This is a genomic window from Shewanella sp. W3-18-1, assembly GCF_000015185.1.
GTDB lineage: Bacteria > Pseudomonadota > Gammaproteobacteria > Enterobacterales > Shewanellaceae > Shewanella > Shewanella putrefaciens.
This window is the reverse complement of the sequence record NC_008750.1, coordinates 3916555-3973535: the sequence shown is the minus strand read 5'-3', so window position 1 is coordinate 3973535 and position 56981 is coordinate 3916555. Positions and strand designations below refer to the sequence as shown.

General features: G+C 44.1%; 56 protein-coding genes, 1 CRISPR repeat array and 1 riboswitch (2 of these 58 only partly in view). Of the genes, 30 read left to right on the top strand and 26 right to left on the bottom strand.

Annotated elements, in window-relative coordinates:
• Window positions 1-637 carry the 5' portion of a zinc transporter ZntB gene (locus SPUTW3181_RS18110; RefSeq protein WP_025008357.1) on the bottom strand. Its footprint begins 329 nt before the window's first position, so the window shows 637 of its 966 coding nt (coding positions 1-637); it begins with the start codon at window positions 635-637; its stop codon lies off the left edge, out of view.
• Window positions 638-828: 191 nt separating this feature from the next.
• Here SPUTW3181_RS18110 and SPUTW3181_RS18105 point away from each other — a divergent pair, with 191 nt between their 5' ends.
• Entirely contained in the window at window positions 829-1203 is a 375-nt protein-coding gene (locus SPUTW3181_RS18105; RefSeq protein WP_011918661.1) for a YacL family protein, read from the top strand.
• 88 nt (window positions 1204-1291) lie between these two features.
• On the opposite strand, the gene SPUTW3181_RS18100 is transcribed toward SPUTW3181_RS18105, so the two are convergent.
• Both SPUTW3181_RS18100 and narQ read right to left on the bottom strand, forming a co-directional pair.
• Window positions 1292-1921 carry a response regulator gene (locus SPUTW3181_RS18100; RefSeq protein ID WP_011790737.1) on the bottom strand — a complete coding sequence of 210 codons (630 nt, stop codon included), beginning with the start codon at window positions 1919-1921 and terminating at the stop codon, window positions 1292-1294.
• Complete coding sequence (narQ, locus tag SPUTW3181_RS18095) at window positions 1914-3713, bottom strand: nitrate/nitrite two-component system sensor histidine kinase NarQ (RefSeq protein WP_011790736.1); 1800 nt, start codon at window positions 3711-3713, stop codon at window positions 1914-1916. The genes SPUTW3181_RS18100 and narQ overlap by 8 nt, the downstream gene beginning before the upstream one ends.
• A 241-nt stretch (window positions 3714-3954) precedes the next feature.
• Here narQ and nrfA point away from each other — a divergent pair, with 241 nt between their 5' ends.
• The 5 genes from nrfA to SPUTW3181_RS18070 all read left to right on the top strand — a co-directional run bounded on the left by nrfA (window position 3955) and on the right by SPUTW3181_RS18070 (window position 8918).
• Window positions 3955-5358, top strand: a complete 1404-nt coding sequence (nrfA, locus tag SPUTW3181_RS18090) for an ammonia-forming nitrite reductase cytochrome c552 subunit (protein ID WP_011790735.1) — start codon at window positions 3955-3957, stop codon at window positions 5356-5358.
• Between the two features lie 185 nt (window positions 5359-5543).
• Window positions 5544-7022 (top strand): ATP-binding cassette domain-containing protein, encoded by a 1479-nt coding sequence (locus tag SPUTW3181_RS18085; RefSeq protein WP_011790734.1) that lies wholly within the window; start codon window positions 5544-5546, stop codon window positions 7020-7022.
• Window positions 7023-7202: 180 nt separating this feature from the next.
• Window positions 7203-7285: riboswitch (cyclic di-GMP riboswitch) on the top strand.
• A gap of 83 nt (window positions 7286-7368) precedes the next feature.
• Window positions 7369-7869: a hypothetical protein gene (locus SPUTW3181_RS18080; RefSeq protein ID WP_011790733.1), complete on the top strand. Its 501-nt coding sequence runs from the start codon at window positions 7369-7371 to the stop codon at window positions 7867-7869.
• A gap of 243 nt (window positions 7870-8112) precedes the next feature.
• On the top strand, window positions 8113-8409 hold the full coding sequence (locus SPUTW3181_RS18075) for a DUF134 domain-containing protein (RefSeq protein ID WP_011790732.1): 297 nt from the start codon (window positions 8113-8115) through the stop codon (window positions 8407-8409).
• Entirely contained in the window at window positions 8406-8918 is a 513-nt protein-coding gene (locus SPUTW3181_RS18070; protein WP_011790731.1) for a NifB/NifX family molybdenum-iron cluster-binding protein, read from the top strand. The genes SPUTW3181_RS18075 and SPUTW3181_RS18070 overlap by 4 nt, the downstream gene beginning before the upstream one ends.
• A gap of 18 nt (window positions 8919-8936) precedes the next feature.
• Here the strand turns inward: SPUTW3181_RS18070 and SPUTW3181_RS18065 are convergent, their stop codons facing one another.
• Window positions 8937-9302, bottom strand: a complete 366-nt coding sequence (locus tag SPUTW3181_RS18065) for a thioredoxin family protein (RefSeq protein WP_011790730.1) — start codon at window positions 9300-9302, stop codon at window positions 8937-8939.
• Between the two features lie 350 nt (window positions 9303-9652).
• Here SPUTW3181_RS18065 and SPUTW3181_RS18060 point away from each other — a divergent pair, with 350 nt between their 5' ends.
• The 6 genes from SPUTW3181_RS18060 (at window position 9653) to SPUTW3181_RS18035 (ending at window position 15960) form a co-directional block, all read left to right on the top strand.
• On the top strand, window positions 9653-10051 hold the full coding sequence (locus SPUTW3181_RS18060; protein WP_011790729.1) for a PadR family transcriptional regulator: 399 nt from the start codon (window positions 9653-9655) through the stop codon (window positions 10049-10051).
• Window position 10052: 1 nt separating this feature from the next.
• The gene (locus tag SPUTW3181_RS18055; RefSeq protein ID WP_011790728.1) at window positions 10053-10991 is read left to right on the top strand and encodes an HAAS signaling domain-containing protein; all 939 of its coding nucleotides are present in this window, start codon (window positions 10053-10055) and stop codon (window positions 10989-10991) included.
• A 223-nt stretch (window positions 10992-11214) separates the two neighbouring features.
• Window positions 11215-13251 carry a TonB-dependent receptor gene (locus tag SPUTW3181_RS18050; protein WP_011790727.1) on the top strand — a complete coding sequence of 679 codons (2037 nt, stop codon included), beginning with the start codon at window positions 11215-11217 and terminating at the stop codon, window positions 13249-13251.
• A gap of 171 nt (window positions 13252-13422) precedes the next feature.
• A complete protein-coding gene (locus tag SPUTW3181_RS18045) occupies window positions 13423-14253 on the top strand; it encodes an AraC family transcriptional regulator (RefSeq protein WP_011790726.1) in 831 nt (276 codons plus the stop codon).
• A 109-nt stretch (window positions 14254-14362) separates the two neighbouring features.
• On the top strand, window positions 14363-15046 hold the full coding sequence (locus SPUTW3181_RS18040; protein ID WP_011790725.1) for a LysE family translocator: 684 nt from the start codon (window positions 14363-14365) through the stop codon (window positions 15044-15046).
• 68 nt (window positions 15047-15114) lie between these two features.
• A complete protein-coding gene (locus tag SPUTW3181_RS18035; protein WP_011790724.1) occupies window positions 15115-15960 on the top strand; it encodes a nuclear transport factor 2 family protein in 846 nt (281 codons plus the stop codon).
• 108 nt (window positions 15961-16068) lie between these two features.
• Here the strand turns inward: SPUTW3181_RS18035 and SPUTW3181_RS18030 are convergent, their stop codons facing one another.
• Both SPUTW3181_RS18030 and SPUTW3181_RS18025 read right to left on the bottom strand, forming a co-directional pair.
• The gene (locus SPUTW3181_RS18030) at window positions 16069-19152 is read right to left on the bottom strand and encodes an efflux RND transporter permease subunit (RefSeq protein ID WP_011790723.1); all 3084 of its coding nucleotides are present in this window, start codon (window positions 19150-19152) and stop codon (window positions 16069-16071) included.
• A gap of 3 nt (window positions 19153-19155) precedes the next feature.
• On the bottom strand, window positions 19156-20235 hold the full coding sequence (locus SPUTW3181_RS18025; protein ID WP_011790722.1) for an efflux RND transporter periplasmic adaptor subunit: 1080 nt from the start codon (window positions 20233-20235) through the stop codon (window positions 19156-19158).
• A gap of 126 nt (window positions 20236-20361) precedes the next feature.
• Here SPUTW3181_RS18025 and SPUTW3181_RS18020 point away from each other — a divergent pair, with 126 nt between their 5' ends.
• Window positions 20362-21351 carry a LysR family transcriptional regulator gene (locus SPUTW3181_RS18020; protein ID WP_011790721.1) on the top strand — a complete coding sequence of 330 codons (990 nt, stop codon included), beginning with the start codon at window positions 20362-20364 and terminating at the stop codon, window positions 21349-21351.
• 2 nt (window positions 21352-21353) lie between these two features.
• Here the strand turns inward: SPUTW3181_RS18020 and SPUTW3181_RS18015 are convergent, their stop codons facing one another.
• Window positions 21354-22724, bottom strand: coding sequence for an MATE family efflux transporter (locus tag SPUTW3181_RS18015; protein ID WP_011790720.1), 1371 nt, complete (start codon window positions 22722-22724; stop codon window positions 21354-21356).
• A 225-nt stretch (window positions 22725-22949) separates the two neighbouring features.
• Between SPUTW3181_RS18015 and SPUTW3181_RS18010 the strand changes: the two genes are divergently transcribed.
• Together SPUTW3181_RS18010 and groL are read left to right on the top strand one after the other, a co-directional pair.
• Window positions 22950-23240, top strand: coding sequence for a co-chaperone GroES (locus SPUTW3181_RS18010; protein ID WP_006086113.1), 291 nt, complete (start codon window positions 22950-22952; stop codon window positions 23238-23240).
• Between the two features lie 57 nt (window positions 23241-23297).
• Window positions 23298-24935, top strand: coding sequence for a chaperonin GroEL (groL, locus tag SPUTW3181_RS18005; RefSeq protein WP_011790719.1), 1638 nt, complete (start codon window positions 23298-23300; stop codon window positions 24933-24935).
• 795 nt (window positions 24936-25730) lie between these two features.
• Window positions 25731-26778: a CRISPR direct-repeat array (repeat unit 28 nt; unit sequence TTTCTAAGCTGCCTGTGCGGCAGTGAAC).
• Window positions 26779-27011: 233 nt separating this feature from the next.
• Here groL and SPUTW3181_RS18000 read toward each other — a convergent pair.
• Window positions 27012-27560, bottom strand: a complete 549-nt coding sequence (locus SPUTW3181_RS18000; RefSeq protein ID WP_011790718.1) for a DUF2799 domain-containing protein — start codon at window positions 27558-27560, stop codon at window positions 27012-27014.
• Between the two features lie 357 nt (window positions 27561-27917).
• Here SPUTW3181_RS18000 and SPUTW3181_RS17995 point away from each other — a divergent pair, with 357 nt between their 5' ends.
• Window positions 27918-28775 carry a PA4780 family RIO1-like protein kinase gene (locus SPUTW3181_RS17995; protein ID WP_011790717.1) on the top strand — a complete coding sequence of 286 codons (858 nt, stop codon included), beginning with the start codon at window positions 27918-27920 and terminating at the stop codon, window positions 28773-28775.
• 845 nt (window positions 28776-29620) lie between these two features.
• Here the strand turns inward: SPUTW3181_RS17995 and SPUTW3181_RS17990 are convergent.
• The gene (locus SPUTW3181_RS17990; RefSeq protein ID WP_011790716.1) at window positions 29621-29854 is read right to left on the bottom strand and encodes a transposase; all 234 of its coding nucleotides are present in this window, start codon (window positions 29852-29854) and stop codon (window positions 29621-29623) included.
• A 638-nt stretch (window positions 29855-30492) separates the two neighbouring features.
• Here SPUTW3181_RS17990 and SPUTW3181_RS17985 point away from each other — a divergent pair.
• Window positions 30493-31179 carry an OmpA family protein gene (locus tag SPUTW3181_RS17985; RefSeq protein WP_011790715.1) on the top strand — a complete coding sequence of 229 codons (687 nt, stop codon included), beginning with the start codon at window positions 30493-30495 and terminating at the stop codon, window positions 31177-31179.
• 234 nt (window positions 31180-31413) lie between these two features.
• The gene (locus tag SPUTW3181_RS17980) at window positions 31414-32238 is read left to right on the top strand and encodes a molybdate ABC transporter substrate-binding protein (RefSeq protein WP_011790714.1); all 825 of its coding nucleotides are present in this window, start codon (window positions 31414-31416) and stop codon (window positions 32236-32238) included.
• Between the two features lie 112 nt (window positions 32239-32350).
• On the opposite strand, the gene mgtE is transcribed toward SPUTW3181_RS17980, so the two are convergent.
• The 11 genes from mgtE to SPUTW3181_RS17925 form a co-directional block, all read right to left on the bottom strand.
• On the bottom strand, window positions 32351-33715 hold the full coding sequence (gene mgtE, locus SPUTW3181_RS17975; protein WP_011790713.1) for a magnesium transporter: 1365 nt from the start codon (window positions 33713-33715) through the stop codon (window positions 32351-32353).
• A 212-nt stretch (window positions 33716-33927) separates the two neighbouring features.
• Window positions 33928-34203 carry an HPr family phosphocarrier protein gene (locus SPUTW3181_RS17970; protein ID WP_006083073.1) on the bottom strand — a complete coding sequence of 92 codons (276 nt, stop codon included), beginning with the start codon at window positions 34201-34203 and terminating at the stop codon, window positions 33928-33930.
• Complete coding sequence (gene rapZ / locus SPUTW3181_RS17965; protein ID WP_011790712.1) at window positions 34190-35044, bottom strand: RNase adapter RapZ; 855 nt, start codon at window positions 35042-35044, stop codon at window positions 34190-34192. The genes SPUTW3181_RS17970 and rapZ overlap by 14 nt, the downstream gene beginning before the upstream one ends.
• Window positions 35041-35484 (bottom strand): PTS IIA-like nitrogen regulatory protein PtsN, encoded by a 444-nt coding sequence (gene ptsN / locus SPUTW3181_RS17960; protein ID WP_011790711.1) that lies wholly within the window; start codon window positions 35482-35484, stop codon window positions 35041-35043. The genes rapZ and ptsN overlap by 4 nt, the downstream gene beginning before the upstream one ends.
• 2 nt (window positions 35485-35486) lie before the next feature.
• Window positions 35487-35774: a ribosome hibernation promoting factor gene (hpf, locus tag SPUTW3181_RS17955; RefSeq protein WP_011790710.1), complete on the bottom strand. Its 288-nt coding sequence runs from the start codon at window positions 35772-35774 to the stop codon at window positions 35487-35489.
• Window positions 35775-35802: 28 nt separating this feature from the next.
• Window positions 35803-37278, bottom strand: a complete 1476-nt coding sequence (locus SPUTW3181_RS17950) for an RNA polymerase factor sigma-54 (protein ID WP_011790709.1) — start codon at window positions 37276-37278, stop codon at window positions 35803-35805.
• Between the two features lie 103 nt (window positions 37279-37381).
• On the bottom strand, window positions 37382-38113 hold the full coding sequence (gene lptB / locus SPUTW3181_RS17945; protein WP_011790708.1) for an LPS export ABC transporter ATP-binding protein: 732 nt from the start codon (window positions 38111-38113) through the stop codon (window positions 37382-37384).
• The gene (gene lptA, locus SPUTW3181_RS17940) at window positions 38110-38664 is read right to left on the bottom strand and encodes a lipopolysaccharide transport periplasmic protein LptA (protein ID WP_011790707.1); all 555 of its coding nucleotides are present in this window, start codon (window positions 38662-38664) and stop codon (window positions 38110-38112) included. Before lptA ends, lptB begins: the two co-directional genes overlap by 4 nt.
• Entirely contained in the window at window positions 38651-39211 is a 561-nt protein-coding gene (lptC, locus tag SPUTW3181_RS17935) for an LPS export ABC transporter periplasmic protein LptC (RefSeq protein WP_011790706.1), read from the bottom strand. The genes lptA and lptC overlap by 14 nt, the downstream gene beginning before the upstream one ends.
• Window positions 39208-39759 carry a 3-deoxy-manno-octulosonate-8-phosphatase KdsC gene (gene kdsC / locus SPUTW3181_RS17930; RefSeq protein ID WP_011790705.1) on the bottom strand — a complete coding sequence of 184 codons (552 nt, stop codon included), beginning with the start codon at window positions 39757-39759 and terminating at the stop codon, window positions 39208-39210. Before kdsC ends, lptC begins: the two co-directional genes overlap by 4 nt.
• The gene (locus tag SPUTW3181_RS17925; protein ID WP_011790704.1) at window positions 39759-40736 is read right to left on the bottom strand and encodes a KpsF/GutQ family sugar-phosphate isomerase; all 978 of its coding nucleotides are present in this window, start codon (window positions 40734-40736) and stop codon (window positions 39759-39761) included. Before SPUTW3181_RS17925 ends, kdsC begins: the two co-directional genes overlap by 1 nt.
• Before the next feature lie 653 nt (window positions 40737-41389).
• Between SPUTW3181_RS17925 and mlaF the strand changes: the two genes are divergently transcribed.
• The 9 genes from mlaF to SPUTW3181_RS17880 all read left to right on the top strand — a co-directional run bounded on the left by mlaF (window position 41390) and on the right by SPUTW3181_RS17880 (window position 48637).
• Window positions 41390-42208, top strand: coding sequence for a phospholipid ABC transporter ATP-binding protein MlaF (gene mlaF / locus SPUTW3181_RS17920; RefSeq protein ID WP_011790703.1), 819 nt, complete (start codon window positions 41390-41392; stop codon window positions 42206-42208).
• Window positions 42205-42990: a lipid asymmetry maintenance ABC transporter permease subunit MlaE gene (gene mlaE, locus SPUTW3181_RS17915; protein ID WP_011790702.1), complete on the top strand. Its 786-nt coding sequence runs from the start codon at window positions 42205-42207 to the stop codon at window positions 42988-42990. Before mlaF ends, mlaE begins: the two co-directional genes overlap by 4 nt.
• Window positions 42991-43046: 56 nt before the next feature.
• Window positions 43047-43520, top strand: coding sequence for an outer membrane lipid asymmetry maintenance protein MlaD (gene mlaD, locus SPUTW3181_RS17910; protein WP_011790701.1), 474 nt, complete (start codon window positions 43047-43049; stop codon window positions 43518-43520).
• An 11-nt stretch (window positions 43521-43531) separates the two neighbouring features.
• Window positions 43532-44197: a phospholipid-binding protein MlaC gene (locus tag SPUTW3181_RS17905; RefSeq protein WP_011790700.1), complete on the top strand. Its 666-nt coding sequence runs from the start codon at window positions 43532-43534 to the stop codon at window positions 44195-44197.
• Window positions 44194-44478 carry a lipid asymmetry maintenance protein MlaB gene (locus SPUTW3181_RS17900; protein ID WP_011790699.1) on the top strand — a complete coding sequence of 95 codons (285 nt, stop codon included), beginning with the start codon at window positions 44194-44196 and terminating at the stop codon, window positions 44476-44478. Before SPUTW3181_RS17905 ends, SPUTW3181_RS17900 begins: the two co-directional genes overlap by 4 nt.
• 19 nt (window positions 44479-44497) lie before the next feature.
• Entirely contained in the window at window positions 44498-44755 is a 258-nt protein-coding gene (locus SPUTW3181_RS17895; RefSeq protein WP_006086065.1) for a BolA family protein, read from the top strand.
• 9 nt (window positions 44756-44764) lie between these two features.
• Window positions 44765-46024 carry a UDP-N-acetylglucosamine 1-carboxyvinyltransferase gene (gene murA, locus SPUTW3181_RS17890; RefSeq protein ID WP_011790698.1) on the top strand — a complete coding sequence of 420 codons (1260 nt, stop codon included), beginning with the start codon at window positions 44765-44767 and terminating at the stop codon, window positions 46022-46024.
• 429 nt (window positions 46025-46453) lie between these two features.
• Window positions 46454-47458 carry an isopenicillin N synthase family dioxygenase gene (locus SPUTW3181_RS17885; RefSeq protein ID WP_011790697.1) on the top strand — a complete coding sequence of 335 codons (1005 nt, stop codon included), beginning with the start codon at window positions 46454-46456 and terminating at the stop codon, window positions 47456-47458.
• A gap of 18 nt (window positions 47459-47476) precedes the next feature.
• Window positions 47477-48637, top strand: a complete 1161-nt coding sequence (locus tag SPUTW3181_RS17880; RefSeq protein ID WP_011790696.1) for a trans-sulfuration enzyme family protein — start codon at window positions 47477-47479, stop codon at window positions 48635-48637.
• A gap of 98 nt (window positions 48638-48735) precedes the next feature.
• Here SPUTW3181_RS17880 and SPUTW3181_RS17875 read toward each other — a convergent pair whose 3' ends face one another.
• From SPUTW3181_RS17875 to SPUTW3181_RS17850, 6 genes are all read right to left on the bottom strand, one after another.
• Window positions 48736-49800 (bottom strand): sulfate/molybdate ABC transporter ATP-binding protein, encoded by a 1065-nt coding sequence (locus SPUTW3181_RS17875; protein ID WP_011790695.1) that lies wholly within the window; start codon window positions 49798-49800, stop codon window positions 48736-48738.
• A 27-nt stretch (window positions 49801-49827) separates the two neighbouring features.
• The gene (gene cysW / locus SPUTW3181_RS17870; RefSeq protein WP_011790694.1) at window positions 49828-50679 is read right to left on the bottom strand and encodes a sulfate ABC transporter permease subunit CysW; all 852 of its coding nucleotides are present in this window, start codon (window positions 50677-50679) and stop codon (window positions 49828-49830) included.
• Between the two features lie 4 nt (window positions 50680-50683).
• Window positions 50684-51508, bottom strand: a complete 825-nt coding sequence (gene cysT, locus SPUTW3181_RS17865) for a sulfate ABC transporter permease subunit CysT (protein ID WP_011790693.1) — start codon at window positions 51506-51508, stop codon at window positions 50684-50686.
• Between the two features lie 68 nt (window positions 51509-51576).
• Window positions 51577-52590, bottom strand: coding sequence for a sulfate ABC transporter substrate-binding protein (locus SPUTW3181_RS17860; protein ID WP_011790692.1), 1014 nt, complete (start codon window positions 52588-52590; stop codon window positions 51577-51579).
• A gap of 88 nt (window positions 52591-52678) precedes the next feature.
• Entirely contained in the window at window positions 52679-52852 is a 174-nt protein-coding gene (locus SPUTW3181_RS17855; protein ID WP_011790691.1) for a YezD family protein, read from the bottom strand.
• Between the two features lie 69 nt (window positions 52853-52921).
• Complete coding sequence (locus SPUTW3181_RS17850; RefSeq protein ID WP_011790690.1) at window positions 52922-53572, bottom strand: alpha/beta hydrolase; 651 nt, start codon at window positions 53570-53572, stop codon at window positions 52922-52924.
• 510 nt (window positions 53573-54082) lie between these two features.
• Between SPUTW3181_RS17850 and hxsD the strand changes: the two genes are divergently transcribed.
• The 3 genes in view from hxsD to hxsC are tightly spaced (each overlapping or abutting the next) and all read left to right on the top strand, a layout consistent with a single transcriptional unit that may run on beyond the window.
• Window positions 54083-54388, top strand: a complete 306-nt coding sequence (hxsD, locus tag SPUTW3181_RS17845; protein WP_011790689.1) for a His-Xaa-Ser system protein HxsD — start codon at window positions 54083-54085, stop codon at window positions 54386-54388.
• Window positions 54388-55869: a His-Xaa-Ser system radical SAM maturase HxsB gene (gene hxsB, locus SPUTW3181_RS17840; RefSeq protein WP_011790688.1), complete on the top strand. Its 1482-nt coding sequence runs from the start codon at window positions 54388-54390 to the stop codon at window positions 55867-55869. Before hxsD ends, hxsB begins: the two co-directional genes overlap by 1 nt.
• Window positions 55862-56981, top strand: partial view of a His-Xaa-Ser system radical SAM maturase HxsC gene (hxsC, locus tag SPUTW3181_RS17835; protein WP_011790687.1) — the 5' portion only. The gene runs 83 nt beyond the window's last position; 1120 of the gene's 1203 nt are visible here — the first part of the coding sequence; its start codon is at window positions 55862-55864; its stop codon lies off the right edge, out of view. Before hxsB ends, hxsC begins: the two co-directional genes overlap by 8 nt.

Here is a 56981-nt window from a genome sequence, read left to right as displayed (position 1 = left end):
GTAGGGTAAATTGATCGGAGAGCATTTTAGTGAATGCTTCTCTTTGCGGCGCTAAATAGCGGCGAATTGCGACCGTTTGACGGCGTAACTCGGCGATATCGGTACGCAGATCCTTCACATTGCCTGAAACGACTTGTTCTTCTAATTCAGAAAGTTGTTCTTCTAATTTATCGATAAACTCGACCTTTCGATTGGTGAGTCTCTCACAGATTGCGACAATAAAATCCCCCGTAGTCGTCGGCCCTACACCTTCTTTGATAAGTTCTGCCACATCTTTTACCGATTGTAATTCACGGTCGCAGGTTGAAATAATCCTTTGCTTATCGGCGTAGATGCGTATGGCAACCATATCCTCTGGGGCTGAATTGGGGTTTAAGTTTACGCCACGCAGTGCTAACAGTACTCCCTCTCCAGCCAGTACGGCTCTTGGTCGGGTATCCTGTGCGAGTAGCGCATCGGTTTCAACTTTATTGAGGCCACTATTGATGACCCAATGACGCGCCTTCTTGTGGCGATAACGCAGATGTAGCCAGAGTAGGCCATCCTTTGGATCCCAAGCATCAAGTTGTTCAGGGCTTAAGCTTGAGCCTGCTTGGGCGCCGCTAAGCACTAAACTATAGATAAATCCATCATGCATATGTTTTCCAATTACTTTCTCAATCATTTATTCAAGCTAACTGATTTTGTTCTAAAAATGAAGTCTGTCGCTCGCAATGCTAATCAAGGGATATTTGAATAAGTTCAAGGCAGCTACGCTGTTACTCAAGCAACTTGTCCCATGTTAAGTTAAAATTAGCCTTAAGTGAGTTAGTGCAAAGAGAACCTAAAATGGAATATGAATTTCGGCGTAACAGTTTAACGGGCACTTTTTTAGCCACCTTTAGCATGGATCATGAAGTGCTTGGGCAGTGGTTTTCTGAAGAATTAGGGCCAGAGTTAGCCAAAATTCAGCAAGTGTTAGACAGCGTTACAGAGATCCTCGCGGGTAAACGCGAATCATGGCAGCTTATTGGCAGTGACTTAACCTTAGAAATAGATCGAGAGCAAGCCAGAGTGTACGCCAATGTATTGGGATTTGATGAGGAGTATGAATTAGAAGATGCGATGTCACTCTATGATGCTGAATCTGAAGCCTATTGCGGTTTAGAGGATTTTGAACAAGCACTGTTAAGCTGGCAAGAATTTGTGCAAAAGGGCATTTAAGCATCACTGATGCCATATGAATGTGTATTCTTTTGGCTAGTATAACAAAGGCAATCTGTTGATTGCCTTTGTTATTTACTCTGCTGTTTTAGTTATTTAAATACCTTACTGCCATTTCGGTTCGTGATTTGGCATTCGCTTTACGCAGTAAATTTTTAACGTGAACTTTTACTGTGCCTTCACTGATATGTAAATGTTCTGAAATCATACGATTGCTTAAGCCTTCCGCCAATTGTTGCAGGATTTGTAACTCCCTTGGTGTAAGACTTGAGATCCATTCTTGCTCATCGGCAACATTTTTAAGCTCATAGAGATATTCTTCAATTTCCTCACTGATCACCCTATGGCCGAGCATGGCATTTTTGAGTTTTTCGAGCAGTAAATCCGGTTCGGTATCCTTGAGTAAATAGCCGTCTGCACCTGCGCGAAGTAATCTAATCACATCTTGTTTTGCGTCGGAAACAGTGAGAATAACGATGCGTGAAGTAACACCTTCCTGGCGCATGGCGTTGAGTGTATCGAGTCCTGTCATGCCTTTCATATTCAAATCAAGGAGTATGATATCTGGCTCATCCGTCGCGACTGCACTTAACGCATCTAATCCGCCACCTGCTTCGCCAAAAAGACTGAAATCAGGATCTGAAGTGATCAATTGGCAGATACCTTTACGTAAAAGCGGATGGTCATCAACGACCAAGATAGAATAGGGTTTACCCATGTGTAGGCTCCAGTTGAGAAGGAAAAATAAGAGTGACTTTCGTTCCTTGGGGAATACCGAGTTCACCATCGGTCACAGTAGTAAGTGTGCCATTTTGTATTTGATTTTCGGTTGGTTCAATATGATTAGGGACAATGAGTTTATCATTGCTGCTAAACACCACCATACCCGCGAGTTTACTCGCTCGCTCGTGCATAATCCCTATACCAAAATGTTGATCTCGCTCTTTTAAATGCTCAATACCCACGCCATTATCGCAGACACTGATATTGACCATAGCGTTATCATCCTTATAGCAACGTATATGTATCAGGGTTGCCTTTGAATGTTTTATGGCATTAAGCGTTGCTTCTCGGGTGATTTGTAATATATGGATATGCTGTTTTGCCTCAAGCCATTGGGGGGAGAGTTTGTAATCTAAACTGATTTTTATATCGGTTTTAGCTCTAAGCTGATCCAGCATGGCTTCCATTGCACTTTTCAAATTAGGTTCTTTAATGGTAAGCCTGAAGGTTGATAACAATTCTCGAAGCTGCACGTAAGCCGTACTCACACCTTCGTTAATCTCGTTTAGCTGATTTTCTACCGCTGGACTACGGCAACTATAGGCAAGATTTTTACGCAACAAGCTGATTTGTATCTTCAAAAAAGATAACACTTGACCAAGGGAGTCATGTAATTCGCGCGCGATCACCCCGCGTTCTTCCATTAACGCTAACTGTTGTCTTTGCTCTGTGGCATTGTGAATCACAATTGAGCGAGTCAACATAATGGCAAAGTTGTTAAACAATGCAATATTAGGTGTTTGTGCGGAAATCAGTTCTAAATAACCTAAATCAACTTGCTCAAACTGCATCGGAAAACGAGTGCTTTCCTTTGGTTCTGTCGGCCAGCCCCCATTTGCCTCAACGATTTCCACCTCTTGATCTGGGTATTGAATTATCAGTCGTAGATAATCAAGGGATTCATAACCTTTAAGCTGATTTAGTGCTTCTCTAAGGGCTTTATAATCGAGTTTATTGGCATTTAGGGTGAGTAAATTATCATATAAAAAGGCCAGCTCATTATTTGCCCTCGTCAATGCTAAGGTTTTTTCTGCAACCTGTGACTCTAAGTTTCCATATAACGTAGCTAATTCCTTTGCTGTTTTTTGTAGCGCATTGGTCAACGCGGTGAGCTCGATATATTCGGTTTCTGGCATTTCAATTTCAAAATTACCTTTAGAAATGGTGTTGGCGGACTCCATCAATTTTTGCAATGGCACTACTACCTTACGTTTGGTGAACCGCACGGCAATAAAAGCAATAAAGAGCATCAGCCCTAGACCAAAAATTTGGCTGGCTGCCAATAACCTCAATTTAAAGGCGGCATGGTGTTCCATTTCCAGTACGAGTAAATCTATCGTATCGACAAAGTCCTTGAGTGCTGCAGCATAGTCACGGGAATTTTCCTGCTCAATGTAATATTTCATGACGAGCCACTTGTCGATCACAAGTTGGTATTGGTCTGCGATTTTTTGTGGGCTTAGCCAACCTGTCGATGGCTGTAAGGCTTCGGAATGCAAGGTATTTTCAAATTCGATAATTTTTTTCTGGGCGGCTTGGCTACCTGAATTGGCATAAAACATGAGTCGATAACTTTGCATCCGCAGGGATCCTGATGCGTTAATTGCTTTAGCATCGCCTAAACTATAGGACAGATTAATGATGGCAAAGATGGCTAAACTGCTAGAAAGCAGAATAAGGACTAACATTAATCCTAAAATCTTAGAGGTGAGACTGCCTCGTTTCATAGGTTGGCTATCCAGTTGAAGGCCACGTTTTGATGGCTCTTTAGTTGTGTTTTTACATTAGAAAATAATGTAATACCTTAACAAAAACATAAAAGTGTGAACAACAACACTATTACATTTTGATCTGGCGCAAACTTCGCCGCAGATACCTCCTAAGAGGTATATTTTTAGCGGCATTAAGCTACTAACTTTGGTAACGGAGATGTCGTGATTCACAACAATAATGTAACACGGAGATGAGATGATGAAGAAGATGACAGGTAAGTCCTTTGCACTAAGTGCACTGGTTGCCGCCAGCTTCATGGCGGCGGGCGCAATGGCGAGCGATAAAACTGAACCTCGCAATGAGGTTTATAAAGATAAATTTAAAAATCAATACAATAGCTGGCATGATACCGCTAAAAGTGAAGAGTTAGTGGATGCGCTTGAACAGGATCCTAATATGGTTATCCTGTGGGCAGGTTATCCTTTTGCAAAGGATTATAAAGCTCCGCGTGGTCATATGTATGCGGTAACCGATGTACGCAATACCTTACGTACAGGTGCGCCTAAAGACGCGGAAGACGGCCCATTGCCAATGGCATGTTGGAGTTGTAAAAGTCCAGATGTGCCTCGCCTGATTGAAGAGCAAGGCGAAGACGGTTATTTCAAAGGTAAGTGGGCTAAGGGTGGCCCAGAAGTGACTAACGCAATTGGCTGCGGTGATTGCCATGATAAAGGCTCGCCAAAGTTACGTATTTCTCGCCCTTATGTTGACCGTGCATTAGATGCAATCGGTACACCTTTTAGCAAGGCTTCTAAGCAAGATAAAGAATCAATGGTGTGTGCCCAGTGCCACGTTGAATACTATTTTGAAAAAACCGAAGACAAAAAAGGTTTTGTCAAATTCCCTTGGGATATGGGTGTGACTGTTGAGAAAATGGAAGTCTATTATGACTCAATCCAATTCTCAGATTGGACCCATGCACTGTCTAAAGCACCAATGTTAAAAGCCCAACATCCAGAGTATGAAACTTGGAAAATGGGTATTCATGGTATGAATAATGTGAGCTGTGTTGACTGCCACATGCCAAAAGTCACCAGTGCTGATGGCAAGAAGTTTACCGATCATAAAGTCGGTAATCCATTCGACCGTTTTGAAGAAACCTGTGCAACTTGCCATAGCCAAACGAAAGAGTTTTTGGTTGGCGTGACGAATGAGCGTAAAGCTAAAGTCAAAGAAATGAAGTTGAAAGCAGAAGAGCAATTAGTTAAAGCACATTTTGAAGCTGAAGCTGCTTGGAAAGCTGGTGCAACTGAAGAAGAAATGAAGCCTATCCTGACTGATATCCGTCATTCACAATGGCGTTGGGATCTAGCGATTGCTTCCCATGGTGTTGCGGCTCACGCTCCTGATGAAGCCTTGCGTATCCTAGGAACATCAGTCAATAAAGCTGCTGATGCGCGTGTTAAGTTAGCGCAGTTACTGGGTAAAAAAGGTATTACTGATCCAGTGGCCGTTCCTGATATTTCAACCAAAGCGAAAGCACAAGCCGTGTTAGGCATGGATATGAAACAACTGGTTGAAGAGAAAGAAGCCTTCAAGAAAAACATCCTGCCTAAATGGGATGAAGAAGCTAAAAAGCGCGAAGCGACATATAAGTAATACTTAGCCTGATAAAGGTTAATAAAGCCAAAGCCCTCAAATTTGAGGGCTTTTTTTTATAATGGGCTTATTGAGGTCTCTTGAGGTTTAGAGATTATTTTTCCTCAGGTGGATAAAACAAAGTGATAAAACGCTTCATTAGGTGGCATAGTGAGTTTTATTACCGCATAAAAAGAGGAAGATTGATGTCTGATGTTGTGCTGAATAAAGGTATTGTGATTGAGCAATTGCGCTATGGGCACGGTAATGATGTGCTGGTAGTTGATGCATGGCAATTAGGAACGGCTGAGCATTGGGCAATTTTTGCGACCGATAGTTATTCAGGCTCCCTCCTTGGGCGGATCTTATCGGGGGATATTACACCAGATCAGGGGATTATAACTGGTCTACCACAGCGTATTGGTTGGGTTTCCCTTGGACAGCAACAGGCATTACTGGCGCGGGAATTAGCGAAAGATGAGCTTGATTATGGATCAAGTGTCGAGTTGTTAGTGCTGGAATGTTGTCAGGGTGCTCAGCAATTAGGCCCATTATTACAACAAGTAGGGCTAGAACATTTGCGCCTACGAGGTTTTCGGCAGTTATCAACCGGTGAAACTCGGCGGGTAATGTTAGCGCGTGCCCTAGCAATGCAACCGCAATTGCTGATCCTTGATGATCCCTATGCGGGTTTAGATTGTGAGCATCAGGAGAGTTTGTCACAACTGTTGGATGAAGTTGCCAAGAACTGTCAGCTACTGCTCATTACCTCTCGCCAAGAGGAGTTACCAGAATGTATCAGCCATGTGGCATTGTTTAATACTGAAATGCTTCAATCAGGACAGAGCATACATAAGTTGAGTTTGCCTATGTCCATCAAGGAGTGGCATAGCCATCCCATTATGGCCCAGCTTCATGCTTTGTCGGCCCAGCGCAGCGATGAATTATTGGCATTATTGGTGCGCCAGCGCCATAAGGTTGAAGATTTTGCCCCCTTGGTGGAAATTAAAAATGGCAAAGTGGAATATGTGAGTGGGCTGATTTTTTCTGGAGTTAACTGGCGTATTGAGGCTGGGCAACATTGGCAAGTGCGTGGCCCGAATGGTTGCGGTAAAAGTACTTTACTTGGGCTTATTTTAGGGGATCATCCCCAATGTTATAGCAACGATATCACGCTTTTTGGTCGTCCACGGGGAAGTGGTGAAAGTATTTGGGAAATTAAACAAAGGATTGGCATTGTTTCTTCCGCACTGCATTTGCAGTATCGAGTGAGTTGCTCCGCCCTTGATGTGCTACTTTCAGGTTTCTTTGATTCTATTGGCCTATACCATAAACCCACTAAGCTTCAACATGATCTCGCTAAAGAATGGTTAGCTATTCTACATATGAGTGAATTGGCACACATCAGTTTTAAGCAACTAGAATATGGGCAGCAGCGATTATTACTGATTGGGCGGGCGTTAATTAAAAAGCCCTTATTGTTGATTCTTGATGAGCCGTACCAAGGGCTCGATTTTATCAATCGAACCTTAGTGATGCGTACGCTAGAGATGATTGCCCATCATCATCTGAGTCAGCTTTTATATGTATCCCATCATAGGGAGGATGCCCTACCATCCATCAAACACTTTATTGATTTCGTTAGACAAGGTGATGGATATTCTGTGCAAGTGAGCCATCTCTAAGCTAGTTAACTCATTAAAATTAATATGAAAAATACTAACTATTTTAGTGATAGCGAATTTTTATTGTAAATTTGGCGTTGTTTAATGTTGTTGCAATTGTTATTTTTTTGTTCATACTTGCGACTGATATAGGAGTTTTACGGGGAAGCTAAGTGCTTTCTTGACTTCTTATTTAGTCAACTGACGAACAGGTACACCCGTTGTGAGACGGGGTCGCAAAGCTTCGGGTCTTGATTTTTTATTAAGATAGCCGGGTTGCCGAATCAGGTGAAAAATCGTTCGTATACGCTCAAATCATTAGCGTTTACAGAATGTTTAACAATATTTTTTACCTGTCGGAGAATATATGAAATATAAAGTACTCGCTTTAGTCTCTTTGTTTGCAGCTATGTCGGCAAATGCTTCCGTAATCTATGATGAAAATGGTGTAGGTTTTGTTGGTAAAGGGGATATCCAATCACTATTTGATTGGAATAATAGCCAATTACAAGAAAATGCATCTTTACTTGAATTTCGCTTTATTACCGCAGGAAGTGTAACGTGGCAATGTGAGTGGTTTACTGGTCCAACTCAGAAACGCCATGTTAACTCCGTTAGCACGCATGCGGTTGACACGAGTGCAGCTATTGATCCAAGAAAAAATAGCAAAGGTATGATCACTGGATTCAACTTAAGCGGTACTGTTGATGGTGGCGAAGAAGCCTATGGCATCGGTGACTGCAATGGACTTGGTGCAGATAAAACCTTGGTTGAGGGCTCCATCGTTTACGAAGGTGATGAAAATCCGCTACTGCAAGTGAGATATACCTCAACAGGTGATTGGTTCGACTTACTTATTAGTCAGTAATATCCAAGTATCAACTGATTTTTTAATACCACGGCTATATTTTTAGGCGTGGTATTTTTTTGCTGATTTCCGTATTCCTCCAAAATATTGCTATGTATGTTAAGTGTTGTGAGCAATCCCTCGGTTTGAAATCCCAATATTCCAAATAATTGTTTCTGGCCTACGCCATAAACAATTGGTGTTTCTCAAAAGATCATCAATATAAATTTATCTATTAACGCTGTTTGTCAGGTGATTTTCGTTATGGCAAGACCCAAAAAATGCCGTCAGCTCTCGAGTTGTGTGCCCTGTAGCTTATTTAAGCCCAATGGCATTCCATCCGTAGAGCTAACCCATATCCAGTTAGAAGCCGATGAATTTGAAGCATTGGAACTCGGAGATGTACAAAGATTAAGCCAGCTCGATGCTGCAGCTTTGATGGGGATTTCTCGGCAAACCTTTGGGTATTTACTTGCAAGCGCCCGTAAAAAAGTAGCAACTGCGATTACGCAAGGCGAAGTGTTGAGATTGCCAAGCAAAACAGACAAGGATTTATCATGATTATTGCTATGCCTATGAGCCGTGAGCGACTCGCGGCCCATTTTACTAAAGCTCAACAGATAGGTTTTTTTGATGAGCATCATCAACTGATTTCCTTAGTGGATAATCCCGCACTTGATGGCGACTGCAGTGCTAAAAAAGCACTACTTAATCTTATTGTCCAACAAAAAACCAATATCGTTATTGTGCAGCATATTGGTGAGCGTATGTTGGGAAAATTATTAGATTCTGGGATCAGTGTGAGTAAAGGTGACGCTAGCCAAGCAGTCGCAACTTTATTAGCAAAAAGTACCGATCTTAATCTAAGGCTGACGGATGCATCCCAAGGGCGAGCATCGCTCAAGCATGCCGCTAAGGGCGGATGTTGTCATTCTAAAGACGGCTGTGGTTGCGGTGGTAAAGCGCATGCCCTAACTCATTCATCACGCCTTATTGGAGCGCCAATAGCAGAGGCGAAATCTGATAAATCAGTGCATTACGCAGGTTTTAGGCCGTTAGGAAATAAATGATCACCGTTTTTATGTAGATTATTCTGTGGCGATTAACGTATAGGGGCGAGCCAGCGCCCCTCTTATATCGGCTAGCGAAAACACCTTGGCAAACCGCCCAAAGGTTTTACCATAAAACACACACTCTACTACAGGTAGGCAAAATACATTGTAACTCGCCGCTATCTCTGCTTGAGCCTCGCAATCGATATAGGCCATTTGGATGAGTGGAAATTCCTGCGATAACATTCCAGCAATTCTTGGTTTGAGTGTTTGGCATACTCCGCAGTTTGGCGCACCAAATAACAGCAATACCGCTGCTTTCCTCGCTAAAAGTCGTTCTAGCATTTCAGTTGAATCAATTTGTTGAATTAGGTCAGAGGCATTCATAGTCTTCATTATCATTTAATTATCGAGAGTCTGCTCACTCGTTCATTGGCATGATGAAAGCCATCCCATTATAACTGCGCTATTTCCATTAATTTACCAAGATAGAAGCAAGTGCTCGTAGGGATCGATATGATGGCTATGATTAACCCTATCAGTTGTATAGCCGTTAGGTGAGTGTTTTGATTTCAATATGTTATATAAAATTTACTTATCTGGCACCACATCATCTTCAAGTGTTTCTACCTGTTTACTTTTTTATTTACAAAAAAACAACATTAAATCTTGCATTATTACTGTGTGATGCATAGTATTTGCTGTGTAGCACACAGTGTGTGTGACACAGTGTTAAGGATAGGAATTCGACAATGACAAGTTCACAGCTAGTCAAAATGCGACTCGAGTTGCGCCGTGGGGTATTAGTGTTGGCGGTACTGGGATTATTAAAACAAGCCCACTACGGTTATTCGCTCCGCAAACAGTTGCAGGAAGGCGGTATCGATATTGACGAAGGGACTCTGTATCCCTTAGTGCGCCGCCTAGCCGATCAAGGATTATTGGAGAGTGAGTGGCGTCAAGCCGAAGGGCGTGAGCGTCGTTATTACCAATTGTCATCATTGGGCGCTGAGTTGCTCAGTCAACTGACCGATGAATGGCAGCAACTTAATGGTGCTTTGGCTTTTTTACTGGGGCAAAGCGCTGACACTAATGGTACTGATACCACAAGTTCTGATAAGAACTCAGATACGAGTCAAAAGGAGATTTGATATGGAATTAGTCGATCGCTATATCGCCGCAGTGCAACGAGAATTGCCCGAGAACAAACGTCAGGAAATTGGTCGTGAGTTGAAAGCTAATATTTATGATCAATTGGATGCACTGTCTGAACAGGGCCAATTGACCGAAGTACAGGTGACTGAAGTGCTAAAGACGATGGGCCACCCACGTAAGGTTGCTCAGCAGTTTTCTCCCTCTACACCTATTGTTGCCATTGAGGATATTCCACTGTTAAAGCATACGCTTATTATGGTACTAGGCGTGTTATTTGTACTGCAAGTTGTTGGTGGAACTATGCAGTGGTTGGGGACGTCAGGGGCTAGTCTTGTCGGTTTTTTACACTATATTGCAGCGGGATTTATCGAAGATGCTTGTTTTGCTTTTACGGCTATCGTGCTGTCTTTTTGGTTAGTTTCGACACAAGAGAAGACTGTGACGGGGCGCCATTGCCAAACATGGGAACCCCAAAATTTACCTAAGGTTGGCCCTGGTTGGGAGCATATCAGTTTAAGTGATGTATTCACTGATCTTGCAACTTATATATTCTTGCTATTAGTGATTTGGCCTTCGGTATGGATGAGTCCTGAACAATTGAGCACTTTGACAGTGATATTCAGTGCCAATGCTCAGCAATTACTCCAGTGGTTTAGTCCAATTATTGTGCTTTCAGTCGTTAATAGCTTATGGCAATTACGTCGTCGCGTATGGGCTGTTGAGTTATTAGTGGCAAATATAGGCATTAATGTTGCTTATGCGCTGTTCTTATTAATACTTGCTTTTAGCGGTCCAATATTACAAAGCACCAATGAGGCGTGGCTGAGCATAGCCACATTAGCCATGCTAAATAAAGGGCTGAGTTATTGCTTGATTATTGCGGCACTGTTTCCTTGCTATGAAAGTGTGCGCGATATTTTGCGATGCAGAAAATGATAGACACGCAATCTTAATCACTATTTAAAGCCCCATAAAATAGGATTATCTGTGGACAAATTGTCTATGTCATAAGAAATAATGTGCGACACAGCACATAAAAATGGCAAAAATACGTCACCATCTCGTTGTTGAAGTGTGAAACTTTGATTTGGCTCAGTGTTTGGTTTGTAAGTGAAGCGTTAAATCGGCGCCAACTATCATCAACATTGGGATATGACAGATGAAATTAGCTGTATGTTTTTTACCGCTTTTGGGGTTGTCGTACACGGTTATCGCCGAAGATTTGGCCGATAATATTGAACGACTTGAAATTCGTGGTAGGCAAATTAATACCTTAGGACATAGCACTTCTGCTTCGGAGGGGATTGTCGGTGCGGCGGAGATAGCGAGTCGACCTCTGCTACGAACGGGAGAGATTTTAGAATTTGTCCCTGGGATGATAGTTACCCAACACAGTGGTTCAGGCAAAGCGAATCAGTATTTTTTGCGCGGGTTTAACTTAGACCATGGGACTGATTTTAATACTCGTGTCGAAGGTATGCCTGTCAATATGCGCACCCATGGGCATGGTCAAGGCTATACGGATCTTAACTTTTTAATTCCCGAGCTTTTAGGGGAGATCCGTTATGCAAAAGGGGCGTATTATCCAGAGGTTGCCGACTTTTCTGGTGCCGGAGCCGCGCAGTTGATGCTTGCAGACCAACTGGCTTATAACCAAGTTGGGGTGACTTTAGGGGAGTATGGTTACCAGCGGCTGGTGGCGACTCAAGCGTTAACTACGGATGTTGGGCGTTTTATTCTTGGTGTAGAGTTACAAGCCTATGATGGCCCATGGAAGGATATTAATGAAGATGTTAGCAAGGTTAATGTCGTCGCCCGTTATTTAACGCGACTCGCTGGCGGTGATTTAAGTGTGACTATGATGGCCTATGACAATAGCTGGAATTCGGCGGATCAGATCCCCGCACGGGCTGTGGAGTCTGGACTCATCGATTTTTATGGATCCTTAGACAAGGATGTGGGTGGCGATGCCAGTCGTTACAGCGTTTCTGCCCATTATGATGCGGGGAATTGGCAGGGAAATGCGTATGCAATTCGTTCAACCATGGATTTATTCTCAAATTTTACCTATTTCCTAAATGATCCCGTCAATGGCGATGAATTTGAGCAAGTCGATGAACGCACCCTTTGGGGTGGGGATATTAAGCGTGATTGGCATACATCCTTAGGTGGAACTCAGATTAATTACAGTTTGGGTGCTGATATACGTTACGACGATATAAGTGCAGTTGGGTTATACAATACTCAGGCACGTCAAAGGTTAAGCACGGTAAGGCTTGATGAAGTGCAGGAATTATCAGGGGGTCTATTTGGTAAGCTCGAGTGGCTACCCCTTGAGCAATGGCGTTTTAATCTAGGGCTGCGCTACGACTATTTTGATGTGCAGGTTGATAGTGACAATTCGCTCAACAGTGGTGATGCGTCCGATGGTATGTTGAGTCTCAAGGCGGGGGCTTCCTATTTATGGAGTGATAATCTTGAGCTTTATGTGAATGCAGGCCAAGGATTGCACTCAAACGATGCTCGTGGAGCAACGATCAAAGTCGATCCTGTTAGTGGAGATGAGGTTGATAAAGTCGATCTTTTAGTGCGCTCCAATGGGGGTGAGTTTGGTGTCAAATATTACAACCGCGATTTTATTAACTTTTCTGCGGCAGTTTGGTATTTGCAATTGGATTCGGAGTTAGTCTTTGTTGGCGATGCAGGTAACACTGAGCCAAGCCGTGCGTCTGAGCGTTATGGTGCTGAAATAACAGCATATTACTGGCTAAATGATGATATTAGTCTTGATATGGAGTTGGCATGGACCCATGCTCGATTTACCGAGGATGAAGCCGAAGAAGGTAAATATATCGATGGAGCTGTGCCTTTTGTTGGCAGTGCAGGGATAACCTATCGCCCCGACGGTGGCCTGTATTCCAGCATTCGCATTCGATACCTTGGTGAGCGGGTGCTTGATAATTTTAACGAGCATAAGGCCGATGATACGACCTTAGTGAATCTTGCTCTGGGTTATAAATTTGACCACTTTGACACTAAACTTGAATTGTTAAATCTGTTTGATAGTCAGGACCATGATATCGATTATTTCTATGCTTCACGCTTACCCGGCGAAGCGGCCGAAGGCATAGAAGATCAGCACTATCATCCCGTTGAACCTCGTATGATTAGGGTGAGTGTAAGCTATCACTTCTAGTGTTATGTGCTGAGTTTAACCGCCGACATGGGATTAAATTCAGCAGAATATTTGTGTTGATATCAGAAACTCAGGCTGCAATTATTTACTATTCTTTAGGTGGTAATGACGACTAGAATGCTATCTAAATGAATTTCGATTACAGGATTTTTGCGGCCAAAGCCCCCAATTATGAGTACGACAGCATCGATTGAGAACATTGACTATTGGCGACACCCAAGTCTATCTGGCATTGAATTAAGTCAGGCTGAGTTTACGCATTTTAGCTTCGATAAACATGTCCATTTGGATTATCACCTAGGCGTCGTTACTCAAGGTGCCCAACAGTTTGTGAACAAGGGCAGTTATTATCAGCTTGGTCAGCATAGTCTATCGACCCTAAATCCCGACGATACCCATGATGGACAAAGCCGTGACGCCGAAGGTTATCGGGTGAAAGTCATGTCTATCCCTGTGGAATATATGAATGAAGTTAGCCAAGAACTCGGCCTAAAGGAGCACTTTTTTAGCGCGCCTATGGTGGACGATGCGCTACTTTATCACTATTTTATCCACTTACATGAGCTTCTTATTCAAGGTCAAGTTACCGCGCTTGCGAGTGAGTCTCACCTGTTTAATTTCATTCAGCTACTCCTTAGACGCCATCCTAGCGGTATACTCAAGTGCAATTCACCGCAGGGTTTATCGACATTACAACTGGGCTTAGTTAAACAGCGAATGCATGATGAGCCTTGGCATAATACGCAGCTTGAAACCTTAGCGGGTGAAGTGAATTTGAGTAAGTTTCAATTTTTACGTCAGTTTAAACAGGCAACGGGGATGACGCCCCATGCCTATCTTAAGCGTGTGCGCTTAGAGCTAGCCAAAAAGTCATTATGTCATGGCACCTTAGTCGCTGATGTGGCGCAGCAGCTTGGATTTTTCGACCAAAGCCATTTGAATAAAGCCTTTAAACAAGCATTCCTACTCTCTCCTGTACAGTTTCAGCGGCGCATGCTTTAGTGCTTCTTGTCTTTTAAACTCCTTCTTATGGTGCAATTTATTACAATGCAGCCTTTGTCGAAGTTGTAATACTGGCCTTCATTATTTTTATTCGCGGAGTCGCCTTGTTATGGATTTATCCCTTTTACTCACCTTAGCCTTGATCCACGCTGTGGCTTTAGTCAGCCCAGGGCCCGATTTTGCGATTATGGTAAAAATTGCCACTCAGCAGTCAAGAAGCGCTGCCGTTGCTGCTGCGGTGGGAATTTCGGTGGCCATTGTCGCTCACACTATTTTGAGTTTAACGGGCGTCAGTTTGGTTATTAAGAGTTCGCACACTTTATATTTGTTGGTGCAAATCATTGGTGCCTGTTATTTAGCATGGATGGGATGGGGAGCTTTGCGTGCCGCTTTCGCGGTATTGGCGACACCGAAGGGATCTCAAGGTGTTAACGATAGTGGCATGGCAGGATCGGCCGTAACGCCAGTGCCTTTGGGTACAACTATGTCGCCTAAACAAGGCTTTTTAACGGGGCTTTATACGAATTTATTAAACCCCAAAGCGTTAGTTTTTTTCTTAACCTTATTTTCTGCTTTGATAACTCCCAGTGTGACTGTGAGCACTAAAGTTGCAGCCGCCATGCTTCTCCTATTGCTATCACTGCTGTGGTTTGGTTTTCTGGCACTAATGCTGTCTAAGGCACAGGTGCAACGCAAACTACAACGATTAACACCGGTTATTGATACTGTTATCGGCGTTATTTTTATTGTGGTGGCATTCGCGATCGTCTCGAGCTTGCTGTTTTCGGCCTAATGGCGCCTAAATCTCTTGTGTTATGCTGTGTGCCATTTTTCGGGACATTATTGGATTAAGGGATAAAAATGGCGCAAGTATTATGGATTATCCAAATCATCTCAAAGGGATTGGTACGCACCCTGCGGTTTAAGGCTCACATATTGCGCATGATATTACTGGGTTCATTGGGGGTGGCGATTCATGTCAGCGTAGTTAATGCGGCCGTTACCGATAACTCGCTACCGCAGGAGTCTATCCCGCTCGTTCAGGGATTTATTGATGCGGCAAAGGCACATGATCGTCAAGCTATTGCGGACTATATGGCTTATCCCATAAAGCGTACAAATCCTATCCCTGCGATTAACACTCCGGAGGAATTGCTTAAGCGTTTTGACCAAGTATTTGATCCAGAAATCCTTGAGACAATAGCACAATCTCAGGTTGAAGCTGATTGGCAGGCAATGGGGTGGCGCGGCATTATGTTAGGTAGCGGCACTATATGGATGGATTTTGATGGCAAGATTACTGCTGTTAACTATCAAACACCAGCAGAGACCAAACTTAAAGCTGAGCTTATTGCCAACCAAAAAACAGGGCTGCATGAAAGCGTGAGTCAGTTCGTTAGTCCGGAGTTAGCTTGGCAAACTGCCAAGTTTACGATTCGAGTTGATAATATGGGTAATAGTCAATACCGCTATGCATCTTGGGCAAAAGGTAAGCCATTGAGTGAAAAGCCTGATTTAGTGCTTAATCAGGGTAAGCTCGTGTTTGATGGCAGTGGTGGTAATCACTCATTTCAGTTTACAAGTGGCCCCTACCTTTATGTATGTGATGTGATCGTTTTAGGTACCAGCGATAGTCCAATAGGTGAGTTAGTGGTATTTAAGCATGATAGGGTCTTATTGCGTGAACCTGCGATTAAGGCTGAGTAGTTTGCGTGTTAGCTTTCTTAGTGGCAAGGTTGGTGAAATGACCGATCGATTACTCACATCAAGTATCGATCGGCCGCGCCGGGAAGCGTTTAGGATAAAAGTGGAGCGTTAGTTACGTGATTGACCTCCTATTAGTGTCGGTTTGATATTAAAGGCCAAGCTATACATGACTGGCAGGACAATTAATGTCAGCACAGAAGCGAAGCCTAAGCCAAAGATAATGGTTATGGCCATCGAACCAAAAAATGCATCTGAAATTAAGGGGATCATTCCAAGCATTGTGGTTATCGCCGCCATCATGACAGGGCGAACACGGCTGACGCAGGAATCCAACAATGCACTATAGGCCGCTTTACCTTCACTTAGTTCAAGGTTGATTTGATCGACCAACACAATGCCGTTTTTGATCACCATGCCCGATAAGCTCAATAGGCCAAGCAGTGCCATAAAGCTGAAGGGCGCATCGAACAACAAGAGTCCCGCCGAAACCCCAATCAATGCGAGTGGTACAGTAAACCAAATAACCAATGGCTGACGCACAGAGTTGAATAGGAATACTGTAATTAAAAACATGGCAAGGTAACCCAGCGGAATTGAGCTAAACACCGCTGTTTGCGCTTCACCTGCGGTTTCATATTCGCCGCCCCATTCGAGGTGGTAGCCAGCGGGTAAGGCGATAGCTTCAACCTTATCTTTGACCTTACGTAGCACAGAGTCCGCCGTTTCATCGCTGCCTAATTTAGGATCTGCCAAGACAGCAAGCATGCGCATACGGTCACGGCGCATCACCAGTGGATTTTCCCATTCGGTATTGAAGTTACTGACAACTTGAGTTGCTGGTACAAAGGTGCTGTGTTCACTACTCCAAATTTGTAGTTTCCAGAGACTATCAGCTTGCAAGCGCTCCTCGGCGGGTGCTCTTGCGACTATCGGCAACAAGTGGCTGGTTTCTCGATATAAACCAATTTGTTTACCGCTAAAGTTAACCAGCAGTGCATTGTCGAGATCTTGTTTACTGATCCCCGTTTCCCGTGCTTGGGCATTTTCCAATTGCGGACGAACTAACGGGACTTGGTTACGCCAGTCGTGGCGTATACCATCCATGCTTGGCTCCGCGTAGAAAATGGCTTCGACTTGGGCACCTAATGCTCTTAGGACTTCAGGATCATCACCATAGAAACGAGCCTCAATTTTGGCTGCGGGGGATGGACCATTTTCCATATTTTTTAGGCGATATTGTGCCTGTGGGAAGCGTTGATTTAAAAAACGCTCCAGTTCAGGCATATAGTTTTTCACCGCCTCAAGATCCTGCATTTCTACAATCAACTGGGCGAATGCGGGGTAACCTTTTTCGGGCTGATAAGGCAGAATAAAACGCTGCGCCCCTTGGCCTATTACCGTCGTTAGGTGGGTCAGGCCAGTATGCTGTTGCTCAGCTTGTTTGAGTAATTGTTGTTCAATATCAGCAGCAAAGCGCTCCGTTGCTTTAATATCAGTGCCTTCAGGCATCCAAATATCCACAAAAAAGATTGGCGTATTGGATGCGGGAAAAAACACATTTTTAATATGACCAAAGCCAATCACTGCACTCACTAACAGCACACCAACCAGCAGTATGCTCACAATTCTAAATCGCAGCGCTAGGGTTAAACTGGCTCGATATAAGTTGAAAACCCAACCCTTATAAGGATCTTGCTCGTCATCACTTGGTGCATCTTTAAACAACAAATGACAGAAGAAAGGGGTGAGGGTAATTGCGGTGATCCAACTGATAAATAATGAAATCATCAGCACTTGGAACAGTGAGCGACAAAATTCTCCAGAGGCATTTTGCGATAATCCGATAGGCGCAAAGGCGATGATGGCAATAATGGTTGCACCTAACAGTGGCCATTGAGTCTGGGAGACAATTTGTTTTGCCGCTTCTAAGCGCGTCTTGCCACGGCGAAGGCCAATTAAAATGCCTTCGGTGACGACAATTGCGTTATCGACCAACATACCTAAGGCGATAATCAACGCACCGAGTGAAATGAGCTGTAGCTCAATACCTAGCACTTTCATTACGATGAAAGTCCCTAAGATGGTTAACAGCAGGATAAGCCCCATTAATAAGCCTGAGCGTAAGCCCATAAACAGCAATAGTACGGCAATAACGATGGCAATTGACTCTAATAGATTGATTAAAAAGCCATTAACGGTGTCATCTACCGCCGAACTTTGGTTGTAGACTGTATCTAAATTCATTCCAATCGGACGTTGGGATTCGAGTTCGGTGAGGCGTTCACTCACCCTTTGACCGACTTCGACGACGTTTACACCGCTAGAGAAGGAAATGCCTAGGGATAGCGCAGCTTCGCCTTTGTTGTGGTAAAGCACTGTCGGGGTTTCGTTATAATCCTTTGCGATATTGGCAATATCGCCTAAATAGATAAGTTCCGTGCTGCCGGGTGGACTGACAATCAAGCGGGCGAGATCCTGAATACTGCCAAATTCACCAGTGGGATGAATGCGGATTCGATTATCACCAATCACTAGGCTTCCTGCATTGGAGACCACGTTTTGATTATTGATAAGGCCATAGATATAGCTTTGATCTAACCCTAGCGCCGAGAGTTTTTGCTGAGATATTTCAATGACCACTTGCTCGGTAATACTGCCCACAACTGAAACTTTTTTTACCCCTGGCACGAGTACTAACTCACGGCGTAAATAGTCGGCATAATTGCTCAGTTCTCGGTTGCTGTAATCTGGCCCTGAAAGATTAAATAAAATCCCGTATACATCACCAAAGTCATCCATGACTTGTGGGGTCCCTGTGCCTGGAGGTAATTGGCCCGCAGTATCATTGACTTTACGGCGCACTTCATCCCATACCTGTGGCAGGCTAGTTTTATCGTAACTGTCTTTGATCTCAATTTGGATTTGTGACAAACCCGCACTGTTAATAGAGGTCACATGCTTGACTGCATCGAGTTGTTGTAGGGCATCTTCCAGCGGTAGGGTAACTTCTTCTTCAACTTGTTCTGGCGAGGCACCGGGATAAGCCGTGATCACTAGGGCTTCTTTGATGGTAAATTCGGGAAATTCTAACTGCCCTAATCCCGTAAAGCTGATGCCACCACCAATTAATAGGAGTAACACAAACATCCAGCTAATGACTTTGTGGCGAATGGAGTATTCAGCAATATTCATCACTTATACTCCACGCTGCCAGCGCAGTGGTTTAACTTTCATCCCCGTGGATAACTGAGACACGCCTGCACTGACAATAAGATCGCCTTTATTTAGACCACCAAGAATTTCAATCCCTTGATTGGTTACGCGTCCCAGTGTCACTGGTGCGGGGACGACTTCGCCTGATTGAGTTTGATATACCCAGACCTGTACTTGACCGTCTTGGTCACGTTTATCGATAGCGGTAACAGGTACAATAGCTGAAATTTGATTAGGAGCTTTAACCAAGGCTAAGGTTAGCTCGGCACTCATTCCTGGCAATAGCTGCACATTGCTAGGTTGTGGGAGCGAAAACACCACTTCATAGGCTTGAGTACCCGGCGTAACTTGGGTTGAGTACTCTTTGAATTTAGCATCAAACTCCATTCCTTCTAGCGCGGTGAATCGCACCTTTGCGGTAAAGTTTTTCTGCTTAATATACTCGTTTAAGCCTGCGGCCATCGCTTCGGGCACGTGGATGCTGACATCGAGCAAGTTATTATTTTGCAGTGTTAACACCCCTTGGTTTGCCTGCACTATTTGGTGGTTATCCACTAAGCGCTTAGCGATAGTGCCACTAAAAGGGGCGGTTAAACGGGTATAACTCAGTTGATCGCGCGCGGCTGCTAAAGCGGCTTTGGCGGATTTTAGCTGAGCTTGGGTGCTATCGAATTCGGCTTGTGAAATCAGTTTGCGATTCAATAACTCTACTTTACGTTGATAATCCGCAGCCAAAAGTTCATGGTCGGCTTCACGCGTCATCAAGTTGTTATATGCATCCCTGTCGTCCAGTTTGGCAAGCAAGCTTCCCTCTGTGACTTTTTGTCCTTCAACTAATGCAAGTTCAGTCAATTGTCCTGAAATACGAAACGATAACTCGGCACGGCTATTGGCTGCTACGCGGGCTGGGAAGGTTCTAAAATCCCCGCCTTCGAGTTGTATCACCTCAAACAGTTTTACTGGACGAACCGCTGGAGTTTGCACTGAACTCTCGGCAGGTGAACAACCACTGAGCAAGGCTGGAAGCAGCGCCGCTAAGGGGAGGAGTCGATATGATGTCATGGGAGGTTCCTTGATAACAAATTGTCAGCATTTCAGAGGCGCGAAGATAACAGTTAAATTTGTTGCAATAAACGGGATTGTTTGGGATTATCGGTCTCATATAATGAGATTGAAATTAGGGCAAAAATGAAGACAGAGGACTTAGCACTATTCCACCGAATAGCTGAAACAGGCAGTTTGATTGAAGCCGCTGATTTACTTAACTTACCTAAATCGACGGTCAGTCGCCGTCTGCAGGCATTGGAAGATGAGCTGAATATTAAACTGTTTCACCGTCAAAGTCGTTCGATGACATTAACCTCGGCGGGCAGCCATTTTTACCTGCGTTCACAAAATATTTTGGCCCAACTCGATGAAACCTTATTTGAGATGACCAATGATGACGCCGAGATCAGCGGGCATTTACGCATTCAAATGTTCCCTATCCATAGTATGAAGATATTGATGCAAGCCATTTTTCGTTTTATGGATATGCATCCCAAACTCACCGTTGAAGTAATTAGCAGCGCTGAATCCGTCGATATGGTCAAGCATAACCTCGATGTCGCTTTTGTGGTTGAGCCTGCTTTAGATACCTTAGATTTAGTGGTACGCCCTATTTTTACAACGGATCTTCGCTTTTATGCTAGCCCTGAGTATTTAGCCGCACACGGTATACCAAAAACACCTCAAGAGATTGAGTCACATAATGTTTCTTTATTTCGATTATCCAATGGCAAAATTTTTAATGAGTTATGGATAGGGTTGGAAGAAGAAGTCAGAGTGCGGGGGAATTTTTGTTCGAACAGTGTGGAAGTCGCGGTTGAGTTTGCATTACAAGGCAGAGGTATTGTCTATGCGCCCACAGAGGTGGTTGCTGAATTTGTCGAAACGGGTGAGCTCGTTACCCTACTGCCAGAAATTGATGCTCATCAAGGTGAGTGTTTCTTAGCATATCCATCAAGGCGTTATGTGAGCTTAGCTAGCCGGCGTTTTATTGACTTTATCATGCAAGAATTAGTGCCCAATGGCGTACCGACCAATATGAGCGAGATGAGTACTCGCCGGACATGTAAAGTCTCTAAAGAAGCCTTCCCTCACGACGATTTGCGTTTTCGCATTAAAGAGTCCGTCTAAGGTTAATGGGTCGCACTATTGGCGTTTACAGTAGTGACTTTTACAGGCTCACATATCTGCTGCGCCAGCCAATAGCAGGCAATTCCCATTAAAATATTGGTCACAGGTAGCGCGAGCAATAAGCCTTTTACCCCGCCAATATAGGAGCCCAATGCCGCCAATGGCAACATCAGCAATACTAAGCGGCACAGATTAATCACCAAGGAGTTTATGGGTCTGTGATAGGCGTTTAGGGCGGTAGCGAAAATAATCACTATCCCCAAAGGCCCGTAAGCGCAGGGCAGTACTAAAATATAAAAACTAAGCCATTCCAATACTTGCGGATCCGTACTAAATAAGTGTGCTATGGGTTCAGCCAAAAACACCAGTGGTATATAGAGCAAGGTTTGGAAGATAAAGATAAATTTAAGTGATAACAGTAGTGCTTCTTTGGCTCTTTGTGGTTGCCCTGCACCTAAGTTTTGCGCAATAAAGGGCATTAGGCTTGACGACAGTGCCATTACGACAATCAATAATACTGACTCTAACCGCGTACCCGCTCCAAAGGCGGCAACAGCGCTGTGGTCTATATGTGCCAACATGGCCATGATCACGGCATTGGCAAGCGGGTTAATTAAATTCATTAATGCCGCAGGTTGTGCAATATGGGCAAGTTTACTCCAATTGGCGCGCATTCTATCGATATCGAAAGCCGCCCACTCCAACATTTTACGTTTAATAATCAACAAATAACTGGATAGCGATAAAGCCACAACCCAAGCAATAAGGGTTGCAATGGCAGCCCCTTGAATTTCTAAGCGTGGAAATGGGCCAATCCCAAAGATAAGTAAAGGATCCAGAATAAGGTTAATGATCGCCGCAAGTGACATGATCATTGCAGGTGAGCGGGTGTCGCCAGTTGAGCGTAAACCTTGATTACCCACCATTAGCACGACCAGCAATGGTGCGGCTAAATACCAGTAAATCATATAGTCGCGGATCAGCGGCAGACTGCTTTCATTCGCCCCAAGCAAACTAAACAGCGGTGTAATAAAAATGCTGCCAAGGGCCGATAAACTGGCTGTTAATATAAACGTCAGCAGTAAGGCATCGTGTAAAAATACTTTGGCTTTAGGAGCATTTCCTGAGCCGATAAGACGCCCAAGGTTGGTTGAAACACCTGCACCAATACCGATAGCAATGCTCGAAATAATCAGGGTAACCGGAAAGGTAAAACTGATGGCAGCTAAAGGCTCTGTCCCTAATTGACTGATAAAAAAAGTGTCAGCGAGGCTAAAACCTAGAATGGTCATAATGCCAATCAAGTTAGGGAGGCTCATGTTGAGCAGTACACGACCAATTGGCGCGGTGAGCAGCCCGTGTCTGTCTTTCATGGGAAAAATAGTGCCTTGTTTGCGTGCGGAGGCGGAATTCTAGCAGGATTGTGCCCGCTTTAAAAAACCGACATCAAAAAAAAGAAATTTTTTTTGTAAAGGCACTTGGATCTGACAAGTATTAACCCCATATCACAGACATCAAAGAGGAAGGCGGATAAGCCTCCTTTTTTCATCACAAATCGCCTCGATTGTTGGGCATTAAATCATTAGGAGAGTTCATAGATGAATATTCGTCCATTACATGACCGCGTAATCGTTAAGCGTCTAGAAGTTGAATCAACTTCAGCGGGTGGCATCGTTCTAACAGGAAGCGCCGCTGAAAAATCAACTCGCGGTGAAATCCTTGCAGTGGGCAATGGCCGTATTCTAGAAAACGGCACAGTTAAACCACTGGATGTGAAAGTGGGTGACGTGGTGATCTTCAACGAAGGTTACGGCGTTAAGAAAGAAAAAATTGACGGTCAAGAAGTCTTGATCCTGTCAGAAGCTGACCTGATGGCAGTAGTAGGTTAATCCTTCGCATCAATTCGACATTCCAATTAATCATTAAAAATTTAAAGGATAATCAAGATGGCAGCTAAAGAAGTTGTATTTGGTAATGACGCTCGCGTAAAAATGTTGGCTGGCGTAAACATTCTCGCGAACGCAGTGAAAGTGACCTTAGGCCCTAAAGGCCGTAACGTGGTATTAGACAAGAGCTTCGGCTCACCACTGATCACTAAAGACGGTGTTTCTGTTGCCAAAGAAATCGAATTAGAAGACAAATTCGAAAACATGGGCGCGCAAATGGTGAAAGAAGTTGCTTCTAAAGCCAACGACGCCGCCGGTGACGGTACTACTACTGCAACTGTACTGGCTCAAGCCATTGTGACTGAAGGCTTAAAAGCCGTTGCAGCCGGTATGAACCCAATGGATCTGAAGCGCGGTATCGACAAAGCCGTTATCGCTGCCGTTGCTGAATTAAAAGCCTTATCACAACCTTGTGCAGATTCAAAAGCGATTGCACAAGTTGCGACTATCTCTGCAAACTCTGACGAATCTATCGGTGAAATCATCGCTACTGCGATGGAAAAAGTCGGTAAAGAAGGCGTGATCACAGTCGAAGAAGGCCAAGCGCTGGAAAACGAACTGGACGTAGTAGAAGGTATGCAGTTCGACCGTGGCTACCTGTCTCCATACTTTATCAACAAGCCAGAAACAGGCAGCGTTGAATTAGATCACCCATTCGTCCTGTTAGTAGACAAGAAAATCTCTAACATTCGCGAACTGTTACCTATCCTTGAAGGTCTGGCAAAAACGGGTAAGCCATTGCTTATCGTTGCTGAAGACGTTGAAGGCGAAGCATTAGCAACTTTAGTTGTGAACAACATGCGCGGTATCGTGAAAGTGGCTGCCGTTAAAGCCCCTGGCTTTGGCGATCGTCGTAAGGCAATGCTGCAAGACGTAGCAATCCTGACTGGCGGTACTGTTATTGCTGAAGAAATCGGCCTAGAGCTTGAAAAAGCAACCCTAGAAGATTTAGGTACAGCTAAGCGTGTTGTGATCACTAAAGACAACACCACCATCATCGATGGTAACGGCGAGCAAGCGCAAATCGAAGCGCGTGTAAGCCAAATCAAGCAACAAATCGAAGAATCAACCTCAGACTACGACAAAGAAAAACTGCAAGAGCGTATGGCTAAATTAGCTGGCGGCGTAGCAGTTATCAAAGTTGGCGCAGCGACTGAAGTTGAAATGAAAGAGAAAAAAGCACGCGTTGAAGATGCGCTGCATGCCACTCGCGCTGCGGTAGAAGAAGGCGTGGTTCCTGGCGGTGGTGTTGCTCTGGTTCGCGTAGCGTCTAAGATCGCTGAACTTGAAGTATTAAACGAAGATCAAAAACACGGTGTGGTTATTGCACTGCGTGCAATGGAAGCGCCACTGCGTCAAATCGCCACTAACGCGGGTGAAGAAGCGTCAGTTGTTGCTAACACAGTGAAGAATGGCAGCGGTAACTACGGTTACAACGCGGGTAACGACACTTACGGCGACATGTTAGAAATGGGTATCCTTGACCCAACTAAAGTGACTCGTTGTGCGTTGCAATTCGCAGCATCAATCGCTGGCCTGATGATCACCACAGAAGCTATGGTTGCTGAGATCCCACAAAATTCTGCGCCAGATATGGGCGGAATGGGTGGTATGGGCGGAATGGGCGGCATGATGTGATCCTAGCTGGTTAAAATCGTTTATAGCTGCGTTACTTTGTTACTCGTGTAGAAAAACACTACACGTCGCAACAAAAAGCCTTGCTCTAAAACGATTTTTCCTGCGCTAGATTAGCAAACATCTGCGGTCTTTAGCTTAATCGCTTAAACCTAAATTCTTGTAAGAGAAAAATGAAAACCCCGATACTGTTACCAGTATCGGGGTTTTGTTTTTTGGTCTGGTGACTTGGGTAAGTTTCAGGTGTACTTAGCTACACTTTTTGAGATTTAAGCACTGAAATTGTTACTAAAAGTGTAACATTGTATACTTTTGCTGGTGGTTAGAGTGTCCCATCTTTCTACATTGTTAGTCATTGCGGCCTTACGGCCGAGGTGAATAAAAGTCGTGGGGCTTTCCCTCCTTATTCTTAATCAAGAGTCGACCAAGGAGGACTGCTCGTCCTATCTTCCTTGCTATTGTTTTCACATCAGCCAAGACGCCCCTAACGGAGTTGAAAGCCCCTTGGGCATTTAGCGTTCTTATGCTATAGCGTCAGACGCTCGTCCTTGATTCGACTGACGCTATCTCGGCATCTGATAGGCAGGATGTCAGAATGTCGTGAAGTGCATGGATGGGTCCAGATATGCACGAGAATGACCATGCCTCGCTCACGCAACGAATGCAAATGCCCTGAGGCAATTTCGAAGGGAAGAGTAGAATACTGTCACCTCGGTTTTGATTGTTAATCCATAGAGAGTTGGGTATGTCCCATCTTTGATAGTGAAAACAGGTAGATCAGTTTTGCATTGTTGGTGACATCTAAACTGCTTGTGCGGCAGTGAACGGTCGCTATTATCTTGCGCCATCGATGGCACTTTTCTAAGCTGCCTGTGCGGCAGAGAACTATCCGTATGGTATCGATGGTCGCGGTACATTTTTCTAAGCTGCCTGTGCGGCAGTGAACTTGTTGTCGCTGGATGTCACCCTTCGCATGGATTTCTAAGCTGCCTGTGCGGCAGTGAACGTATTTACTCGCCACATGATGCCGCCTTTGGTTTTCTAAGCTGCCTGTGCGGCAGTGAACTTTAAATCTAAGTATGCAGATTTAAACTCCGTTTTCTAAGCTGCCTGTGCGGCAGTGAACTTGAATTTGTTTCGTCTGCTGTGTGTCACTTGTTTCTAAGCTGCCTGTGCGGCAGTGAACAAGAAGATTGCAGCAGCCAAAGAAACGGTAAATTTCTAAGCTGCCTGTGCGGCAGTGAACCGCTATGGTGACGCCGCTCACGCTCGTGTTAATTTCTAAGCTGCCTGTGCGGCAGTGAACCGCTGAGAACTACGGCGAGTCGTGCTAAGTAATTTCTAAGCTGCCTGTGCGGCAGTGAACTCGAGGTTTATGTTACTGCTAATGAATTTAATTTTCTAAGCTGCCTGTGCGGCAGTGAACCTTAGCCAAAACACTATGCCAACGACCTAGCATTTCTAAGCTGCCTGTGCGGCAGTGAACTCGTTCTGGGGCGAGCAATGGTTTAAGTCTCATTTCTAAGCTGCCTGTGCGGCAGTGAACAAATGGCGCGAACTTGGTTAAGGTGAATTTATTTTCTAAGCTGCCTGTGCGGCAGTGAACCACAAGCTAAACGGGAACTATACTCTCATGTCTTTCTAAGCTGCCTGTGCGGCAGTGAACCTGAATTAATGCCTGATACTTTTACTGACACATTTCTAAGCTGCCTGTGCGGCAGTGAACAAGTAATAACTACATCAACAACAAATGGAGGATTTCTAAGCTGCCTGTGCGGCAGTGAACCGTACCTAAGCCTAATTTACAACTTTGGCGCGTTTCTAAGCTGCCTGTGCGGCAGTGAACTGTAGAATAAATCAATAAAATAAAGTTACAACAGGCAGTTAGGATAAAAAACGTATTTTTACCTTCTTAAAAATCATCTATTGTAACCTTTTGTATTTATAGCTTATTTCTAAATGCAATAGAAGTATGGGTGAGTCATCCTAAAATAGCCTTATTTACGGCCTGTTCCTTTTAACATTTTTGTTTGGGTTTACTCTTTTGAATTGGCTTTGTGGATGGCTAGATTTTTATGGTTAGAATCTAAATTTAAACTCAATATTTCCTTGGCGTAGGCGGGCTTTTTCATCTAGAAGATGATTTTTTTCATTTAAGAGGATATTTTTTTGCCTTAATAAGTCGGCTTTATCGGTGAGATTATTGAGTTTGGTATTAATGCTGCTGATCTCACTATCAATAGTGTGTAAACGGTCTGCGATTTCCGCCAAACGCTTATTGACGAGATACTGTTGATGCCCTTGGTTATAGCGTTCTACAAATTGGTTATCGCTGCAGACCCCGTAATAACTTTCACCTTCTAATCCCACACGATAACCGTTTTCAGGTAAACAATAATTGATGAGTCCTTGTTGATAGCCTTGCTGCCACTGAGATGCGTCCACTTTAAGATTAAATTCATTACAATCCTTTTGATATTGATTGAGTCTCGTGGCCGTTGCCCCACGATTACCATCTGCAAGCCCAAGGGTATACCAATCGCTGCTGCTACATTCTTCAAGGGAGAGACTCGTGCAGTGGGTGAGAGACAGGGCGCAAAGTGCTAAGGTAAGGTTTAGGTAACGCATTCGAAGATCTCAAGGGACATAGATTGTAAAGTTGGATTAGAATAAGGACTCTGAAAGATGAGATCTAGTGATATATTCAGCGATTGATACGGTTATTTTGTGCTGGCAGTGCAACGGTGGAACCAAGTTAGGGCTTTAGGTTCTTAAATGGGCATTGCTAGTGTTGTAGCTGCAATCAGTTGATGTGTATCTGCGTTTGATATCAGCCTAAGTATCTACTATTCATCATTGCTATTTTAGTTTACAAAATGATTTTGATTGAGAATCAACAGTGCCTTTATCTGGCAGGAGACCGCTTTTATATGAAGATTTGTCCGCAGTATTCCATCTCAAGCCTAAGTAAGGTATAAGGGCGCTATGAAAACTCCGAAACGAATCCAACCTCTGGTTGATGAAGGACTGGTCGATGAGGTCATTAGCCAGTTAATGAGCGGTAAAGAGGCCACAGTGTACGTTGTACGCAGTGGCGACGATATTCGCTGCGCCAAAGTCTATAAAGAAGCAGATAAACGCAGTTTTAAGCAAGCAGTGCTTTACCAAGAAGGCCGTAAAGTGCGTAATAGCCGTCGTGCTCGGGCTATGGAAAAAGGTTCTAAGTTTGGTCGGGACCAAATGGAAGAAGCTTGGCAAAGTGCAGAGGTTGATGCGCTTTACCGTTTAGCCGATGCAGGTGTTCGCGTGCCGATACCTTATGGTTGTTTTGATGGTGTGCTGCTAATGGAGTTGGTGACTGACGCTGAGGGCAATGTCGCCCCTCGTTTAAATGATGTCACGCTGTCCGCCGAAAAAGCGATCCGCGATCATAACTTAGTGATGACCTACGTTAAACGTATGCTATGTGCAGGTTTAGTCCATGGCGATTTATCTGAGTTTAATGTTCTCGTCGATAGTGAAGGGCCTGTGATTATCGACTTACCCCAAGCCGTCGATGCTGCCGCGAATAACCATGCTAAATGGATGTTAGCGAGGGACATTAATAATATGACCCAATATTATGGTCAATATGCTCCCGAATTACTCAAGACCCAATATGCCAAAGAAATGTGGGCCTTGTTTGAAGCGGGAGATCTTAAGCCTGATACTCAACTTACGGGTGAATTTACCGAAGTATTGGCAGAAGCGGATGTCGGTTCTGTACTTGAAGAAATCCAAGCTGCCTATGAGGAAGCGCAGGAGCGAAAACTGCGGATCCAAGAGGCGAATGAAGATTATTAGGTGGGTATACCATCCCATGTAAAGGCGCTCAGGGTAGCGTCTTTTTTATGGGCAATATTGAGGTTTAATGTGCTATTTGATGTATCACTGCCATCCTTGGCATATGCGCTGTTAAGCACAGGGTCATCATTGACTAAGTGAATAAAAGGACAAGACCAGAGAGAGAAATATGCTGTTGAGTTGGAGAGCACAATTTACATATTTAATCTTGGGGGAGACCACTCCCTCGAGTCTTGCCGAAACCTTGTGTATTTTTAATCACACTAAATAGTGTTAAATCACAGCCCTCCTTGGCACGCCACACTCACTATAGCGTTTGATCTTCATTGATCTTGTGAATAAAAGGACAAGACCTAAGAGGTTAATATGTTCATGACTTGGGGGAGCACAATTCACATATTTAATCTTTGGGGGAGATAATTCCCTCTATAGTCTTGCCGAAACTTTTGCATTGTCCCGTGTTGAGCAAATTGTCCAATCTCTGTTGGATTCAATCAATAAAGCGGCAGAGTCAGATGGTAAACAGCACATTTATTATTGTTATTTGTGCATTTACACCCAAGCACCCTCAAAATGCTTATCCTGTATTTAGAGGTTGTTTGGGCATATATCTTAGGTCGTTGGGGAGCGATAATAGATACCCATCCGACTCTGCCTAAACTGGTTAACTTTTCTTCTGCTTCCTTTTACTCGTTAATCTCATTATTTGAATGACAAGGCCGGACATTAAAAAGGCGCTGTTATTATTGTTGTTAGCACATCTTTTATATCGTTAGCGTCATCAGCAGGGCGACTTGCAATGTTGTCCGGCCTTGTCGATTAGGGCACTTATAAAACCGTAATGGTTAACCTAGAGTGCGTAATTCGTTGTTAAGCTGCTTAATTCTTTTTTGCAGTTGGGCTATTTCACTGATGAGCGCATATTCTCTTTGCTGTGGTTGCTGATCGCTTTCTCTTACCCACTGGTATACGGCTTTAGCTGAAATACCGTATTGGTGAGCCACATCCGAGAGCAAGCGACCTTTCACTTTTACTTCAGCGATGACATCTAATTTGAGATTATTGTCGGCGATTCCCATAAGCGATCCCTCTTTACTGCCTTCTAACTAAAATCGGTTTAGCGGTTATGTATAGTCCTTAAATAGATTAGCGACGCTGCTCTAAATCCCACTGGCTGAGTCCAACATGGCGTAGATATATCCATTCATGGCGGCACAGTTTGATTAAGTTCATAATGCTTTTCATCTTTCGTCCTCAATACCCGTTATGCCTTTAGGTATTTCATCTAGGTTAAAACGATTTAAGTAGCACTTGAGTAACTGGTTTGTTTGTCCATTTCTTGCCTTACTCACTAAGTAGTATGTAAAATTCGTGCCAATATTCTAAATTTTTTATTTTTGTTTAAAATCATTTGGTTACTATATCGATTAAAACGCGGGATTTTTTCACGTATGGCAAAAACGGTGCAAAGTGCACTATTTCAGTGCTTTTACTCTATGTTGTTGGGGATGGTTATCTTAGATAATCCCTGTATCTTTGCTGACTAAATTATCGATTTATAAATTTACACAGCGATTAAAGATTGTCTCTGTGAGGAATGCTTATATACTGCGGGTTTTAGAGTATTCAATAAGGATTTCGCTATGTCATTGGCAGTGAGATCTATGCCTTCTATGTGGGTACTCACATTTTCAATCCTGTTATGAGGTCATTAACGATGAAGCGTTTTCAGGTAAATCGATTTACATCATCTAGGCTCGCCTTTGCTGCGATTATCGGTACGTTTGTTGTATCTGGTTGTTCAACTGTTAATCCATATACTAACGAGCAGCAAACGGCTAAAGCGACCAGTGGTGCCATTATTGGTGCCGTTGCTGGTGCGGCAGTGGGTGTTGCTTCCTCAAGTAAGAGTGACCGCGGTAAAGGGGCATTAATTGGTGCTGCATCGGGCGCCGCTGTGGGCGGTGGTATTGGTTATTATATGGATGTGCAAGAAACCAAATTACGGCAGCAATTGGCATCTACGGGGGTGAGCGTGACCCGTAATGGCGATAATATTATTTTGAATATGCCCAACGAAGTGACGTTTGGTGTCGATCAAACCGAGTTAAGCGATGGCGCCTCACGGGTGCTTAACTCTGTGGCGTTGGTGGCAAAGGAATACAGCAAAACCCAACTTAACGTATTAGGTTATACCGACAGCAGTGGTTCAGATGCTTACAATTTGCGTCTATCACAGGTGCGCGCGAGTGAAGTGGCTAATTATCTAATGAGTAAAGGTATAGCGGCTTCACGTGTTAAATCTAAGGGAATGGGAAAGGCGAGTCCAATAGCATCTAATGCCAGTGCTGAAGGGCGAGCACAAAACCGTCGTGTTGAGATTGTATTAACACCTACGGGCTAAGTGCTGCTCAACAATCAAAAGTCGCCTGCGGGCGACTTTTTTGTATCCAGGCATTTATTATTTCCCGTTGAGACAATATGTCTTTAGTCTGTTAAGGCTTGAGTGATCTGTACTGCAATTGTGCAGCTTCCTTCGGCTAGATGATGATTTGTAGTTGATCTTCAAAGCTATTTCACGTGTTGTATGGCAAATATTGAGCAGGGTAAGGCTCAATACCTAGAGGAGAAGATCATTATGATGAAGAAAAATATACTCGTAGCCTTAAGTTTTTGCCCCGCTATGATGGTTTCGATAGTACAAGGTGCCCCTGTGACTGCCGAGGTCGCTCCAATTGAACTGCGTGCGGCGGGTAGCTTAAAAGCGGCGATGAACGATATTATTACCGCCTACCAAGCCCAAACTAAAGATACTGTTGTTGCGCAATATGCACCTTCTGGACTGTTGTTAAAGCGTATTCAAGAGGGGGAGCGCGTCGATCTCTTTGCCTCAGCAAATATGGCCCATCCTCAGGCGCTTGTTGATGCAGGGTTTGGGGAAAAGGTGCAAATGTTTGCTCGTAATCAGCTCTGTGCTATTGCTCAAAATAGCGTCTCTCTTACAAGCGCGACACTGTTAGATACACTGCTCGATCCCAATATTAAAGTTGGCACTTCTACGCCCAAAGCAGATCCCGCAGGAGATTATGCTTGGGCAGTGTTTGATAAAGCACAAACGCTAAAACCAGATGCAAAAGCTATTTTAGAGGCCAAGGCATTACAGTTGACTGGAGGGCCCGATAGTGCGAAACCGCCCAAGGATCGTAACCCTTATGGTTGGGTAATGGAAAACAAGCAAGCGGATATCTTTTTGACCTATTGCACAAATGCAGTGCTGGCTAAAAATGAAGTGCCTAGTCTACAGATTATTGATTTACCGACAAGTCTTGCTGTTGGGGCCGACTATGGTTTACTTATCCTGAAAGAGAGTAACGCCTCGGCCGCTCCTTTAGCTGAGTTTATTTTATCGGCGAAAGGACAAGCTATTTTAAGTCGTTATGGCTTTCAACCACCGGTAAATTAGCTTCAATACCAATCATAAAAATATGGCTGATATTAAAACGGCGCAATGAATCGCGCCGTTTTAATGTATTACCACCTTTCGATGGTATGACTATATGACATCCTCTTTTATGCTAATTCATTAAATAGAGGGTGGCTAAACCGAGAAAGGCGAAAAGCCCTGTTACATCTGTGACTGTGGTTAATACCATACCGCCAGCTAGCGCGGGATCGATTTTGAGTCGTTTTAATATTAGCGGAATGCTGGCACCCGCGAGCCCTGCGACTGTCATATTGATTAGCATTGCTCCCGCAATTAAGCTGGCGAGTGCGGTATCTCCTTTCCAAAGGGATACGGCAACAAAGACCAGTATTGACCATAGCAAGCCATTGAGAAATCCAATCGCCAATTCTTTACCAATAAGCCAGCGGGCATTGCTTTGGCCAATATGCCCAAGTGCTATAGCGCGAATGACTAAAACAAGGGTTTGATTACCCGCGACACCACCCATACTTGGAACTATGGTCATTAATATCGCAATAGTGGCAAATTTCTCGATAGTCCCTTCAAACATACTACTGACAGAGGCCGCAAGTAGGGCGGCAAACAAATTGATGGTCAACCAAAGTGAGCGACGAAAGGTACTTTTTAGCACTGGTGCAAAGGTATCTTCATCATCGTCCATGCCTGCCATTCCCATCATAGAATGTTCGGCATCTTCACGGATAACATCGACGACATCATCAATAGTGATCCGGCCGAGTAGTTTGTTATCGCTGTCCACAACGGGCGCGGATACCCAATCGTGACGCTCGAATAATTGGGCGACTTCACTGTCTGACATACCCACTGGAATGCTCTCAATGTCAGGATCCATAATATTACGGATAGGCGTGTTGGGATCGCAGGTGAGCAGATCGGCAAGTCTGACACCGCCGAGCACTTTATCCTGTTTATCGACCACATATAGGGTGTCAGTGGTATCGGGGAGGTTACCCCTTTGCCGCAGATAACGCAGTACAACATCGATATTAACGTCTGGCCTTAGGGTGACGGTATCTGTATTCATCAAGCTGCCAGCCGTCTCATCAGGATAGGACAGCGCTTGCTCCACTCGTTGACGATTTTGTAGGCTCATCGACTGTAATACTTGTTTATAAACCGTATCTGGTAGACTTCGCAGAATATAGGCGAGATCGTCCGTATCCATACTCGCAGTCGCCTTTGCAACTCGTTCTGGACTCATGGTGCTGATCAGCGGATCTTTCAACTCTTCACTCAGTTCGTCAAGAATCGCCCCTAATTGCTCCTGATCAATTAATTGCCATAGGACTTGCCTTGCCTTTGGTGGTGAAGATTCGAGGATTAAAGCGATATCCGATGCTGCCATATTCTGTAGCATTTGCCGCACATGGACAAACATACCGCTGCTAAGGGCTTTGCTGAGCTGGTCGAGGCGATGTCCGACTTGATGACTGTCTGAAGCTTCTACGGGCATTTGTCCTCCATAATATGGTGAGGGAAACGGATAATTAGCGACTATTTTCACTGAGTGTGAATATAGCCTAGTCAAGGTAATGGGTTTGATCAGCGGACGCAGGGGACATATTGTAATTGAGCGTCACAGGGAACGTCGAGTCACAAATGAGTGCCGATTGAGTATCAGTGAGCAGTACAACGGGAATAGGTTAAGTATAACTTTGCTTAAGATCAGCAGGCTTCGTCAAATTTAGCATCGATTAATGCGCAAATAGCATCAAGCGCGGGTTCTGCATCAGGGCCCTCTGCAATTAGCTTGATGGTTTTTCCCATACCTGTTTCAAGCATCAAAAGACCAAGCACACTTGCCGCTGAGGCTTGTTTATCGCCTTGTATTAACGTTATTGTTGCATCAAACTCAGAGGCCAGTACCACCAATTTTGTGGCGGCGCGTGCGTGTAAACCGAGCTTATTACAGATGGTAATCTGACGTTCAAGCTTTGGCATGATCTAGCTCTCGATGGCGTACATTGACCTTATGTTTACCATTACTAAATCGCTTCGCTAATTGTTCTGCCACATAAACCGATCTGTGCTGTCCACCTGTGCAACCAATCGCAATGGTTAAATAACTGCGATTATTACGCTCAAGGTGTGGTAACCAGGTTTCTAGTAAGTTTTCTATCTGCCAAATGAACTTGTTTACCAGGGGCTGGCGATTCAAAAACTCAGCTACAGGTTCGTCTAGGCCTGTTAATGGACGCAATGCTAACTCCCAATGGGGGTTAGGTAAAAAGCGCACATCGAACATAAAGTCGGCTTCTGTAGGCATGCCATTTTTAAAGCCAAAGGACTCAAAGTAGATGACTAATTCTTTATCAACGCTACCAAGAAGAATTTGTCTGACTTGATCGCTTAAATCATAGATATTTAAATTTGAAGTATCTATGTAGTGATCTACCAGTTTGGACATAGGTTCGAGCAGTTTTCCTTCAAGTTTAATGGCTTCTTGTAGGGATACTCGACTTTTAGATAACGGGTGCAGGCGGCGTGTTTCACTGTAGCGTTTAAGTAACACTTTATCGCTTGAATTGAGGAAGAAGCTGGTAATCTCCGTCCCTGCTGGCAGGTTAGAAAGTTGCTGAACCAGCACTTTATCTTGCTCTGGCATATTACGAACATCGACACTAATGGCGACAAGATCGTTACTGCCTTTGAGTTGCTCAAGCAAACTGCCTATTAGTGGCAAGGGAAGATTATCGACACAATAATAGCCGAGATCTTCAAGTACCCTAAGTGCGACAGATTTGCCTGAGCCAGAGCGGCCTGACACTATGACCAGTTTCATCCAGTGATTACCTGATAGAGTTCCGTTTCATCATGCGTCTTACGCAGTTGTTTTAATATTTGTTTATCACTTAGCTTTTCTGCCATGCACGACAGCGTGCTTAGGTGCTGTTGGCATTGATCCGCCGGCACAAGCAGTGCAAACAAAATATCAACAGGTTGCTTATCGATAGCGTCGAAAGCTATCGGTTCCTCACATTTTACGAGTATTGCAATGGGTTGTGTAATATCGGTTAATCGACCATGTGGAATGGCGATACCGTTACCTATACCTGTGCTCCCCATCTTTTCGCGCGCCACAAGGCTTTCGAAGATCTCTTGAGATGAGAGGGTGGGGTACTGGGCAGCGGCTAAGTCACTGATGAGTTCCAGTACCTTTTTTTTACTGCCCGGAGTGGCGCAGGTAGTGCACTCCGGCCTCAGTATGGTACAAAGTTCCATTATTAGTGTTTTGTTAACTTCTCTTTGTGTTTAATAACCTGACGATCAAGTTTATCGATCAGGACGTCTATGGCAGCATACATGTCAGTATGCTCTGAAGTTGCAAAAACTTCACCACCGGTGAGGTTGATTCGCGCTTCGGCAATCTGTTGCATTTTCTCAACATTGAGCACAACGTGCACATTATGGATCTGTTCGAAATGGCGTTCAAGTTTTGAAAATTTTTCCTCTACATATGCCCGTAACGATTCAGTAATCTCGATATGGTGTCCAATGAGCTTTATTTGCATAGAAACGTCCTCCGATATCCATAGTAGGCTATAAACTTTTACGCTGATTGGAAGGGGGAATAAGCATTGCTTCTCGATACTTCGCAATGGTTCTGCGCGCAACATTTATTCCCTGTTCTGCCAGAAGTTGTGCCATCTTGCTGTCGCTTAATGGTTTTTTCTGGTTTTCCGCGGCAACCAGTTTTTTAATAAAGGCTCTGATTGCTGTGGATGAGCACTCACCGCCATCGTCAGTCCCGACATGGCTTGAGAAGAAGTATTTTAGTTCAAAAAGTCCCTTAGGGGTATGCATGTATTTTTGAGTTGTGACCCGTGAGATGGTCGACTCATGCATTTCAACCGCTTCGGCTATATCGTTAAGTACCATAGGTTTCATGGCTTCTTCACCGTACTCAAAGAAGCCTTGTTGGTATTGAACGATACAATTGGCCACTTTGAGTAAGGTGTCGTTACGACTTTCTAAGCTCTTGATAAACCATTTGGCTTCCTGCAGATGGCCACGAATAAATTGGCTATCTGCTTGGCTTTTTGTGCTGCGAGCCATGGCGGCATATTGCTGGTTTACATTGATTTTGGGCATGCAATCTGGGTTGAGTTCTACCACCCAACGGCCATTTTTCTTCGATACCGACACATCTGGGATCACATATTCTTCATCTATCGGTGTGATCAACAAACCTGGGCGAGGGTTCAGCGTTTGTATCAGTGCGATACCATCCCGAAGTTCATCTTCCTTCAGTTTGGTTTTACGCATTAACAGCCTAAAATCGCGAGCAGCGATCAGATCTAAATGATCTTTGATCAACATGCGGGCATTTTCGAGATGTGGTGTGTCCGGCGAAAAATGGGATAGCTGGATCAGTAAACATTCGCTGAGATCTCTTGCTGCAACACCAACAGGATCAAAGTGTTGGATACGCTTAAGTACAGCTTCGACTTCGTCCAACTCAATCTCAGGGTTTCCCATCGCTTCGAGAATATCTTCAGTGCTTTGGGTGAGATAGCCCTGATCATCAATAGCATCAATAATGGCCGTGGCAATGGCAAGATCGGTTTCAGAGAAGGGGGTGAGGTTTTTTTGCCATTCTAAATGTTCATGTAGGCCCTCGCTGGTTTCCCCCTGAAAGGGCATGTCATCTTCTCTACTGCCACCCGAACCTGAGTTGGGTGAGGCGGTAAACACTTCATCCCAAGTGGTATCCATGGGAAGTTCATCTGGCATCGATTCTTTGGTCAAGGATTCTGCGGTATCAACAGTGGAGCTATCTTGTTCGGGTGGCAGTGGGCTTGATTCGCTGAAATCTGTGTCTGATAAATTCTGGTTGCGTTCTGTAGGTGCGTCAAATTGCTCATCTTCCAGCTCAAGAAGAGGATTAGAGTCTAAGGCTTGCTGGATCTCTTGTTGTAATTCCAATGACGAGAGCTGCAACAGACGAATCGCCTGTTGTAATTGTGGCGTCATGGTTAACTGTTGGCCCAGTTTGAGCTGGAGTGACGCTTTCATGTTACCGCTGATCCCTACGTTATTATTTTTGAATGAGGCCGTTTGTTATCAGTGAGTGGAGTCTAGTCGCAATAATTTTATGCTATGGACTCCGCTGGAGTAACTATAGCCTGAATTGTTCACCTAAGTACACAGCCCTAACTTGCTGATTGTCTAAGATCTCTGCAGGAGTTCCCTCGGCAATCAGGTTTCCGTGACTCACAATATAGGCATGTTCACATACGTCTAATGTTTCTCGGACATTGTGGTCTGTGATAAGTACGCCTAAGCCACGACTCTTAAGTTGTTCGATAATTTTTTTGATATCGATAACGGAAATCGGATCAACGCCCGCAAAAGGCTCATCGAGCAGAATAAACTTGGGATTGGCCGCGAGGGCGCGGGCAATTTCAACTCGGCGACGTTCACCGCCCGATAAGGACATCCCTTGGCTATCGCGAATATGGGTAATATGGAACTCTTCGAGTAGGTGCTCCAGTTCTTCTTCGCGTTCTTCGTCTTTTAGCTCTTTACGGGTTTGTAATACCGCCATGATATTGTCGTGAACGGTCAGCTTACGGAAGATACTGGCTTCTTGTGGTAAGTAACCAATTCCTTTGCGGGCGCGAAGATGCATAGGATCTGCTGTTAAATCATCATTGTCGATAAAAATATGGCCTTTATCGCTTTTTACTAACCCAACCACCATGTAAAAGGTCGTGGTTTTACCTGCACCATTTGGGCCTAGCAAACCAACAACTTGGCCAGTTTTGACTGTCAGACTGACGTCTTTAACCACTTGGCGGTTTTTGTAGCTCTTGGCGAGGTTTTGTGCTCTTAGGGTAATTTGGGTCATTGAGAGTCCTGCTCTTTCACAGGTTTATCTGCGGGTGTTTGGGGTTTGAGATCATCCTGATAGCTTTCGGGTTGAATAATGGTTATCACGCGGTCATCACCATTCCCTGTGCTTTCTGCGATCAGTTTTTGTTGAATGATGTTGTAACGAATGAGGTTACCTGTCACTTGACTACCCGCTTGATCGAGGGAGGCCGAACCTGTGAGTGTTAATGTTCTTGTTGCCATTTCATAGCGAATTTCTTTAGCACTAGCAGATGCAGGGCGACCGTCATCTAAGATTTGGGTGTAAGTCGCGGGGTTGCCTGTTGCCACTAAGATTTTACTGGTTTCACCATCGGCAGAAAATGCGCGCAGCTCTTGTGCATTGATTTTAATCGAACCTTGGGTGACTTCTACTGGGCCAAAGAAGATGATTTGGTTGTTTTTAATATCCGCCGTTTGGCTCACAGCCTTGATTTTCACTTCTTGCTGCAGATCTGCGACTTTTGCATAAGTGCTCATGCTCATTATCAGCATTAAGCTGGCAAGTAATATCTTATTTTGCTTCATAGGTTCCTACTACCTGACTGGTCAATTGGACTTCCTGCGCGTTCAGGTCCGCATAAAGGCCTTGCCCTTGGATATTAAAATCTTTCCCTGTGACGTAAATGATACGGTCAGAGGTCATTATCATAGTGTTTAGATCAAGTTCTAAAAAACTAGTCGATAAGGTTTGTATCGGCTCTTCTGGGCTGATGGCATCGATAATAACATTATTTTCTAATACAACCTTGCCTGTTTCTTTGTTGAGTTGTCCTTGATCCGCTCTGATCTGCCATTGTGCTTTACCTTGGTCAGGATAAACAAGGTATACAGGTTGAGTGAAATAGGTTTGGCTTTTTAGCTCATAGTGTTCCATGTGTTTGGCGGTGACACGGCTATTCACTTGACCTTGTTCATTGAATTCAATGCTACGCAGATCTTCAATAATGTAATCAGGACTATCTGGGTTATTCAAGCTGTTGTCTGTTTCGTTACCCCGCTTTTGTTGTACTTGCCAGTAGAGGATGAGGGCAGTACCAAAAAAGGCAATGATAGCGAGGGTCACACGACTCATATGCTCATCCCGTGGGCCGAAGTGAACTTATTTTGGCTTAACAGCAGTAAATCGGTTAATTCCCGTAGCGCGCCATGTCCACCGTTGAGGTTGGTGACAAAGTGTGCCTGTTGGCGGACATAGGGATGACCATCGGCGACACATACTGCTAAACCTACCGCGTTCATCACCGGAAGATCGACAATATCATCCCCGATGTAGGCCACTTCTTCTGGGATGACATTATAGTGTGATAGTAGGGCTTGATAAGGCTCGAATTTATTATCAACACCTTGATAAATATCTGTAATGCCTAGGGCAGTCATACGATTGGCAACAATCTTAGATTGGCGACCTGTAATAACTGCCATGTTAAAACCGCTGGTCAGTAGCGAGCGAACACCATAACCATCACGGGTATGAAATGCTTTAAGTTCTTCACCTGCATTACTTAAATAAATGCGCCCGTCAGAAAATACGCCATCAACATCACAGATAAGCAGTTTTATTTTTTGTGCTCTTTGCCAAACATCATCGCTGATAGGGCCGTAAAATCCTTGCTGTGGCATTAAATAACTCCTGCTTTAACCAAATCGAGCATATTAAGTGCTCCGATAGGATGGTGATCTTTGTTTATCACGATTAAACCATTAATATTTTTACTATCCATAACTTGTAGTGCTTGAGCCGCAAGTGCGCTATCGGTAATTGTGATGCAATTGCGAGTCATCACATTGGCAATTGGCGTTGTACGTAGATTCACTTCTGCATCAATCACTCGACGTAAATCGCCATCGGTGAAAATGCCCACTAATTTATGCTGCTCATCAATAACCGCTGTCATACCTAAGCCTTTTTTGGATATTTCATACAGGGCTTCGGTGATACAAATATCGTGATTGACAAGTGGTAACTCGTTACCGCTGTGCATAACATCGCGGACTCTTAGTAGTAATTTTCGGCCCAGTGCGCCACCTGGATGCGACATGGCAAAATCTTCGCGAGTAAAGCCTTTGGCTTGTAGTAGCGCAATAGCGATTGCATCACCCATCACGAGGGTTGCCGTTGTGCTGGAGGTGGGGGCAAGCCCAAGCGGGCAAGCCTCTTCTGGCACTTCTATACATAAATGGATTTTGGCCAGACGCGCCATCGTTGAATCGGGTTTACCTGTCATCGCAATCACGGGGATAGCTTTTCGTTGAATGACGGGCATTAAGGCCAAGATTTCACTGGATTCTCCCGAGTTTGATATTGCGAGAATAATATCATTGTCGGAGAGTACACCAAGGTCCCCATGGCTCGCTTCTCCGGGATGCACAAAAAATGCCGGAGTACCAGTGCTTGCCAGTGTCGCTGAAATCTTATTGCCGATATGGCCTGATTTACCCATTCCCATAACAATAACTTTGCCAGAGCAGTTAAGAATTAACTCGCAAGCCTGTACAAATTCAATAGAATCAACATATTGATAAAGATTATCGAGGGCTAACTTTTCAATGTCGATAACTTTGCTGCCCCATTGGCGCAATTGTGATTGGTCTACCATGTCTATCTCTCTTCTTGCATTGTCTTTGTCGCCCCATGGATGGGATTGGAATAGCACAATTTGGTACGCGATAAAGATGATAAATAAAAGGGCATCCTGCCAAGGTTATGTCGTTTTCTATGCTACTTTGTCATGGCCTTTATTTTTAGATTCGGTTTTGCGCCACGTTTGTCAATATTGCTCATTTTGCCTGTATGACGGCCATTTACCGTCCACCAAGGGTTAATCACTAGGCTAATGAAGCAGAATAGCGTGTTTAGTGCTTGAATGTCTTGAGCAATATCATCGTCTTTATCGTTTATTTTAATGGTTTTATGTGAGAGGGCAGCACGCTTGCTCGCTTTCTCTTTTAAATATGAGCAGTTAAGCTAGGGTTGTTTAACCGTCATTCTAACCTTGTGCAGTTATGATTTAGCAATCAATTAAAATAATTCGATCATTTAATTAACTCACCAGCGAACCCTGTGTAACAGTTTTCGCTGGAAATAAAAACTTAGCGCGCATTTTCGCTGGAAATAGGGCAAATTGAAAGTATCGCGGGGCGATAGTGTCGATTCTGTTGTAGGTTAAAGCGCAATTACGTACAATTTACGGCTCTTCGATTGGTCTGTCTAAAACTCAGATCACCTCTTTTTCAAATATCGGAATCAAGCATGACTCAAGAACAAACGCCGCTGGTTGAGATCCGTCATTTGGGGTTTAGCCGCGGACAGCGTGTCATATATGAAGATATTAGCTTGTCTATTCCTCGGGGCAAAGTGACTGCCATCATGGGGCCAAGCGGGATTGGTAAAACCACACTCTTAAAGTTAATCGGCGGGCAATTAACACCTACGCAGGGACAAGTGTTATTTGATGGGCATGATATCCATGCTGTGAGTCGAAATGAATTATTTGCCTTACGTAAACGCATGAGCATGTTGTTCCAAAGTGGTGCTTTATTCACGGATATAAATGTGTTCGATAATGTCGCCTTTGCACTGCGTGAGCACTCGGGATTACCTGAAGAGATTATTCGCACTATCGTGTTGATGAAACTTGAAGCCGTAGGTTTGCGTGGTGCGGCCCAGATGATGCCAAGCGAATTATCCGGCGGTATGCAGCGCCGTGCTGCATTAGCGCGCGCGATTGCCCTTGAGCCTGAAATGGTGATGTATGATGAACCCTTTGCGGGACAAGACCCTATCTCTATGGGGGTGTTAGTCAAGCTGATTCGCGAGTTATCGGATGCGTTGAACTTAACTTCGATTGTCGTATCCCATGATGTGGATGAAGTGCTTGGCATTGCCGATTACGTGTATGTGGTGGCCGATAAAAAAGTGATCGCCCATGGCACGCCAGAGGAATTAAAGTATGCCGATAATCCGCAGTTGAAACAGTTTATTCAAGGAGCGCCAGACGGTCCTGTGCCGTTTCATTATCCGGCAAATGATTACCAACAAGAATTAATGGCAAAAGGAGTTGGCAAGTGAAGTTATTAGACAGTATTGCCGACCTAGGCCGTAGCGCGATTGAGTTAGTGCTCGGTTTTGGCCGTGCAGGTCTTATGTTGTGGGGAGCGATTTTTCGCTGGCCACGGGTGCGTAAAGGGTTCCCATTATTAGTGCGCCAGATTTATGTCGTTGGTGTGCAATCTATGGTGATTATTGTTGTTTCAGGGCTCTTTATCGGCATGGTGCTCGCACTGCAAGGCTACAACATCTTAGTAGGCTTTGGCACTGAAGAAAGCCTAGGTCCTATGGTGGCATTGAGTTTATTGCGTGAGTTGGGGCCTGTTGTTACCGCGTTATTGTTTGCGGGACGGGCGGGTTCAGCATTAACCGCTGAAATCGGTTTAATGAAAAGCACTGAGCAGCTTTCCAGTTTAGAGATGATGGCTATCGATCCATTAAGACAAATTATTGCACCACGCTTTTGGGCTGGGGTGATCAGTATGCCATTATTGGCATTGATGTTTACCGCGGTCGGTATTTATGGCGGTCATCTTGTTGGCGTGGAATGGAAGGGGATCGACAGTGGTGCGTTTTGGTCGATTTTACAGGCATCAGTAGAATGGCAAAAAGACATACTTAATTGCCTGATCAAGAGTGGTGTATTTGCCGTAGTGGTCACTTGGATTGCGTTGTATCGTGGCTATCAAGTGATCCCAAATCCTGAGGGTATCAGCCGTGCAACAACGTCGACGGTAGTGCAGTCGAGTCTTGCCGTTCTGGCATTGGATTTTTTACTAACAGCCCTGATGTTTGGCAGCTAATGGATTATTGCGCCGTTAGACACAGTTTAGATGGATTAAGAGAGTGGTAACTGAGTATGTTGACACGAAAAATTGAATTGTTAGTGGGTGTATTTCTTTTAACCGGTTTAGCCGCCTTTTTGGTATTGGTGTTTAATGTCGCTAATATTGAAGTGAAAACCAGCGATAGCAGTTATACCTTAACGGCAAACTTTACCAATATTGGTGGCCTTAAAGTGCGTTCGCCTGTGAAAGTGGGCGGAGTGGTTGTTGGGCGAGTCAGTAGTATTGACCTTGATCCGGTTAAATTGGTTGCTGTCGTCACGATAGTTATGGATAAGCGTTACGATAAATTCCCAGAAACCAGTAGCTTAGCGATTCTCACTTCGGGTCTGTTAGGTGAGCAGTTTCTTGGTCTTACTCCAGGTTTTGTGGATGATGATATCGGCATGCTAAAAGATGGCGATAAAATTGATGATACTCGCTCTGCCTTAGTGTTAGAGGATCTGATTGGTCAGTTCCTATATAGTATGGGTTCAAAGGATAAATAGGGGTTACTACTATGTTTAAAAGCTTATCTCGCTTTTTACTGCCGTTAGTTATGGTCTTAGGTACAGCAAGTGCGCTTGCTTCTGATGCCTCGGTAAACACTAAAGATCCATATGCCATGGTAAAATCCGTTGCGAATAAAACCTTCGATCGTTTCCATAAAGATAAAGCATTGATCGATGCGAATACCGATCATCTGAAAGTCATCGTCCATGAAGAACTCATGCCCTACGTTGATTATAAATATGCCTCTTACAAGGTTTTAGGCCAGTACCTTAAAGATTCGACTGAAGATCAGCGTAATCGTTTTGTTGATGCTTTTGAGGGATATTTAGTTACCACCTATGCACAAGCATTTACTGAATATACGAATCAGAAAGTTGAATTTTCCCCCGGCATTGATTTCAGCAATGAGAAAATTGTCGACGTCAATGTGCAGATCATCGAGCCGGGACGTCCACCGATTAAACTGTTGTTTAAAGTGCGTCGTTTAAAGGATGATTCATGGAAGGCGTTTGATTTAGTCGCTGAAGGTGTGAGTTTACTGTCATCTAAACAATCTGAAATTTCTAATCTTATTCGTCAACAGGGGATTGATCCTGTCATTAAGATGCTAGAAGAACGGACTAAAGACAAAGTCACCAAACAAGCTAAATCATCTGGGAACTCAATGTCGTGATTGAATTTGTGCAGCAGGATACAGTTTGCCACCTCAAAGGACGTTTATCACAAACTCAAGTGATAGCCTTGTGGTCACAAAGACACAGCTTACTTAGCCCACAGACACAGGTGCTATCTTTGTCTGGGCTTGAATACAGTGATAGTGCTGGCGTAGCTTTTCTGCTGGCTTTAGTCAGTGAGCATAAAACCCCTCTCGCGCTGAGTTCCGCTTCGCAGCAACTTAAAAAATTAATTGATTTATATGATTTACAGTCCTTCTTCTCTGAAGAAGCGATTTGAATACAAGGTATTAGATTCTATGGAATGCAGCTTAATCGAACAGATTTTACGTGATGCGTTAGGGCTTGAAGAAGTTCACGCAAGCTCGGATGGTAGCCATTATAAAGTCATCGCCGTAGGTGAGTGCTTTGATGGTATGAGCCGAGTTAAACAGCAACAAGCCATTTATGCACCACTCACTGCACACATTGCCAGCGGTGAATTACATGCATTAACGATCAAAACTTTCACGCCGACTCAATGGAAACGCGAAAAAGTTTTCAACATGCCTAGCTAGTGAGGAAAAGTGGATAAACTAACAATTCAGGCAAGCCCCCCGCTTGCCGGTGATGTGATCATTTCTGGTGCTAAAAATGCGGCGCTACCAATCCTAATGGCGGGAGTATTGGCAGAGACCGATTTTGTGGTTTCTAATGTGCCGAATCTTCGCGATGTAAGTACGAGCTGCAAATTATTACGCTGCCTTGGTGCTGAAGTGACTGAACTTGGTGACGGACAGATCCGCATTTCGACCACTAATCTGAATGAGTTTTGCGCTCCCTACGATCTAGTGAAAACCATGCGTGCCTCTATCTTGATCTTAGGACCGTTATTGGCACGCTATGGTACCGCTGACGTTTCATTGCCGGGCGGCTGTGCCATTGGCGCGCGTCCAGTGAACTTACACTTGCATGGCCTCGAAATGATGGGCGCCAAGATTGAAGTGAAAGAAGGCTATATTAAAGCCCGTGTCGATGGTCGTCTTAAAGGCGCGCATATTTTTATGGACATGGTCAGCGTTGGTGCGACGGAAAATTTACTGATGGCGGCGGCGTTAGCCGATGGCGAAACTGTGATTGAAAACGCAGCCCGCGAACCTGAAGTGATCGACTTGGCGAATTGCTTGATTGCCATGGGCGCAAAAATCACTGGTGTAGGCAGTGCTACACTGCGTATTCAAGGGGTTGAGCGTTTACAGGGCTGTGAGTATCGCGTGATGCCAGATCGTATCGAAACCGGTTCATTCCTGGTTGCTGCAGCTGTCACTCGTGGCCGTATTCGCTGCCTAAAAGCCGATCCCGCTTCATTAGAGTCGGTTATCGCAAAACTTGAAGATGCGGGCGCTAAGATCACCACAGGTGAAGATTGGATTGAGCTGGATATGGAAGGCAAGCGTCCAAAGGCGGTGAATATCAAGACGGCGCCTTATCCTGGTTTTCCCACCGATATGCAGGCGCAGTTTTGTGTACTCAATGCGCTCGCGCAGGGCACGGCAACCATTACCGAGACCATCTTCGAAAACCGCTTTATGCACGTGCCAGAACTTATCCGTATGGGCGCTACCATGGAGCTTGAAGGCAATACCTGTATTATCCAAGGGATTGAGTCTTTAAGCGGTGCACAGGTGATGGCGACCGATTTACGCGCGTCAGCCAGTCTAGTGATTGCCGGTTTAGTCGCTGATGGTAAGACTATCGTCGATCGTATCTATCATTTAGATCGCGGTTACGAGCATATCGAGCAGAAATTCCAAGGATTGGGCGCGCATGTAGAGCGCGTACAATAACTTCAGCGTCGAATTGGCTCCAATAAAAAACCAGCGTAATGCTGGTTTTTTATTGCGCTCAGTTTAGTTCAGCTAAAAGGGAAAGGGACAGAAGTGTGCTGCATTTTGCGCGGAATTATCTTCATTTCGAATAAACAAAAGTAATGAAAAATTCGAATGGACAATAGGTTTCAATATGCAGATATGTCGATAGGCATCGGTTTATTGGCTAATCGCGATTCGTATAGGAATATCAATTAATCATGTATTTAGTTCTACTTTTTTATCGTGATGTAAAGAAATAGAAGTATAGATGCCTAGATGTGTATATATCTAAATGATCTATTATTCATTATCGTTATATCAAATAGTTATTAAATCATTATCCCTCAACTGGTAAAGGCATAGAATCCGACTCATACAAAGCATTTCATTAAATGGGAGTCATGGATGGAACAATTACCGATATTGAATTTAAGTGATTGGTATGCGGGTGGGCAACGTCGTAACGCCTTCATCACTAAGCTTGCCGATGCCGCTAGAAGAATTGGTTTTTTCTACCTAACTGGACATGGTCTTGGCCTCGCTAGACAGCAGCAAGTACTTCAGTTAGCGGCAGATTTCTTTGCGTTGCCCGTTGCAGATAAACTTGCGGTAAAAATGGCTAACACGCCGCATTTTCGAGGTTATACCCGTTTACAAGGTGAATTGACCTTAGGGAAACCGGACTGGCGGGAACAGTTTGATATTATGCAAGAAGAAGTCGCTAACCCTCAGCAGTCAAATGGGCCTATATGGTGGCAGCTACAGGGGCCAAATCAATGGCCATCACAATTACCACAGATGAAATCGACTTTATTGGCATGGCAACAGGATTTAGTGGATATCAGTGTCACTCTATTGAGAGCTTTTGCTGTCGCATTAGAGCAACCTGAAAGCGCCTTTGATGCCACGATTGAAGCCGGTCCTTATCAACATATGAAGCTTATTCGCTATCCCGGCGCGGATGGACAGACTTCAGGCCAAGGTGTAGGGGCACATAAAGATCCTGGCTATTTGACCTTAGTGCTGCAAGATAAGCAATCCGGTTTAGAGGTTCAGACTGACAACGGTTGGTTAAGCATACCGCCATTAGAAGATGCCTTTGTGGTGAATATAGGTGAATTACTTGAGTTGGCTTCTAATGGGTATTTAAAGGCAACCAACCATAGGGTGACAAGCCCGCCTGCTGGGGTCGAGCGCTACTCGTGCGCCTTTTTTATGGCGGCGCAGTTGAATGCGACAGTCCCTTTGTTACCTTTGCCAAAGCATCTGGCGAACCAAGCTCAAGGACCGGCAAGCGATCCATTAAATCCACTTTTCCACCAAGTGGGCCAGAACGTATTAAAAGGGCGTTTACGCTCTCATCCCGATGTTGCTCAAGCACATTACGCCTCATTCGCTTATGCCATTTAATGATTATTAGGATTTATTATGCAATTTAAAACCAAATTACTTCACACCCATTATGCCGCTGATAACTCGACGGGCGCGCTTACAACTCCTATCTATCAAAGTAGCACCTTCGCCTACGGTAGTGCTGAGGATGGTCGGGCCCGTTTTGCTGGTGAGCAACCGGGTTTTATCTACAGTCGCATGGCGAATCCGACAGTGCAGGCGCTTGAATATCAATTAGCACAACTGGAAGGGGCTGATGAAGCACTCGTTGTTGCGAGTGGGATGGCGGCAATCAGCAGTATTTTCTATGCCTTGGCCAGTCAAGGTGATGAAATCGCATTTATCGACCCCGTATATGGTGGCACTGCGGCATTTTTAATCCAAACGTTAACTCGCGCGGGTATTACCGTGCGCCGTTATCAAGACGATGATCATTTATTGGCAGAGATTACCGCCGAAACAAAAATTATTTTATTTGAGCCCATCACCAATCCGACCCTAAAAGTCAGCGACTACCGTAAGGTTAAGCTTGCCGCCGAAAAAGTGGGCGCTATAACCATTTGTGATAATACGTTTTTAACCCCGTATTTATTCAAACCGCTGGAACATAGCATTGATATCGTGATGCACAGTGCCACTAAGTATCTAAGTGGTCATGGCGATTTAATCGCCGGAGTTGTCGCTGGACCTAAGGCATTAATGCAACCTATTCGCACTATAGCGCTTAAACATATCGGCGCCGCGATTGGGCCACAGGAAGCCTATTTATTACAGCGAGGCTTACGTACCTTAGCTCTGAGAATGGATGCCCATCTTGCGGGCGCGGCTAAGGTCGCCGCTTTTCTTGCAACCCATCCGAGCGTTACAAAAGTTTATTACCCTGGGCTAGCAGAGGATCAAGGTCATCAAGTTCTGAGTGAAACAATCAACGCCTTTGGCGGTATGGTGAGTATTGAGCTCGAAGGCGGTTTTAACCGAGCGGCGCAGTTTTTAGATCATTTGAACTTGTTTACTCAAGCGGTCAGTTTAGGTGACTTAGAGAGCCTTGCCTGTCATCCAGCCAGCACCACCCATGCTGCTATGGATGCTGCGAGTCGGCTAGCTTCAGGGGTGAATGACAACCTGATTAGATTGAGCATTGGTGTGGAAGATCCTCAAGATTTGATTGCCGATCTTGAGCAAGCCTTAGTGTTTTAAAGGTAGTGCACTAATAGGATGCAGTGCTCAATACATGAACAACTTCAGTTGAACACTTAATAAGTGTTCAACTTTTTAATCGCATCCAGTATTACCCGTTAAATGCCTTCCCCTAAAAAGACTTTGGTATAGCGTGGCTGGATCCAAGCGCTATCGCCTTTGTTTATGCCAAGCTGTTTAAATTGCACTTTAGATAATTCAACATGGATCAATTGGTTATCTAGCTCAGTTAGGACTTCTAATCTCACTGCAGGGCCAACTATGGTCACTAAGTCTAAACTGACTTTAAGGGCATTTTCAGTTGGTTGTGTCAGTACCTCGATTTCGTGTGGGCGAACATAGGCCAAGCCTTGTTGCTCTTCACTAATCGCGTGTTCAGGTGAGGGAATGTGGATATTACCTATAGTGCTATGCCCTTGTTTTACCCGGGCATGAAATAGGTTCACATTGCCAAGAAACTCGTACACAAAAGGATTGCTGGGATTGTCATAGACTTCTTCTGGCGTACCTTGCTGCTCGATACGACCTTGATTCATCACTACAATTTTATCTGCGACTTCGAGTGCTTCTTCCTGATCATGGGTCACAAATACGGTAGTGACATTAATCTCATCGTGTAAGCGCCTTAACCAGCGGCGTAATTCTGCGCGGACTTTTGCATCGAGCGCGCCAAAGGGTTCGTCTAACAGTAGAACCTTAGGTTCGACCGCAAGCGCGCGGGCGAGTGCGATGCGTTGCCTTTGACCGCCTGAAAGTTGTGATGGATAGCGATTAGCTGTCCAATCTAATTGGACGAGTTTGAGTAATGAATGCACCTTATCGGCAATGTCTGCCTTAGTCGGACGTGTCTTTCGTGGTCTGACTGTGAGTCCATAGGCGACATTTTCGAATACAGTCATATGTTTAAACAGGGCGTAATGTTGGAATACAAAACCGACACCGCGTTCACTCACATGCTGTGTGGTGATGTCTTCGCCATTAAATCTGACTATGCCACTGTCGGCCTGTTCGAGTCCGGCAATAATCCTGAGTAAAGTTGTTTTGCCTGAGCCGGATGGGCCTAAAAGGGCTGTCAGCTCTCCGGTTTTGATCTCTAAATTGACCGAGTCCACGGCAACAAAATCACTAAAACGCTTATTAACTTGTTGAATGTGTATGCTCATAATGCTCTGTTCCCAAGGACGTTGCGTTTAGTTAATTTGATGTTTGCGCTCATCTTTCCACTCCACCAGGCTTTTCAGCACTATAGTGACCAGTGCTAAACCTGTGAGCAGGGATGACACGGCAAACGCTGCCGTAAACATGTATTCGTTATAAAGCACTTCTATGTGTAGCGGCATAGTATTGGTCTCACCACGAATGCGCCCAGAGACCACTGCTACCGCCCCAAACTCGCCCATAGCGCGGGCATTACACAGGATCACGCCGTAGAGTAAGCCCCACTTAATGTTCGGCAGTGTGACGTACCAAAAGGTCTTTAAACCACTGGCGCCTAAGGTGAGTGAGGCCTCTTCTTCATCTTTGCCCTGTTGCTGCATCAGTGGGATGAGTTCACGGGCAATAAAGGGTAAAGTGCCGAACATGATGACAATGACTATGCCCGGAACGGCAAAAATCACTTTTAAATCATGGGCAGCAAGCCAAGGCCCAAACCAGCCTTGGGCACCGAAGAGGATCACAAAAATCAGCCCGACCACGACGGGTGAAATAGCGAAGGGCATATCGATTATCGAGATCAGTATGGTTTTGCCTCTAAACTCAAATTTAGCAATGGCCCAAGCGATGGCGACACCAAAAATAGCATTAGTGGGCACAACAATAATTAACACTAACAAGGTGAGGCGAATGGAAGCGAGCGCATCGGGATCGGTCACGGCTTGCCACCAGACCTTGAGACCCGCTTCGAATGCGCCGTAGAGCACAACCGCTAATGGCAAAACCAGAAACAGTGCGAGAAAGCTTAATGCGATCCCGATTAAACTCCACTTTATCCAAAGTGCCTCAGTGGTAGCGTGATGATTTACAGTCGATATTTGGCCCATAGACTTAACCTCTTTTACTCGCCCACCACTGTAGGCTATTAATTAATAACAATAAGAGGAAAGCTGCTGCGAGCATGACCACCCCGATAGCCGCAGCGCCGTTATAGTCATATTGCTCAGCTTTGGACACTATCAGTAGCGGAGTAATTTCGGTGCGATAGGGCAAATTGCCCGAGATAAAAATGACGGAACCATATTCGCCTACTGCGCGTGCAAAGGCTAAGGCGTAACCCGTTAATAATGCAGGTAATACCGCAGGTAGGATCACTCTTCTTATGGTGGTTAATCGATTAGCACCGAGGGACGCTGAGGCTTCTTCAAGTTCCTTTGAAAAGTCTGCTAAAACCGGTTGTACTGTTCGTACGACAAAGGGCAATCCAATGTAAGTTAAGGCGATTACAACACCAATTTGACTGTAGGCGACTTTAATGCCCCATAAGTGTAAATATTGACCTACCCACCCGGTAGTCGAATAAAGCGTTACGAGCGCGATACCTGCGACAGCCGTCGGTAAGGCAAAAGGCAGATCGACTAAAGCATCGACGACTTTTTTACCAAAAAATTGATAACGTACTAACACCCAAGCGACGAGAGTCCCAAAAATGGCATTAATGCTGGCGCCAATAAAAGACGCCGTAAATGACAGCTTGTATGAGGCTACAACCTGAGGATGACTAATGGCGACCCAAAAGTCAGCCCAACTCATTTGCAGCGTAAACAGAACTAATCCGGCTACAGGAATAAGAAATAGCAAACTTAAATATAAAACTGAGAAGCCTAAGGTAATACCAAATCCAGGTAGCACAGATTTTATGACAACCTTGCTCATATCATTATTCCGTCGCGAGATAAGTGAAACCAATGGGCGGTTTCGTATTAATGAAACCGCGTAAAAGATTACTTGCTAATCTTGGCTAAAATAGAATCGAATTGACCACCATCATTAAAATGCGTTTTTTGTGCTTTGTTCCAGCCACCAAAAACCTCATCAATGGTAAAGAGCGTCAGTTGTGGAAACTTGTCTTTGTATTGCAAAGCAATGTCTGGGTTTGTCGGGCGATAAAAGTGTTTTGCAGCTAGGTGTTGTGCTTCATCAGTATAGAGATGTGCTAAGTAAGCTTCTGCTAACTTATGTGTCCCTTTGCGATCGACATTTTTATCTACCACTGTCACTGGTGGCTCAGCAAGAATGCTGACACTTGGAATAATGATTTCAAATTCACCTTTTCCTAACTGCTCAACTGATAATATGGCTTCATTTTCCCAAGCGATGAACACATCGCCAATTTTACGCTGTACAAAGGTATTGGTTGCGCCACGGGCGCCAGAGTCCAGCACAGGTACGTTTTTATAAATCTGAGTGACAAACTCTAACGCTTTTTCTTCTGAGCCGTATTGCTTCAGTGCATAACCCCAAGCAGCGAGATAGTTCCAGCGCGCCCCGCCTGAAGTCTTAGGATTTGGGGTAATGACCTCTACACCTTCTCGAACTAAGTCATTCCAGTCATGGATATTTTTGGGATTTCCCTTGCGAACCAATAGCACTATGGTCGAGGTATAGGGCGAGCTATTGTGTGGCAGGCGACTTTGCCAATTTTCAGGAATTAAATCCGCTTTTTGCCTTAATGCATCAACGTCATAGGCCAGTGCCAGAGTGACAACATCCGCTTCTAATCCATCAATAACTGAGCGAGCTTGCGAGCCTGAACCACCATGAGATTGACGTATGGTTGGGGCTTTATGGCCCTGTTTTTGCCAATATTGGCTAAAGAGTTGGTTATATTCCCGATAGAATTCACGGGTTGGATCATAGGAAACATTCAATAGCGTATCTTCAGCGAGTGCGAGAAAACTAGCCGAGGCCAAAACTAAGGTGAGTGTTGCTTTTTGTAGGTGAGATAAAATATTCATACCGAAATCCTCATATTATTTAATAAGGCTTCCGGTTGACCGGTCAGCGATGTGGTCTAACTGTGTTGATTGGGTGGTAAATTTCGTTTTATTTCGACGGCGTAACTTGGTCTAAACGAATTTTTTCTTTCTTTTCTAATTGCACTAATTTCCCATGGTGAAAGGTTAATTCCACTGTCCCAAACTCAATTCTACCCAGTAGTTTTTCTAAACTATTGACGAGCAAGGGGATCACGGTTTGTAGATCTTCTTTGGTTGCCATATCAGTCCTTATGTAAGTGGTTTTTGACAACGTAATTGGAATTATAATCAAATATTGATAACTAAAAAGTTACATTTTGCGATTTGATATTCCTTTATGTAATAAGTGTGTCTTTTGTGTGTTTGAGTTTGCGAGATCTTTAGACTGGCTCTGAGTTGCACTTTCTATTTGATAGATAAGATTACCAATAAGCACATCAATGAGGGGCCACTGTCCATGTCCGGAATCGACATTAATGTGGCCACTTAACCCTAAGTTGATTGTTGGGAATCCAAATTTTTTTGCCAGTTTTGCAGCTTGATTAAAGGGCATCCAAGGATCGTTTTCACTGGCAATGACAAGCCCTGTGATACCTAAGGGATGTTTTGGCAACAAGTGTTTGATCGTTTGAGTGCCATCGTGTTCAGGCAGAATGTGTCCATTCTCAGAAAATCGTGCTGGTGATGCTGGTGCGACTAAAATAGCTGCAGCTACCCGCTGTGGATGATGAGCGATGGCAAGACTTGTCGCTAAACAGCCAAAACTGTGGGCGAGGATGAGGATTTCACCTTCGATTTGATCGATTGCGCGGCAAATGGCATTGGCCCAGATATGAATCTTAGGCTCCAATAGTGGTAAGTCATTGACCCATATAGCTGATTCATATTTTTGTGCAATCCAACTTTGCCAATGTAAAGGGCCGCTACCACCAAACCCTGGCACAATTAATAAGGTTGCCATATTTCATCCTCCAAGATGTGAGTTGATAAAGGAGTCAAATGGCAACAAATTGAAGCCAGCTTGACTTGCAGTCTGACTATAACTGTAAAATTAGTTATTAATATCGCTATATGTAGTTCATTTTGGAATATGAGATATATTTAGGATCTTAATTCGGCGAAGGAAGGTCCCTACTCAAAGGGAAGGTCAAGAGTTAAATAACCATGAATGTAATTAGAATCGTTAGTATGGTAAGTCCTTATCATGCTCAAGCATCTTGAGGTAGTGATGTGTCTCGCCAATCACCATGGCTCACCTTTTTAGTATTAGTGTAACTTGTCAGTTTGAAGAATCTACAAGTTTGTGCGATTAGGCACAACGTGTGATTTTAGCTTTTCTTTCGCAAAAATAAGGAAGAATTTGGATGTGAAAATTATGATCTACGTAAAGAATAGCTTTCTAATAATAGTGTAATTTATATGTTAAGAACCGCTTTCACCCCCACCCCTACTGCAAAGGATTGTGAAATTAATGCCCAAATTTCCTGAAGTGTGTATCGCATTTGATTGTAATATTTACAGCAAAGAGGCTGTTCTTAAAGCTTGTTACCAGTTAGCTGATATAGCTGTATTCGATGTTGGTTCCCACAAGAATAAAATCACCGTATCCGCAGTGGTTCGCTCTACCAGTAATACTTCGGCAGATGAATTGTCTAATGATCTGAAAACTTCGGTTATCGACTATCAATTGCGTGAGAAAATTGAAGCACAAACTAAGCAAGTTAAAGACATATTAATTAGTGCGGCAGTAAGTAACTCTCTGAGGGCGTCGAACTGATGAGAGTAGCTTCTCCAGAAACCTTTGCATCACAGAGTTATCGTTTACTTCCATTTCGGTTTGAACGTGTAAATGATGATAGATTTTTACTCATCAATGAGGTCGGCGAACATTGCTATTTAAATTGTGCTGATTTAAATAACTTAGTTAATGGGTACTTAACCACATCAGGAAAAACCTTTCAGAATCTTGAATCTAAATCATTTGTTTACAGTGAAAATAACAACTTTGCCCTGAGAGCTTTCAGTGCAAAATATAGGGCAAGAAAATCATTTCTGTTTGATGGTCCAGCGCTACATATTTTTGTTTTAACACTCAGGTGCGAAAACTCGTGTGAATATTGCCAAGTAACACGAAGAAGCCCTGATGCAGTTAAGTATGACATGCCACTAAGTATCGCAAAGCAGGCCGTGTTGCGCATGTTTGAGTCACCAGCAGAAAATCTAACGGTCGAATTCCAAGGTGGAGAACCACTACTTGCCTATGACGTACTTAAGTACATTGTTGAACTCTGCATAGAACTTAATATAACTGAACAAAAAAGTTTGCAGTTTGTTGTAGCTACGAGCCTGCAAAATATAAACATGGAAATGCTCGAATTTTTCCACCTCCATAATGTTCATATCTCTACTTCGGTCGACGGTCCTCAATGGTTACACCAACTTAACCGGCCAAATAGTTGCTCGAATAGCTATGAGAAGACAATGCATGGTCTTGAAATGGCTAGGGGTGTTCTGGGACATGACAGAATAGCAGGAATGACCACTATCACTCGTAGTAGTTTAACTGCGATAAAAACCATTATCGATGAGTATGTACGTCTTGGTTTTCACTCGATTTTTCTACGCCCCTTGAACATGTACGGGTTCGCAGTGAAGAAAGAAAATAAGGTAGGTTACTCATCTGAAGATTTTAATAAATTCTATGAGCAAGCGCTTAAGTACATCATAGAAATCAATCAGCAAGGCTATCGTTTAGATGAAGTAAACGCAGCTTTAGCGTTAAACAATATCCTGACGCCACAGGCAACTGGATATGTCGATATGCGTTCGCCATGCGGAGACGGCACAGGAGTCTTGGTATACAACTACGATGGAAAAGTGTATCCATCGGATGAGTCTAGAATGCTGGTTGAAATGGGCGACGAATCTCTCGCACTGGGTTCGGTTAGTGAATCATACCAAGACCTGATGTCATCAAGTGTGTTGAACACTATCTTACACGCTGGGATTGCTGAAGCCCTGCCTGGATGCTCTGATTGCGCATATTTACCTTACTGCGGAGCGAATCCAATACAAAACTACTCTCGTTATGGCGACATGATTGGTCATCGAACATTTAGTGCTTTCTGTGCAAAGCAAAAGTTTATTTATCGATATGTATTCAATTTATTGCAAGACAAATCTAATCGTACTGTCTTCAATAGCTGGTTGCCACATAGTCTCTGTCAGAGAGCCGAAGAAGGGCAAACAAATGAATAAAGGGGTCCCATTAAAAACGAGAGCAGAGGTCAATGCATTCAATGGTTCTAAGATGTTAAAAGTCATTGGACTGGATGAATTTGTGTCTAATGGCATATGCGATAACAGACATTGCCTGCTTCTGCCAAATTATAATCCAAACCAAAGAGAGTTACTCAGTCTAGATTGGGGAGCAGTTGCTATACAATGTGGTGGCATACCAAGTAATCTAACAATTCCGGTTATCAGTAAACTGGAGCATCCTGAAGTCATCTCTACTGGAGATGTGATTGTATTAAACGAGAATAGAGTTGATATTCTGTATCGTCGTAAAAGCACTGCGAATCTGCTTTTTGTCACAGAGAGATGCAACCACCAATGCATCATGTGCTCCCAGCCGCCAAAAGTGCTAGATGATGGCTGGCATTTTGAGGAGTGCCATCAGCTACTGGAACTCATTGACCGAGATATCCCTGTTTTAGGTATTAGCGGTGGCGAGCCGACATTGCAACGCGACGGATTTCTAAAACTGCTTGAGCATGCCAAAAAAGCTCTGCCATCAACGCAATTACATATCCTGACCAATGGGAGTGCTTTTGAAGAATATCTCTATGTCGAGCAGATTATTCAGTTAGGGCATCAACAAATTGTATGGGGAATTCCAATTTATGGTTCTACTCCTCAACAACATGATTACCACACACAAGTTCTAGGTTCATTCAATAAAACCATGCATGGGCTCTACAATCTTGGGCATGTCGGTGCACAAATAGAGCTAAGGGTTGTACTAACTCGACCAATCATAGAAAACATAGTAGAGCTATCAGAGTTTATTGCTAGAAACCTTCCATTTGTATCCACTGTAGCCTTAATGGGGTTAGAACCAACCGGATTCGCCAGAACAAATTATGAAGCGGTATGGTGTGATTTAAATGACTACCAAGAAGAATTACTCGAAGGAACACATGTTCTACTAAGCTCTGGGCTAGATACCGTCCTTTATAACATTCCACGATGCCATGTTCCCAAATCACTGCGTTCTATCGCAGTACAAAGCATCTCCGATTGGAAAAACAGCACAAGGAAAGAATGCGAATACTGCGAAGAACAGAATCTTTGCTGTGGTTTTTTTA

Bases quoted from the DNA above. Each gene is read 5' to 3' on its own strand.
- SPUTW3181_RS18055 (WP_011790728.1), top strand. From the start codon at position 10,053: ATGGAATTAGTCGATCGCTATATCGCCGCAGTGCAACGAGAATTGCCC.
- mlaD (WP_011790701.1), top strand. From the start codon at position 43,047: ATGTTGACACGAAAAATTGAATTGTTAGTGGGTGTATTTCTTTTAACC.
- SPUTW3181_RS18065 (WP_011790730.1), bottom strand. From the start codon at position 9,302: ATGATAATGAAGACTATGAATGCCTCTGACCTAATTCAACAAATTGAT.
- SPUTW3181_RS17970 (WP_006083073.1), bottom strand. From the start codon at position 34,203: ATGCCAAAGCTTGAACGTCAGATTACCATCTGTAATAAGCTCGGTTTA.
- narQ (WP_011790736.1), bottom strand. From the start codon at position 3,713: ATGAAACGAGGCAGTCTCACCTCTAAGATTTTAGGATTAATGTTAGTC.
- mlaF (WP_011790703.1), top strand. From the start codon at position 41,390: ATGACTCAAGAACAAACGCCGCTGGTTGAGATCCGTCATTTGGGGTTT.
- SPUTW3181_RS18085 (WP_011790734.1), top strand. From the start codon at position 5,544: ATGTCTGATGTTGTGCTGAATAAAGGTATTGTGATTGAGCAATTGCGC.
- SPUTW3181_RS18030 (WP_011790723.1), bottom strand. From the start codon at position 19,152: ATGAATATTGCTGAATACTCCATTCGCCACAAAGTCATTAGCTGGATG.
- SPUTW3181_RS17925 (WP_011790704.1), bottom strand. From the start codon at position 40,736: ATGGTAGACCAATCACAATTGCGCCAATGGGGCAGCAAAGTTATCGAC.
- SPUTW3181_RS17985 (WP_011790715.1), top strand. From the start codon at position 30,493: ATGAAGCGTTTTCAGGTAAATCGATTTACATCATCTAGGCTCGCCTTT.
- SPUTW3181_RS17860 (WP_011790692.1), bottom strand. From the start codon at position 52,590: ATGAATATTTTATCTCACCTACAAAAAGCAACACTCACCTTAGTTTTG.
- SPUTW3181_RS18045 (WP_011790726.1), top strand. From the start codon at position 13,423: ATGAGTACGACAGCATCGATTGAGAACATTGACTATTGGCGACACCCA.
- SPUTW3181_RS18040 (WP_011790725.1), top strand. From the start codon at position 14,363: ATGGATTTATCCCTTTTACTCACCTTAGCCTTGATCCACGCTGTGGCT.
- SPUTW3181_RS17880 (WP_011790696.1), top strand. From the start codon at position 47,477: ATGCAATTTAAAACCAAATTACTTCACACCCATTATGCCGCTGATAAC.
- SPUTW3181_RS17855 (WP_011790691.1), bottom strand. From the start codon at position 52,852: ATGGCAACCAAAGAAGATCTACAAACCGTGATCCCCTTGCTCGTCAAT.
- cysW (WP_011790694.1), bottom strand. From the start codon at position 50,679: ATGGGCCAAATATCGACTGTAAATCATCACGCTACCACTGAGGCACTT.
- lptC (WP_011790706.1), bottom strand. From the start codon at position 39,211: ATGAGTCGTGTGACCCTCGCTATCATTGCCTTTTTTGGTACTGCCCTC.
- groL (WP_011790719.1), top strand. From the start codon at position 23,298: ATGGCAGCTAAAGAAGTTGTATTTGGTAATGACGCTCGCGTAAAAATG.
- hxsD (WP_011790689.1), top strand. From the start codon at position 54,083: ATGCCCAAATTTCCTGAAGTGTGTATCGCATTTGATTGTAATATTTAC.
- lptB (WP_011790708.1), bottom strand. From the start codon at position 38,113: ATGACCCAAATTACCCTAAGAGCACAAAACCTCGCCAAGAGCTACAAA.
- SPUTW3181_RS18020 (WP_011790721.1), top strand. From the start codon at position 20,362: ATGAAGACAGAGGACTTAGCACTATTCCACCGAATAGCTGAAACAGGC.
- SPUTW3181_RS17850 (WP_011790690.1), bottom strand. From the start codon at position 53,572: ATGGCAACCTTATTAATTGTGCCAGGGTTTGGTGGTAGCGGCCCTTTA.
- hxsB (WP_011790688.1), top strand. From the start codon at position 54,388: ATGAGAGTAGCTTCTCCAGAAACCTTTGCATCACAGAGTTATCGTTTA.
- SPUTW3181_RS17875 (WP_011790695.1), bottom strand. From the start codon at position 49,800: ATGAGCATACACATTCAACAAGTTAATAAGCGTTTTAGTGATTTTGTT.
- cysT (WP_011790693.1), bottom strand. From the start codon at position 51,508: ATGAGCAAGGTTGTCATAAAATCTGTGCTACCTGGATTTGGTATTACC.
- SPUTW3181_RS18000 (WP_011790718.1), bottom strand. From the start codon at position 27,560: ATGCGTTACCTAAACCTTACCTTAGCACTTTGCGCCCTGTCTCTCACC.
- SPUTW3181_RS18100 (WP_011790737.1), bottom strand. From the start codon at position 1,921: ATGGGTAAACCCTATTCTATCTTGGTCGTTGATGACCATCCGCTTTTA.
- mgtE (WP_011790713.1), bottom strand. From the start codon at position 33,715: ATGCCCGTAGAAGCTTCAGACAGTCATCAAGTCGGACATCGCCTCGAC.
- SPUTW3181_RS17905 (WP_011790700.1), top strand. From the start codon at position 43,532: ATGTTTAAAAGCTTATCTCGCTTTTTACTGCCGTTAGTTATGGTCTTA.
- SPUTW3181_RS18010 (WP_006086113.1), top strand. From the start codon at position 22,950: ATGAATATTCGTCCATTACATGACCGCGTAATCGTTAAGCGTCTAGAA.
- hpf (WP_011790710.1), bottom strand. From the start codon at position 35,774: ATGCAAATAAAGCTCATTGGACACCATATCGAGATTACTGAATCGTTA.
- SPUTW3181_RS18080 (WP_011790733.1), top strand. From the start codon at position 7,369: ATGAAATATAAAGTACTCGCTTTAGTCTCTTTGTTTGCAGCTATGTCG.
- SPUTW3181_RS17895 (WP_006086065.1), top strand. From the start codon at position 44,498: ATGGAATGCAGCTTAATCGAACAGATTTTACGTGATGCGTTAGGGCTT.
- SPUTW3181_RS17990 (WP_011790716.1), bottom strand. From the start codon at position 29,854: ATGGGAATCGCCGACAATAATCTCAAATTAGATGTCATCGCTGAAGTA.
- SPUTW3181_RS17980 (WP_011790714.1), top strand. From the start codon at position 31,414: ATGATGAAGAAAAATATACTCGTAGCCTTAAGTTTTTGCCCCGCTATG.
- SPUTW3181_RS18035 (WP_011790724.1), top strand. From the start codon at position 15,115: ATGGCGCAAGTATTATGGATTATCCAAATCATCTCAAAGGGATTGGTA.
- SPUTW3181_RS18015 (WP_011790720.1), bottom strand. From the start codon at position 22,724: ATGAAAGACAGACACGGGCTGCTCACCGCGCCAATTGGTCGTGTACTG.
- SPUTW3181_RS18070 (WP_011790731.1), top strand. From the start codon at position 8,406: ATGATTATTGCTATGCCTATGAGCCGTGAGCGACTCGCGGCCCATTTT.
- ptsN (WP_011790711.1), bottom strand. From the start codon at position 35,484: ATGGAACTTTGTACCATACTGAGGCCGGAGTGCACTACCTGCGCCACT.
- SPUTW3181_RS17995 (WP_011790717.1), top strand. From the start codon at position 27,918: ATGAAAACTCCGAAACGAATCCAACCTCTGGTTGATGAAGGACTGGTC.
- lptA (WP_011790707.1), bottom strand. From the start codon at position 38,664: ATGAAGCAAAATAAGATATTACTTGCCAGCTTAATGCTGATAATGAGC.
- SPUTW3181_RS18025 (WP_011790722.1), bottom strand. From the start codon at position 20,235: ATGACATCATATCGACTCCTCCCCTTAGCGGCGCTGCTTCCAGCCTTG.
- rapZ (WP_011790712.1), bottom strand. From the start codon at position 35,044: ATGAAACTGGTCATAGTGTCAGGCCGCTCTGGCTCAGGCAAATCTGTC.
- SPUTW3181_RS18105 (WP_011918661.1), top strand. From the start codon at position 829: ATGGAATATGAATTTCGGCGTAACAGTTTAACGGGCACTTTTTTAGCC.
- SPUTW3181_RS18050 (WP_011790727.1), top strand. From the start codon at position 11,215: ATGAAATTAGCTGTATGTTTTTTACCGCTTTTGGGGTTGTCGTACACG.
- SPUTW3181_RS17950 (WP_011790709.1), bottom strand. From the start codon at position 37,278: ATGAAAGCGTCACTCCAGCTCAAACTGGGCCAACAGTTAACCATGACG.
- kdsC (WP_011790705.1), bottom strand. From the start codon at position 39,759: ATGCCACAGCAAGGATTTTACGGCCCTATCAGCGATGATGTTTGGCAA.
- SPUTW3181_RS18060 (WP_011790729.1), top strand. From the start codon at position 9,653: ATGACAAGTTCACAGCTAGTCAAAATGCGACTCGAGTTGCGCCGTGGG.
- nrfA (WP_011790735.1), top strand. From the start codon at position 3,955: ATGATGAAGAAGATGACAGGTAAGTCCTTTGCACTAAGTGCACTGGTT.
- SPUTW3181_RS17885 (WP_011790697.1), top strand. From the start codon at position 46,454: ATGGAACAATTACCGATATTGAATTTAAGTGATTGGTATGCGGGTGGG.
- SPUTW3181_RS18075 (WP_011790732.1), top strand. From the start codon at position 8,113: ATGGCAAGACCCAAAAAATGCCGTCAGCTCTCGAGTTGTGTGCCCTGT.